Below are 57,671 nucleotides of genomic sequence, written 5' to 3'. Positions count from 1 at the left end.
AACAGGTATTAAAGATGAACGTTCCAATTATAAGATGGTACATGAATATCCGTTAAGCGGAAAACCACCGATGATGACCCACATTTTTGAGAACCAGAAAGGTGACAGAATAATTGCTGCCAAAGGTGCTCCCGAAGCTTTGATTGCCTGTTCCTCTCTTTCCGAAAAACAGACTAATCAAATCCTGAAAGCCATGCAGTTGATGGCCGAAAAAGGCTACCGTGTCTTGGGAGTTGGATCTGCTGATTTTTCAGGTAATGATTATCCCAAAACACAACAGGAATTTTTATTTGATTTTAAAGGGCTAGTCGCTTTTTATGATCCTCCAAAAGCCAATATCAAAGAAGTTTTCGAGACTTTCTATCAAGCTGGAATCCAGGTAAAAATTGTTACTGGCGATAACGCACTGACAACTGCAACCATTGCCAATCAAATTGGTTTTAAAAACGCTGGGGAAATTCTAAATGGAGACGAACTCATGACAATGAATGACGTAGCCTTGAAAGAAAAAGTTATGGAGACAAATATTTTTACAAGAATGTTTCCCGAAGCCAAATTAAAAATAATAAAAGCTTTAAAAGAAAACAGCCAGATTGTAGCAATGACTGGTGATGGAGTAAATGACGGCCCAGCATTAAAATCGGCTCATATTGGTATTGCGATGGGAAAAAAAGGCACTGAAATTGCCAAACAGGCAGCGAACTTAATCTTGATAGATGATGATTTCTCCAAAATGACAGAGGCCATAGCCATGGGACGGAAAATTTATATTAATCTGAAAAAAGCGATTCAATACATTATATCCATCCACATTCCTATTATTTTGATTGTGTTTATTCCGTTAGTTTCAGGATGGATTTATCCTAATATATTTTCGCCTGTCCATATTATTTTTCTAGAAATTATTATGGGCCCAACATGTTCCATTATTTATGAAAATGAGCCTATGGAACCTAATTTAATGAAACAGAAACCACGGCCATTTACCACTACTTTTTTTAATCTAAATGAAATTACAATCAGTATAATTCAAGGACTTATGATTACGATTGGTCTTTTATTTATTTACCAGTACAGCATAACAGATGGATTCTCTGAGGATCATACCCGGACTATTATTTTCCTGACACTATTATCGGCTAATATCTTTCTGACACTTGCCAATCGTTCATTCTATTATTCAATATTTACCACTTTAAAATACAAAAATAATTTGGTTCCGCTTATTATTGGATTAACGTTATTTGTGACTGCTTCATTATTAATTATTCCTCTCTTTAGAACTTTTTTTCAATTTGAAATGATAAGTTTCCCACAAATAGGGCTTAGTGTTCTGATCGGTTTTGTTTCAGTGTTTTGGATTGAAATTTTTAAATTTTTAAGAAGACGAAATACCAGCATATAATATTCATATTCTATTTGGTACTTCCGCCCGAAATAATATTGAATCCGATTTGAAAAGCGAGTGCGTTGGCTTTGGAAACGTCTTTATAAGCCAAAAGATTACTGGCCATTGCATAAAAATTGACAACTCCAATTTTTGCAGTCAGTCCTAAACCGATGTTCGACGCTGAGTACGAATCGACAGTGTAAGCAGCTTTCATCTGCAATCCCTCAAGGATTCTTCTTCGGTAATATCCGGTCAGAGCCAGCATGGGCTGCTTTGGCGTGCTCATCGCAAAAAGCTGAATTCCCAGAGCACTCCGATACCAGGAATCGTCATTGGATGTACAATTGCATTCTGCTGATCTGTCTTCTTCAAATGAATATTGAAATGAAGAATAAAATTTTAAAGGCCGAAGTGTTGTATAATTATGATATAAAGTATCCAGCGGAATTGCCTCTCTAAATTCATCATAAGCATCGCCTACCGTTCCAGCCGAATTGAAATTGGTAATTACTCCCTTAAAATCATAATTTCCTTTTAGTGTATAACTTTCTACATTTTTAGAATGATTGATATATCCAATATCTATTAAACTGGCAGTTAACTGGATATTTCGTTTAGGATAATAAGTAAGCCCTAAATCGATCCCAAGCCCCAGATTGCCTCCAAAAAAAGCCCTTTGGGTTATATCATCAGTCATATCGCTGGCAATGTCGCCATCATAGTTTTCGTCCAGATATTTGGAAATCCCCGAGGTATTAAGCATTAAATCAGATCGGATTGATTGGTCATATAGAAGGTTTTCTCCTGGGCTCGTAACAAAATAACCTGAGTTGTGCGTTGATGTCCCATTAAAAATACTAGAATAGATTTTCCCTCTTGCCCCTAGGATCAGCTTTTCATTAATCTGTTTGTTAAATCCAATATGAAAAACTGTCAATAACTCTGCTTTTACACTCAAATCGCCCAAGTCAAATGATTTTCCAATGTAATCCTTATTGCCATACAGGGACAATATTGCCAGATCGGTAGGAATATAAATAAAAGAATCCAGCTCTTGATACATTCCAAAAGACACATACGACTTGCTCTCCTCGCCACCAACACGAAATCCGGCAGTAAAAATCTCGAGCTGCTGGTTAGCAGTAATATAATCATTACTATTGGTTGAAGCAACTGCACTCTTGACTTTGTCCGAAAAATCTACTCCATCATTAGCAAATAAACTATAAGCATCAAATCCAGTGGATCCAATATTTCCCGAAATACCAGATAATAAAGGTACTCCAAAAAACCATTTATACTTTACGTCTGCACCAGGATTAAGCAGCATACTCTGTGGCTGCGGGGTAAAATTATATAAAATCTCTTTGTTCTGGGAAAAACAATTACAGAAAAAAAACAGTGTCCAGAGAATAATTATTTTTCTCATTGTATATCGAAATAAGCAGTTATACTTGAGCTCAACTCAATTCTGCCAGGTGTTGCATCTGTTATTGGATCACCGTTAAGCATCAAAATAGAGAAACTCATTTGGGCAGTGTTCTTTAGTATTTCCACATTAGTGGCAGAAAATGTTTCGGTTTTTTCTACAATTACTTCTGTCACAGCTGCAGCAGGAATGTCCATTCGCAAATTATATATAGGCTTGCCATCAACATCTAAAAAACTGACATTAAACATAAAAGGCCTGCTAATTGTATTTTTAATTCTAAAATACAATTCAGTTTTTACTAAATCTTCTTCGACAAAAGAGCTGTTTAAAAAATCGACATTGGAGGTGTAGGAAAGCAGTGGCGACTCTGCCCCGCTCAAAATAAATTTAGAGGCATCTGCTTTAATATAAGCAAGATTAGTTGTAACCACCGGCTGTACATTAAACTCTTTGGCCTGTTCAAAGTCCAGATCACTGCTGCAGGAAAAAAGGAAGCATCCCAGCGCAGCTATTAAAATAATCTTTTTGAAAAAAGTAAATCTCATATCTTGCTATTTTAATTGTAAGGCATTTGCAAAGATTTTTGGACTATACTAAAGTAACACAAAAACTTAAGAACATTTTACAATTAAACAACTTAAATGCAAAAAATAATAGGCATCAATGAAATTCGCCAAATAGTTTTGAAGCTTCATTATAAGCGCTTTCAAAACTCATTGGACTGCAGCTGGTATTTTCTTTTTGAACCGTAAAATAGGACAATAATTTCTCAGTTGGCATATTGCCTGTCAAATTATCAGACGCCATTGGACAACCTCCAAATCCTTGAATGGCACCATCATACCGACGGCATCCTCCTTTGTAAGCTGCTTCTATTTTTTCCAGCCATTTATTGGGTGTTGTATGAAGATGAGCCCCAAATTCAATTTTGGGGTATTGCGGAATTAAATGTGAAAATAAATATTCAATAGTCTCTGGAGTCGAACTCCCTACTGTATCAGAGAGTGATAAAATTTTCACTCCCATTCCAGCAAGCTTTTCGGTCCATTGTGCTACAATTTCAACATTCCACGGATCTCCATAAGGATTTCCAAATCCCATCGAAAGGTAAGCTACTGTTTCCTTATTAGTTTTGTCTGCAATGTTTAAAATTTCGTCCAGCGTGACCAGAGATTCCGCAATAGTCTTATGAGTATTACGCATTTGAAAATTTTCTGAAATAGAGAAAGGAAATCCTAAATATTGAATGGCAGCATGTTGAGAAGCTAAAGCTGCTCCTTGCACGTTGGCAATAATGGCCAATAATTTGCTTGTTGTCCGTGATAAGTCAAGCTGTTCAAGGACTTCGGCGGTATCTTGCATTTGCGGTATGGCTTTTGCCGAAACAAAACTGCCAAAATCTATTGAATCAAATCCTACCCTAAGCAGCGATTGTATATAAGCGGCTTTCCTTTCAGTAGGAATAAAAGCTTTTATGCCTTGCATAGCGTCTCGCGGGCATTCAATAATTTTTATAGCTTCCATAACTTTCTTCCGAAAAAGGATTAAATTTTAGTTATCATCCCGATAATTACCGGGACGCTTTTTCATTTCATCGAAAGAAGAACCTTTTTGATGTGAATTTCAAATATATAAAAAGGTTTTGAGTAATAATGAAAGAAAATCGCTATTCTATTATTTTTTGGATAAAATGGCTTTATTAATTTCTTTAACCAATGCTGGTCCTTCATAGATAAAACCCGTATATAACTGAAGAAGGCTTGCTCCTGCTTCCAGTTTTTCCAAAGCGTCTTTGGCAGAGTGAATTCCTCCTACTCCAATAATTGGAAATGCCTTGTTGCTCTTTTCAGATAGAAAACGAATAACTTCCGTAGATCTTGATGTCAAAGGTTTTCCTGATAATCCACCCACTTCGGTTTGATTACAGGAACGCAATCCGGAACGAGAAATGGTTGTATTGGTAGCAATTACACCTGCAATTTTAGTATCTTTTACAATATCAATTATATCCAGCAGCTGCTCATCTGTAAGATCTGGAGCAATCTTAAGCAATATTGGCTTCTGTTTTGGCTTTGCCAGGTTTTTGTCCTGCAAGGTCTGCAGTAATTGGGTTAATGGCTCTTTCTCCTGCAAAGCCCTTAAATTTGGGGTATTTGGAGAACTTACATTAACTACAAAATAATCTACATAATCATACAATGCATCAAAGCAGATTTCATAATCCGAAGTTGCTTCCTCGTTTGGAGTCAATTTATTTTTACCAATATTTCCCCCTATTAAAACTCCTTTATTTTTCTTTAAACGCTGTACTGCATCAAGAACACCTCCATTATTAAATCCCATCCGGTTTATAATTGCCGAATCTTCCTTTAAGCGGAATAAACGCTTTTTATCGTTACCTGGCTGGGCTTTTGGAGTTAGAGTCCCAATCTCTATAGAACCAAAACCTAAATTAGAAAGCTCATTATATAAACTGGCATCTTTATCGAATCCTGCTGCCAGGCCTACTGGATTTTTAAACTTTAATCCAAAAACTTCGGTCTCCAATCTTTTATCATCCACTTGATATAAAAATCTGAAAAGAGCGGAAAATCCAGGAATTTTTGAAACTATCCTAATCAATGAAAAGGTAAAATAATGCACTTCTTCGGGATCAAAACAAAAAAGGATAGGGCGTATAAAAATCTTGTACATAGCTGAAAAATTGATTGGCACAAAAATAAAGAATTGTTTTTAGTTTTTAGTATAGAAATAGACTTAAAGCCGTTCTTTATCACATTTCTAAATAGAAAAATTAAAGAATTCACGGCTATTTTATTAACAAACAATCTAAATTGGATTACGATGTAAAATCCATTTTATTTTAAACTGCCGTGGTAATGATGTGATTTTGATGTGATTTTTGGAATATCAAATAAAATATCATTATAGTACATTTGAGAAATTCATTTTAATAAAAACTAAACGCTTTTATGCTCAAAATAATTATCTCCGTTCTATTATCAATCTGCTCTATATTATACAATCATTGCCAAGCACAAGTAAGCCCAAAAAGAGGAATTGCATACGGCAAACATAGTATTGCCGACATAAATGCTTTGAAACCGGGTGTTTCCTGGTGGTACAATTGGTCGCCGGAGCCAGAGCAAGCTGTTAATGCCAGCTACGAAAATTTAGGCGTAGAATTTGTACCAATGGCATGGGGAAAAGTAAACAATCCAGACACATTTATAGCCACAATAAAACCGGGCGCCAAATATTTATTAGCTTTTAACGAACCTAACTTTAATGACGGAGCAAGACTAACTCCTCAGGAAGCGGTAGATGCATGGCCAAATATTGAAAAGATAGCTGCTGCAAAAGGACTGGAAATCGTTAGTGCATCCCCTGCTTTCAACGGGCCATCGAATTATGGAGGATATCAAAGTCCAGTTGCCTGGCATGATGAGTTCTTTCGGCTTTGCCCTACATGCAAAGTAGATTACATTGCTTTTCACACTTATGATGCAACTGCTGGAGATATTGTTGGAGTCACATCGCTATTAAAAAAATACAACATCCCAATATGGGTTACAGAATTTGCTAATCGTGTAGTACAATCTGCTGCTGATAAAACAAATTTCATGAAACAAGTGGTTACTTCTTTTGAAAACGATCCTGATATTTACCGCTATTCATGGTTTACCTGCAGAGTACCTTCAAATTGGACAGATATGCTGGAAGGCCAATTACTGGGTGCGGCTAGCGGAACAATACGGCCTATCGGGACAGAATATCTTAATGTTTCTTATACTTCAAAAAAAATGAATGTCCCTGGACGGATTATAGCCAACAAACATTACCGCCGCAAGGGAACTGGCCTGCAAAACACCATAGATGGCGGCACTTCTCAAAATGTGTGCTTTATTGATCCTGGCGATTGGGGAGAATACATGATTAACGCTGCAAAAAGCGGATCTTACCAAATGACTTTTCGGGTAGCCTCGTTAGATCCAGGTATTTTTGACATTAGTGTTAATGGAATAATTGTAAAAACAGACGAAACTTTTGACGCAACGGGAGCCATGCAGATGTATACCGATAAAGTTGTTGGAGGAATTAACCTTTCTAAAGGAGAAAATTATATCAGGATTCATTATAAATCAAAACTTAATTTTAATTATATAGATACTGTCGATGAAAGCACACTAAGCGTTCCTAAAGCTGTGTTAGAGGAAAAATCGATCTGCTTTTATCCAAATCCTTTTACATCTGAAACAAAAATTCAAATAAAATCTCCAGATTCCGAACCAATAAAAATTAGAATAATTGACATGAAAGGCAGTGTATGTTTTTCTGGAAGTGATTTTTATACTAATCAAAACATTTCGATTGACAAACATTTAGCTCCTGGAATATACACTGTTATTGTTACTTTTGAAACAACAGAAAAGACATTCAAAGTAATTAAAAATTAATCCAGAAAAGGTTTAATAACCTGAACTCGATTTATATTGTCATTAAAAATATTTCTCTCCTATAGAGCATTAGGAGCATTACTTGTTGATTTCTATAAATATTTTGCCACTCTGTGGCTTGTTTCGGTTTGTTTTTGACAATATTCATAGAAACAAATTGTTGTGTTATCTAAGCTCCATAATGGACAGATTTTTTTTTTGGACTCCAATAGATTCTGGTATTTCTTCAAAATTCAGATGCTTTATAATCTTATCCCAATAAAAAAACCTCATTCAAGAGGTTTTTTACTGGAGTATTCAATTTACTTTAAATTATTGCTTTATTATTTTTTGAATAACAGATCCACTCTCATCATAAACAGCAACAAAATAAATTCCATTGGCATATTGGCTTAAATCAGCCTGAATGGTTTCGGATTGCTGCTTTATTTCATCCAGCAGAATCCCTAAAACGGAATAAATTTTAATTCCTATTACTGGCTTGTCACTATGAACTGTCAGCATATTTGTAACTGGATTTGGATAAACCTCAATACCAGCAGCTGCTTGAAATGATGCCGAAGAAAGTGACGTATCGCTTTTAGCAATCCAATTTGAAGCAATACTATTATCTAAATCTGTACTTATTAACTGCAGATAGCTTCCATTGCCATCAGCCTCGGCTGCCCATGGAGCTGCATCAAGATATTCGACACTGTCTATTGTATTTCCAAATCCATCAGCCAAAACTATTTTCTGAGATGCATTGGATAAATTTCGGGTAAACTGCCCAAATGCAGTAATTCCATACTTATTTTGAAAAACTGCTGCATTGCTTGCCAAATAAATACTGGCTCCCGCCAAAACAGATGAATTTGCAGGAAACTGATAGGTAATTCCTAATTCTTTCAGATAAACCCCAGTCAAATCAGCTGTGACCGCACCTGTATTTACAATTTCGATAAACTCCAAATCATCGCTTACTGAAAAACCATCCGAAACTGCGGGATTGTAATTTATTTTATTAATAACTAATGATGGAGTTTGTACAGCATTACAAGATGAAAACGATCCCAGATTTGCTGTAATCCAATTTATTCTAGCAGTTAAATAAGTTTTAATACCAGCAACTTCACTGGTAAAATCCCTTAGAACTCCCCATTTGACATTATCACGGTTTTTTGCTTCGGCAATATAACCTGCTGTATTGTCGATATTTTGTTCCAAACTGGCATAATTAAATGGCTTATCTGTTTGAATAAGTTCATTCCAGCGTTTTGACATATAACACTTGAAAGCAGATTCGGTAAATAAATTACCCCAAAACCTCGCACCTTCATTATCTCCATTGGCAAATTGCCAGACATTTGTCTTGCTTCTATCATACCCCCATTGAAAAAGATCATTTCCATAAGTCAGATTAAAATCCCAAATAGGCCCAGCTCTTAATTTACCATTTCTGTCTTTATGAAAATAAGTACTGAATTGATAGGAGTCAACATTTGAAGCTAATTCATTGAGCAGCATAAAATCTACAAAAGAAGGAACATCAATAACTGATGGATAACCCGTTATAATATCAGGATTACTAGCATTTGATTCCAATTTTAAAAACTCATTATGTATATATGTATTCTGTTCTGGCGTAACAGAAGCTGGTTTAGGCAATTCATGAATAAAATCTACCGCTCCTACATTGCCAAACATAGTCCAGGCCACTGGATCACCACCAGTAGTTTTATCAGCCTTAGTAATATAGCCTCCAGTAACATTAGGAGAGCTTACATCTGAAGAGCCTATTTTTAGGATATTAATACGTTCTGAATTGGTCTTTAATTTTTCCTGAAGAGCATACAAACCTGCATATTCGCCATTGACAACTACTTCGCAATACACTAATCTGGAAGCATAATCACCAATTTGCCTGGCTAAATTATAGGAAAGGAAATCCCTCATAAACGAAGGATCATAAGCAAAGGAGTTCAACACCCAATCATTTTCTGCTGGCATACCCAACAGACTCACATTATTATTGCTTTTGTTATCAGCTTTCAAAGTTGTTAACCCATATGGTTTTTTTGGCAAAAGCTGCGATGTAGAACCTCTAAGCTCAATTCCAATCCTGCCATTATAATTTAAATATTCAGACGTATTGGCATCCGTTAGGAAATTCCTGCTTCCATCGGGTCTTTTGATAATTTTCATACTGGCCAGAATTTTTGGATCATCCAATATTTCTAAGGGCTGATTTGTAACAGGATCCAGATCTGTTGTAATTACAACAATTGGCAGATTACTATCGGTAAAGGTTTGAGATCGGATTGCGGTAGACGATAACAATACTATCGCAAAAAAGGACTGAAAAAAAAGAGTGAATTTTAAAGTAAAAGTTTTTGGCATAGTTCTAATAGATTTTTACCAAATATAAAGATTTTTTATAAAACAAAAGCTTAGTTTTTAATATGTTGCACAGTAAAACCACCACAATCACGCACTTTATTGCGCTGATAAATCTTGGGTTTGATGAGGCACAAAAAAAGTATTTTAAACTGCAAGTAGCGTTGCTGTAATGCCAAAAAACGTAAACGCATAACATCCCCTGCGCCTAAAAGCCATTTTCTCTTTTGCTGTAGTCACTAAAGCTGCGTCAGAAAATTTGAAAAGTATTTTACTTTTCTTTCATAAAAAATGCCCCAAATAGTATCTAACTTTTTGGGACATCTCTAACTAGGCTTTTTATATAGGAATTTGAGTCTTATTTACTCAAATACATTTTTCTTCTAGAGTACAATTCGTAGAATTGGTCATCTTTTAAGTCATCAATAAACAAAATACTTTCACCTGTTGATTTCATCACTGAATTAAATGATTGAAAAAAGTAATAATTTGCAAACTTAAAATTATTTACCTTTGTAAAAATGAGTAAGAACCTTTACATTATTGCGGGTTGCAATGGAGCAGGAAAAACAACTGCCTCATTTACTATTTTACCAGAAATTTTAAATTGTAAAGAATTTGTAAATGCAGACGAAATAGCAAAAGGTTTATCCCCTTTTCAACCTGAAAAAGTTTCGTTTGAATCAGGAAGAATAATGTTAAACAGAATAAAAGAATTACTCTCTGAAAATGAAAATTTTGCATTTGAAACAACATTAGCTACAAGAAGCTACAAAAACAAAATTATCGAAGCGAAAGAAAAAGGATATCGAGTAACATTATTATTCTTTTGGCTTCAAAGTATTGCTTTAGCTAAGGAACGCGTTAAATCAAGAGTTTCAGAAGGCGGTCATAATATTGAACCTGATGTTATTGAAAGAAGGTACATCAAGGGAATTAAAAATCTATTTGAAATATATCTTCCAATAGTTGATGGAGCTTTATTATTTGACAATTCTGAAGGAAAACACGAACTTGTAGTCGATAAACAAATTGATGGATTTCTTAATATTACAAACCAAGAAAAGTTTAATCTTTTAAAAAACTATTATGACAACAATTGAAATTCAAAGAGACGAAAAAGATAAAATTATAAAAGGGCTTGAAAAAGCATATGAAAAATTATTAGAATTTAAGAAAATTAAAAATAGTGATCTTGTTGTTTTACGCGATAATAAAATTGTAAAAATTAAGCCTGAATAAAAAGCACTTTATTCCAACAAAAAAAGCCTCGAACAAACCGAGGCTTTTTTACTATCAGAATCTGAGTCTTATTTACTCAAATACATTTTTCTTCTAGAGTACAATTCGTAGAATTGGTCATCTTTTAAGTCATCAATAAACAAAATACTTTCACCTGTTGATTTCATCTCTGGTCCTAATGCCTTATTCACATTATGGAATTTGCTGAAAGAGAAAACCGGCTGTTTGATGGCATACCCTTTTAACTGTGGGTTAAAATCAAAATCAGTTACTTTATTGTGACCTAACATTACTTTTGTAGCGTAGTTTACATATGGCTCTCCGTATGCTTTTGCGATAAATGGAACTGTTCTCGAAGCTCTAGGATTTGCCTCAATAATATACACCGTATCGTCTTTTATAGCAAACTGAATATTGATTAAACCAACTGTTTTCAAAGCTTTGGCAATTTTATGAGTATGATCTTTTATCTGCTGCATCACAAATTCACCCAAGTTGAAAGGAGGCAATGTTGCATTACTGTCTCCCGAATGGACACCGCAAGGTTCGATATGCTCCATAATTCCGATGATATACACATTACCGTCAGCATCACAGATTGCATCAGCCTCAGCTTCGATTGCTCCTGCCAGATAATGGTCTAACAGCAGTTTATTGCCTGGAATCTGCTTCAATAAATTGATAACGTGTTCTTCCAGTTCTTTTTTGTTGATTACGATTTTCATTCCCTGACCACCTAGTACATAAGAAGGACGGATCAATAACGGGAAGTCTAATGTATCTGCCAATGCAGAAGCTTCGTCAGCTGTTTCAGCAATTCCGAATTTAGGGAAAGGAATGTGCAATTCTGTCAATAAATCAGAGAAACGCCCTCTGTCCTCGGCCAAATCCAAAGCATCAAAACTTGTTCCTATAATCTTCACTCCGTATTTAGACAATTTTTCAGCCAGCTTCAAAGCCGTCTGACCGCCAAGCTGTACAATTACCCCTTCTGGTTTTTCGTGCTGGATGATATCATAAATATGTTCCCAGAATACTGGCTCGAAGTATAACTTATCAGCTGTATCAAAATCTGTAGAAACCGTTTCAGGATTACAGTTAATCATGATGGTTTCGTAACCGCATTCTTTCGCCGCTAGAACTCCGTGTACACATGAATAGTCAAACTCAATTCCCTGCCCAATTCTGTTTGGCCCTGAACCTAATACTATTATTTTTTTCTTATCCGTTACAATACTTTCGTTATCAACATAGCGTGTTCCGTCAGCTTTTTCAATTTCAGCTTCGAAAGTAGAGTAATAATAAGGTGTTTTTGCTTTAAACTCTGCCGCACAAGTATCAACCAATTTAAACACACGGTTGATATTCATTTCTGAACGCAAGTTGTGCACTTCACTTTCCAGACAATTCATCATGTGAGCAATCTGTCTATCTGCAAAACCTTTTTGTTTTGCTTCAAGCAAGAGTTCTTTTGGCAGATTTGAAACCTTAAAGTTCGAAATTTCTTTTTCTAAAGTAAAAAGTTCTTCATATTGTTTCAGGAACCACATATCGATTTTTGTGATTTCGTGAATACGGCTCAATGGAATTCCCATTGCAATCGCATCATAAATTACAAAAACACGATCCCAGCTTGCAAATGTCAGTTTCTCGATGATCTGTTCGTAGTTTTTATATCCTTTTCCATCAGCACCAATCCCATTTCTTTTAATTTCTAAAGATTGAGTTGCTTTATGAAGTGCTTCCTGGAACGAACGTCCAATTCCCATTACCTCACCTACTGATTTCATCTGAAGTCCCAAAGTTCTGTCGGCTCCTTCAAATTTATCAAAGTTCCAGCGTGGAATTTTTACAATTACATAATCAAGAGTTGGTTCAAAAAGAGCCGAAGTAGATTTTGTAATCTGGTTTTGCAGTTCATCTAAGTTATATCCTAAAGCTAATTTAGAAGCGATTTTTGCAATTGGGTAACCTGTTGCTTTTGAAGCCAAAGCTGATGAACGAGATACACGCGGATTGATTTCAATTGCCACGATATCTTCTTTTTCATCTGGCGAAACCGCAAACTGTACGTTACAGCCTCCAGCAAAATTCCCTATACTGCGCATCATCAGGATAGCATAGTCTCGTAATTTCTGGAATGTTGTATCCGATAAAGTCATTGCTGGCGCAACCGTAATCGAATCTCCTGTATGGATTCCCATTGGATCCATATTTTCTATAGAACAGATAATTACTACATTATCATTTTTATCTCTCAAAAGCTCTAACTCATATTCTTTCCATCCCATTAAAGCTTTATCAATCAAAACTTCATGTATTGGAGAAGCTTCAAGTCCTCTTGTTAAAAGCTCATCAAAATCTTCTTTTTTATAAACAACCGCTGCTCCAGTTCCTCCAAGAGTAAATGAAGGACGGATTACTAATGGAAAACCAAATTCCTGTGCTATCTCTTTACCTTCTAAATATGAAGTAGCTGTTTTTGCCGGAGCAGTAGGAACATTGATTTTTTCCAAAAGCTGTTTAAACTGCTCTCTGTCTTCGGTAATGTTGATCGCATTAACATCAACACCTATCATTCTTACTCCGAAATCCTGCCAAATTCCTTTTTCATCAGCTTCCAGACACAAGTTCAAAGCCGTCTGTCCTCCCATTGTCGGTAAAACAGCATCAATCTGCGGATGTGCCTTTAAGATTTCAATAATGGATTTGGTTGTTAATGGTTTCAAATAAATATGATCCGCCATCGATGGATCTGTCATAATTGTAGCAGGATTTGAGTTAATCAAGATTACTTCAATTCCTTCTTCACGGATCGAGCGGGCAGATTGTGATCCAGCATAATCAAATTCGCATGCTTGACCAATAACTATCGGGCCTGAACCTATTATTAAAACGGACTTAATGGATGTGTCTTTTGGCATTTTTTTTATTATTGGAGTTATATTTTTATCACTTAGAATTTGAAATTTGTTAGGAAAAATCAAAAATCAAACTTTTAAACAGCAGTACCGCTTGGGTATAAAAAAAGGCGATACTAAAAAAAGTAACGCCTTATAGATGTTTATTCAAACATTATTTTTTGTGTCTAGGTTCGCTAGAAACAGTCAATTTATGTCTTCCTTTAGCTCTTCTGCGCGCTAGAACTTTTCTTCCATTAGCTGAAGCCATTCTATCCATAAATCCGTGTTTATTTCTTCTTTTTCTTTTCGATGGTTGAAACGTTCTTTTGCTCATTGCTTTGTATATTTAAATCTTAATTATAGTATCAGTTTATTTTTGAGTTTTGCTTATTTCAAAACCGAGTGCAAATATACAAAGACTTTTTTCACTGGCAAGTAGTTTTTAAAAAATATTTTTAAATCCTTTTACTATATTTGCAGACACAAATATACATCAATTATGTTTAATAAAATTATAAAAATTATACTAGCCGGACTTCTTGTCGCTGCTGGTATTTACGAAATTATCGATGACTCTGTAGGAAACGGAATCTTTCTTATATTATTGACTGCAATTCCAATTTTTCTTTATTTCAAAAACGAATTTATCCTGCTTGCGTTCTTAAAATTAAGAAAACAAGACTTTGAAGGAGCAAAAAAATGGTTAGCATACATCAAAAACCCAGAAACTGCCTTAGTAAGAAAGCAACAGGGTTATTTTAATTATCTGCATGGAATTATGGTTTCACAAACCAATATTAACCAAGCTGAAAAATATTTCAAGAAAGCAATCGAACTTGGCTTATCGATGGATATGGATTTGGCAGTTGCCAAATTAAATCTGGCTGGAGTAGCAATGTCCCGCAGAAGAAAACTGGAAGCTACCGCTTTATTAAATGAAGCAAAAAAACTGGATAAGCAGAATATGCTTAAAGAACAGATTGCAATGATGAAAGAGCAGATGAAAAAAATATAATTTACAATTTTATTTACAAAAAAGCGTTCTAATTAACTTTAGAACGCTTTTTTTTATACCTTAGACTCGTTTAAACGGATTTTTACGCCTTTAATCGGTAAAGTTATTAAATTGTTATTAACATTATTATTTTTGCCAACCTGCTTAATTTTAACCTTTTATGCGAAAAAATTTACTCACTCTACTGTTTCTTTTCAATTTGTATTCAATATACAGTCAAGATACGATTGTGTATTTTAGTGATGCTATAAAAGAAAATATCAACCCTTACAAGAGAGCCTCAAACAAAGCTTATGAAAGCAATAACATACAAGAAGGAAAAAAACTTTTCGATTCTTTAGTTAAAACAAAACTTATCGGGACAAAATTTGATGATTTCAGCATTAAAGTTTACAAAGAAAAAAACGTAAAAATCAATCGAATTAACAAACCTATATTCATTATTACGTATGCTTCATGGTGTGTAATTCCAAAAGGCGAAATTCCAGCATTAAACATACTAGCCAAAGAACACCGCAATGACCTACAATTCATTGTAGTTTTTTGGGACAAAAAAAATGATTTAAAAAATATTGCTAATAAATTTAATGATTACATCAAAGTATGTTATGCCAATGAATATTACGCAAAAGACTCGCACATAATTGCTACAATAAAACACACATTAGGTTTCCCTACTTCCATATTCATAGATGAAAATAAAAATGTTGTTAACGTTAAACATTTTGAGAATAAAATTAAATTAAAAACACCTATTAAGGAGGCTATTATCAGCAGTTACAACTACTTCAGCAAAGACATTAACGAAAACCTTGTTAATGCCGGGACTGCAAGCAAAAGCTTTACGATTAATTAATTTTAAGATTTAAAGCTGTCATTTAGACTCTCCTCTCTCCCAAGTATAATCTTAGGCAGATTGGCATTCAGCCATCTGTATTTATTGAGAATCATAATATGCGTCCCACCTGAGACTACAATGCTGTTTGCAATATATTTAATTGGAAAAACATCATCTGAATCTCCATGAACATGAATTACATCCGGATCTGCATCTGTTCTATCCCATAAAACAACCTGCTCAATAGCCCAATCCAAATAGCGTTTATCCCTTACTGAAAGAAATTTTTCATATAGCTTAAGTCTCTCATTCACTTTTTTGCCAAAAGAAAACTTAGCAAGACTTTCAATATTCTGAACCAAACTGACAGGAAGCAATTTATATGCTCTGGTACTTTTGGCCAGAACCATTCTTTTAGGAAACTCCAGATTGCTTTTCACGCTTGAAATAATTACAACTTTCCGCACCGATATAAAACGAGCCATTTCCTGAACCAGAATACCTCCAAAAGAAACACCTATCAAAACTGGATTTTGATGTTTAACATTCTCTGTCATCCGTTTTGCATATTCCCTCAATGTCTCTCTTTCATTTGGGATTTGCCATTCCAAAAAAAACATTTCGAATTCAGATTCAGGAAGTTTAATTCTTTCAAAAATTGCAATGCTGGCGGCCAGGCCAGGCATAAAATAAACTGGAATTTTATTCATCGAAATGTGTATTAATTTTATATAGATAAATCACAAATAAAGTTTTTCAATTTTTTATTCACTAAAATTAAAAATTTTATTTTCAAATATCTAAGCATCTCATTATACTTTTCAAAAAACAAATACAAGAAGCAAAAAGACAATACCAGCCAAACAATACACTCAATAATTTCAGTTTCTTAAGTTAATTACAAAAAACTTTTGCTATTGGAAATCAAATAATTAACTTTGCTATACATTCTAAATTAGAATTATAAAACTTTTTCCAGATTAGAAAAACATAAAAAAGAGTGTATTCCAGACACTCTTACAGCATTTGCCCATCATTATATATCAACTGCAATAAAAATGGAAACGATAATAAAATTAGAAATTAAAGACAATGCTTTTGCCAGACAATTTGAAACAAAAGCTGAAACAGGAATAGTCTCGCTAGAATATTCCTTTCAAGAGAAAAAAATTTTTCTGACTAAGATCAATGTTCCTGAAAATTTTAATGACGAAGAATTTATTTCTAATTTTCTAAAAAACATTATGGAAATTGCAATGGAGAGAAAACTAAAAGTTGTTCCCATTCTGCCGAAAACAGTAGCTTTCTTCAAGAAAAATCCAGTTTACAAAGAATTACTGCCACCAGGAATAAGAATATAAAAAAGGCTGTTTTTGAAACAGCCTTTTTCAATTAATAATATGACTTTTACTTTTCAATTTCTTTCATACTGTCCATTTTCTTGTGAGCTAAGAAACCAGTAATATCTTCGAAATGCTCAACAACACGTTTGTTTCCAAATTCAAAAACTTTGGTAGCGAGTCCATCAAGGAAATCACGATCATGAGAAACTAAAATCAAAGTTCCATCAAAATCACGCAAAGCATCCTTAATAATATCTTTAGTTTTCATATCCAAATGATTCGAAGGCTCATCGAGAATCAGCAGATTCACTGGCTCAAGCAATAATTTAATCATTGCTAAACGTGTTTTTTCTCCTCCGGAAAGCACCTTAACTTTCTTGGTAATATCATCTCCATGAAACATGAAAGCACCAAGGATATTTTTTATCTGTGTTCTTACATCACCAACAGCAATGTCATCTATAGTTTCAAAAATAGTAGCATTCTCATCCAGCAAAGCTGCCTGATTTTGAGCAAAATAACCAATTTGAGAATTATGCCCAATTTCGACAGAACCGCTATCAGGAGCAAATTCCTTCATTATAGCCTTGATCATAGTAGATTTTCCTTCTCCATTTTTCCCGACAAAAGCCACCTTCTGACCTCTTTCGATCACGATATTAGCATCCTTGAAAACTACATGATCCCCGTAGGATTTTGACATTTCCTTTACAATCACAGGATATTGCCCAGAACGGACAGCTGGCGGAAATTTCAGCCTCAATGCCGAAGTATCAACTTCGTCCACCTGAACAATTTCAAGCTTCTCCAGCATTCTGACCCTTGACTGAACTGCATCAGTTTTAGAAAAAGTTCCTTTGAAACGATCAATAAAAGCTCTGTTGTCAGCAATCATTTTCTGCTGTTCATCATACGCTTTCTGCTGATGAATACGACGGTCTTTTCTCAATTCTAAATAATGAGAATATTTCGCTTTATAATCATAAATACGCCCCATTGTTACCTCAATAGTACGATTGGTAATATTATCAACAAAAGCCCTGTCGTGAGAAATAACCACAACCGCTTTGGCCGAATTGATCAGGAAATCCTCCAGCCACTGAATACTTTCAATATCCATGTGGTTCGTAGGCTCATCCAGCAAAATCAAATCTGGTTTTTGCAAAAGAATTTTAGCCAATTCGATTCTCATTCTCCAGCCTCCGGAAAATTCAGACGTCTGACGCGTTAAATCTTCACGTACAAAACCAAGTCCGATTAGAATTTTTTCGACTTCAGCTTCATAATTTACCTCTTCAATCGCATAATATTTCTCGCTTAAGTCTGAAACCCTTTCGATTAATTTCATATAAGCGTCACTTTCATAATCAGTTCGGACAGTCAGCTGCTCATTTATTTCATCGATTTCAGCTTTCATTTTAAAGATTTCACCAAAAGCTTTTGACGCTTCTTCCATTACCGTAGCACCGTCTTTGGTCAATAAATGCTGAGGCAGATAAGCAACAACAGCTTCTTTTGGAACAGAAATACTTCCCGTTGAAGGCTTTCCTTCTCCAGCAATAATTTTTAAAAGTGTTGATTTACCAGCACCATTTTTACCCATAAGGGCAATTTTATCATTTTCATTTATCGCAAAAGAAACATCACTAAAAAGTGTAGTTCCCCCAAATTGAACCGAAATATCGTTAATTGTAATCATTTAGATTTTTAGATTTTTAGACTGCTTAGATGAATAAATCCCTCAGCCATTATTTTTTGAAGCTGCAAAGATAGATTAATTAGATAATTAGCCAATTAGATAATTTAGAAAATGTATCAATTAGAAAATGAGATAATTTTAAAAACAAAAAACTCCGCAAAGCATTCAGCATTACGGAGCATTATCAAATTTTCTAATTATCTAATTCTTTCTCACTCTTTCCTCCATTTTTTTGATTCTTCAAAAATATGTTCCAAAATAGCCGCTTCTTTTTCATCAAACTCCACATTTCTGCGGCTCATTACTAATCTTGCAGTCTCAAAAGCTTTTTTGGTAACATAAGTCGTAAATCCCGCTGCACCGCCCCATGAAAAACTTGGAACAAAATTTCGCGGGAAACCGCTTCCGAAAATATTAGCACTCACTCCTACCACGGTTCCTGTATTAAACATGGTGTTGATACCGCACTTACTGTGATCTCCCATCATCAGTCCGCAGAACTGAAGACCTGTTTTGGCAAAACTTTCGGTTTCATAACTCCACAATTTCACTTCTTCGTAATTATTCTTCAAATTAGAATTATTGCTGTCTGCCCCGATATTACACCATTCCCCAAGTACAGAATCCCCAAGAAAACCATCATGCCCTTTATTAGAATAAGCAAAGAGAACAGCATTTTTTACCTCACCGCCAATTCGGGAATGAGGACCAACTGTAGTAGCCCCATAGACTTTAGCTCCCATTTTCACCTGTGCATTTTCGCATAAAGCAAATGGCCCGCGAATAATAGATCCTTCCATAATTTCAGAATCCTTACCTATATATATAGGCCCCGCTGAAGCATTAAGAGTAACAAATTCTAATTTGGCGCCTTCCTCTATAAAAACATTTTCAGGTGCGATGACATTTACGCTTGCAGGAATAGGCTGTGATTTTCTATCTTCTGTCAAAAACTCAAAATCTTCGCGGATTGCCAAATCATTTTTTGAAAAAATATCCCAAGTATTCTCAATAGTTATGCAGTCTTCATTGTATTCAAAAATCTCATAAGTATCAAAATCTACTTCCTGCTGATCATCTGCATAGAAAGCAATAACATTATCGCCTTTAAAAATAGCCTGATTAGGTTCAAGATTACTAACCATTTCTGCTAAAATAGTATTGGGTAAAAAAGAGGCATTAATCATTACATTTTCCCGCATTTCCACCATCGGAAACTTTACTGACAAATATTCCTCGGTTACAGTTGTCGTTGTAGTTCTCAAATATGATTCCCATTTTTGGCGAATAGTCATAATACCAACCAAAATATCGGCGACAGGACGTGTAAAAGTAAAGGGCAGCAAAGCATTTCGAGCGGGACCGTCAAAAAGTATATAGTTCATAAATTAATTTATAATTATTAAAGAGTGATTTTGGTTATCCCCGCAAAGTTACAACTATTTTTAAATGATTACCGATTCATATTTCGGAATCATAACTGCAAAAGGGAATCGAAATTTTATAAAAAAAGCCCCGCAAATTGCGAGGCTTCTGATTTATTTGAAAACAGCTGAAATTATTTAGCGTGTTTAGCGTATTTAGTTTTAAATTTATCAATACGTCCTGCAGTATCGATAAGTTTAGATTTACCTGTGTAAAAAGGGTGAGAAGTTCTAGAAATCTCCATTTTTACAACTGGATATTCAACACCTTCGTGAATAATAGTTTCTCTTGTCTCAGCAGTAGATTTAGTGATAAAAACATCATCATTTGACATGTCTTTAAAAGCAACTAATCTGTAATTTTCTGGGTGTACACCTTTTTTCATCTTGAATCTTTTTTATTTGTTTGGCTATAACCTGCTTTGAAGCTTTTCCGCTGACAGAAAAGGTATAAACATATTATAACTTTTTGTTTTTATAATATTATTTTGAGTCTGCAAATTTACACTTATTTTTTAATATACAAACCTTTGCACTGCTTTTTTTATATAGATGTAAAAATCATTTTATACACGCCCATTATATCGGGAATTGTTATATTTGTGGATTAATTAAAACAGTCTCTATGGAAAATAATGTATCGCCAGCCAAATCTGGTGTTTTGTATGGTGTTTTATTCGGCGTCATAATGGTTTTAGAATTCGTAATTATGTACTTAGTTGGGATGAAATCATTAGTTAACACTAGTGTTGGAACAATTGTAAATATTTCTAATTACATTTTACTGCCTCTTTTGTTCATATACCTAGGTTGTACAAATTATAAAAAAAACATCAACAACGGTTTTATAACACTTAGTGAAAGTCTTAAAACAGGAGTATCTATAACTTTTATTGCTGCATTTGTGTACGCCGTTTTTAATATTATTTTTAATTACATTTTCCCTGAATTTATTGATGAAATGATAGCTATCACAAAAGAAGGTATGCTTGCAAAAGACCCAAACATGTCAAGTGAACAGCTTGAAATGGGACTTTCTATGGTTAAAAAATTCATGAATCCCCTAATTGTTTTACCAGTAACATTAGTCATGTATTCTTTCTTTGGTTTGCTTTATTCTCTAATTGTTGGTGCAGTAATAAAAAACGAAAAACCACAAAGTTTCTAAATTAATGAATTTATCCATACTCATACCGCTTCTTAACGAAGAGGAATCATTGCAAGAATTGTACACTTGGATTATTTCGGTAATGAAATCTAACAATTATAGTTATGAAATCATTTTTCTGGATGACGGAAGTACAGATGAATCCTGGAATATCATTTCGGGATTTGCCACTGAGAATCCTAATGTAAAAGGGATTCAATTCATGAAAAATTTTGGAAAATCACAGGCTCTTCATGCCGGTTTTGCTAAAGCAAAAGGTGATGTAATTATCACTATGGATGCCGATCTGCAGGACAGCCCGGACGAGATTCCTGAGTTATACGAAATGATTACCAAAGAAAAATACGACTTGGTTTCGGGCTGGAAAAAGAAACGATACGATTCAGTTGTTGCCAAAAATATTCCTTCGAAACTTTTTAACTGGGCTGCAAGAAAAACATCTGGAGTTGAACTGAATGATTTTAACTGCGGACTAAAAGCCTACAAAAATGTAGTAGTAAAAAACATTGAAGTATCGGGCGAAATGCACCGATATATTCCTGTTCTGGCCAAAAATGCCGGTTTTGGAAAAATCGGTGAAAAAGTGGTACAGCATCAGGCAAGAAAATATGGTGAAACCAAATTTGGAATGGAGCGTTTCATTAATGGTTTTCTGGATTTAATTACAATCTGGTTTCTTTCCCGATTTGGAAAAAGACCAATGCATCTATTTGGTGCGGCTGGTTCATTTATGTTTATTATTGGCTTTTTCTCAGCTGGATATATTGGTATTTCAAAACTGTATCACATGTACATGGGAATGCGCTACAGTCTGGTGACTAACAATCCTTGGTTTTACATCGCATTAACAACAATGGTTCTTGGAACACAATTATTTTTGGCAGGATTTCTGGGCGAAATTATTTTGAGAACCAAAAACAATGAAGAACGTTATAAAGTGTCGACTGAGGTGAATTTTTAAAACCCCACCTCCTAGCCTACTCTTTGAATGAGAAGGAAAAAAATAAAACAGATTAACAATTTAAACTAAATATATAATGCACATAGCACAAAACATTTTAGACGCAGTAAACGAATGGTTAACACCTACGTTTGATAACGAAACTCAAGTTGCCGTAAAGGAATTAATGACAACTTCGCCAAAAGATTTAGAAGAGAGCTTTTATAAAAACCTGGAATTTGGAACAGGCGGAATGCGTGGCGTGATGGGAGTTGGAAACAATCGCATCAATAAATATACGCTTGGAAAAAGTACTCAGGGATTATCTGATTATCTTCATAAAGTTTTCCCAAACCAGCCATTAAAAACGGTTATCGCTTTTGACTGCCGTCATAATAGTAAATCATTAGCAAAAGTGGTTGCCGATGTTTTCTCTGCAAATGGTATTCAGGTTTATTTATTTTCGGATTTAAGACCTACACCTGAATTATCTTTTGCCCTTAAATATTTAGGCTGTCAATGCGGAATTGTACTAACAGCATCTCACAATCCTCCTGAATATAACGGTTACAAAGTTTATTGGGAAGACGGCGGACAGATTGTTCCTCCACAGGACGGTGACATTATCAATACAATTGAAAAATTAAACTACAGCCAAATCAAATTTGATGCAAACGAAGATCTGATTCAATATATAGATACCGAAGTTGATCAGGCTTTCATAAAATCGACTATCGAAAACGCAAGTTTTGGAACATCACAGGAAGCCAAAGACAATTTGAATATCGTTTTTACTTCTCTTCACGGAACTTCTATTACTGCCGTTCCTGATACTTTTGCGCAGGCGGGATATAAAAACGTAAACATTGTTGAAGAGCAAAGAGTTCCAAATGGTGATTTCCCAACTGTAAAATCTCCAAATCCTGAAGAACCGGAAGCTTTGACACTAGCATTGGCATTGGCAGACAAAACCAACTCTGATATTGTTATTGGTACTGATCCTGACTGTGATCGTCTGGGTGTTGCTGTTCGAAATAATGAAGGCAAAATGATTTTATTAAACGGAAATCAGACGATGATTCTGATGACTGCTTTTTTATTGGAAGAATGGAAAAAAGCGGGTAAAATCAACGGAAAACAATTCGTTGGTTCAACTATTGTTTCTACTCCAATGATAATGGAATTGGCGTCGGCTTATGAAGTTGGATTCAAAGTTGGTTTAACTGGATTCAAATGGATTGCCAAAATGATTAAAGATTTCCCAGAATTGGAATTCATTGGCGGCGGAGAAGAAAGTTTTGGATATATGGTAGGCGATGCTGTGCGCGATAAAGATGCTGTTGCGGCCACTTTATTAATCTGCGAATTAGCCGCTCAGGCAAAAGCCAGCGGAAGTACTGTTTACAAAAAATTACTAGAATTGTATGTAGAACACGGTTTTTACAAAGAACATTTAATTTCGCTTACTAAAAAAGGAATGGAAGGATTGGCAGAAATCAATAAAATGATGATTTCTTTACGCGAAAATCCTTTGAAAGAAATTAATGGTCAAAGAGTGGTAATGGTTGAAGATTACAAATCATCTATTGCTAAAAATCTTTTTACAGGCGAAGAAGAAGCTATTGACATGCCAAAAGCTGATGTGCTGATTTACTATACTGAAGATGGATCTAAAATTTGTGCCAGACCAAGCGGAACTGAGCCTAAGATTAAATTCTACATCAGTGTAAAAACTGAGCTGGATTCGGTTGAAAATTTTGTAAAAGTTGAGCAGGTGCTGGACGAAAAAATTAAAAATATAATTACTGCCATGCAGTTAAACTAATGGACGAAAATTTAAGAAAAATATTTCCTTTTATAAAACCTTATAAATCACATGTCATTATGAATGTGATTTATAATGTTTTGTATGCACTTTTCAGCACGCTGTCATTTATATCATTAATACCAATGATGCAGGTGCTGTTTGATAAAACTCAAAAAATAACTGCAGAACCTGTTTACAAAGGCATTTTTGATATTACAAAATTTGCAAATGATTATTTGTATTTTTACATCACCCAATTATCTGAAAAAAGCGGGCCTCAATATGCTTTGGTTTTAGTTGTTTCGCTAGTAATATCAACTTTTCTTCTTAAAAACCTTTTTAATTATCTGGCTTCAAATCATTTAATGCACTTGAAAAATGGTGTCTTAAAAGATTTAAGAAATACGATGTATAATAAAATTATTGAGCTTCCTGTTTCCTATTATTCCGAAAAAAGAAAAGGCGACATCATGGCCCGAATGCTGGGTGATGTCGGCGAAGTTCAGAACTCTTTCTTTGCTATTTTAGAATTAGTTATAAAAGAGCCAATGACAATAGTGTTTACCATAATTGCTATGTTTGCGATTAGTGTTAAATTAACAATTTTTGTCTTTATTTTCATACCTGTTTCAGGGTATTTAATTTCAATTATAGGAAAATCACTTAAATCAAAATCACAACGGATTCAATCCGAAGCTGGTCACTTAATTTCAATTGTAGAAGAATCACTTTCGGGAATGAAAGTAGTAAAAAGCTATAATGCTGAAAACAGTTTCAAAAACAAATTTAATATTTCAGTTACGACGTTATTAAAACTCTCAAACAGTATTGGCAAAAAAAATAATCTTGCATCGCCAATGAGCGAATTTATGGGGATTGTTGTTATTGCGATTTTACTTTGGTATGGAGGAAATATGGTATTGGTTGAAAAATTAGCAAACGGTGAACCATTACTGGAAGGAGCCAAATTCCTTGCTTATATGGGACTAGCTTATAATATTTTGACTCCCGCCAAAGCCATTTCAAAAGCGACCTATTCCGTAAAAAGCGGTATGGCAGCAGCACAGCGTGTATTTGAAGTTCTGGAAGTAGAAAACACAATTACCGACAAGCCGGATGCCATAATTAAAAAATCATTTAACAATATCCTTACTGTTGAAAATATCAATTTCAAATATGAAGAGGAAAATGTATTGCATAATTTTTCGTTAGAAGTTCCTAAAGGCAAAACAGTAGCTCTTGTTGGTCAGTCTGGCAGCGGAAAAAGTACCATTGCCAACTTATTGACACGTTTTTATGATGTGCAAGAAGGTACTATAAAAATTGACGGTATTGACATCAAAGATATGACCTTGAATTCATTAAGAGATTTACTAGGTTTAGTAACTCAAGATTCTATTCTTTTTAACGATACCATCAAAAATAATATCCTTATTGGAAAGCCAGATGCTACTGATGATGAAATTATAGAGGCTTTAAAAGTTGCCAATGCCTACGAATTTGTAAAAGATTTACCTCTTGGATTCGACACGAATATTGGCGACAGCGGGAACAAACTTTCCGGTGGTCAAAAACAGCGTTTATCCATTGCACGTGCCGTTTTGAAAAACCCGCCGATAATGATTCTGGACGAAGCAACATCGGCATTGGATACCGAAAGTGAAAAATTTGTTCAGGTTGCCCTCGAAAACATGATGCAGAACAGAACTTCAATCGTGATTGCACACCGTCTTTCGACCATCCAAAAAGCGGACAAGATTGTGGTAATGAAAAAAGGGAAAATTGCAGAACAAGGAACTCACGAAGAACTAATTGAATTAAAAGGAACATATAACAAATTAGTAACAATGCAATCCTTTGAATCTTAATCAAGATTACTGAATTTTGACAAAAGTAAAAACGAGCTGACAAACCATTTTAGATTTATTTTTTTGACTTGCCGAATTTTAAATCTTTAAATCAAAAAATAATGTATCTCGATAATAAAAACATAAAACTGCCACAAGATCCAGATACCATTGTATGGAAATATCTGGACTTGTCAAAGTTTTTGGACTTATTGCTTTCGCGAAAATTATTCATGTCGCGTTCCGATAAATTTGAAGATCAATACGAAGGCACTTTTAGCGAACCCACATACGAGGAAATCAAAAAACTATCCATCGACAATCCTGATTTTCTAAACTTCTACAAAACACACAGGGAAAAGGTTGCCATTAGCAGCTGGCACATCAATGAATATGAATCGTTTGCCATGTGGCAGATTTTTACCCAAAATAGCGAAGGATTAGCCATACAATCCACAATAAGAAGGCTTCAGGAAGCTTTAATTCCCGAAAAAAATTATACGCAATACATTGGCGAAGTGAATTATATCGATTACAAAAAGGAATACATTCCATTTGACGATATGTTTTTTCCATTTTTATTTAAGAGAAAAAGCTTTCAGTATGAACGTGAAGTTCGTATCATTACTGATGTAGCGGACAGTAACATCAAATTAAACGATGGCTTGAAAATAAATGTAGATATTAATCAATTGATTGATAAAATTTACATTCATCCGAAATCCGAGAACTGGTATAAAAATTTAGTTATTCAACTGGTAACGCAACTGGGATTTGATTTTGAAATAGAAAAATCAGATTTGGAAAGCGATATTTTGATTTAAACATCAAATTGGATCATAAGTCTCCACCTTCCATTCCTTATCCGCTAAATTAATGTAACTATAATGTACTACATCCTTGCTATCAAATTTTCCATTTTTATTGGTGTCTTCGACGGTTCTAAAGTATAAACGATTCTGGGATTCAATTAAATTCCAATCTATCAATTCCTGAAAATCAACTGAAACTTTCGTGAACTGTTCACCGCTAATTTTACTCAAATACAATGTCGTGATATCACTTACATCAAGTTTACCATCCTTATTGGTATCTTTATCCATAAGCGCATAAACCATGATTTGTTTATTGATCTTATCCGAAACCCTTTTTAGATAGGTTGCAGTCTGAATCAAAACAGGTTTATCCGTTAACGCTTTTATGGAATCTGAACCTATTTTTTGGAATTTAATATTTTGCAAATAACCTGTAATCTGATACTCGGATGTATTGGATACAGTAAAACTCAAATCATTCACACTCGAAGAGCCGTATTTGTTTTTGGATCCTTTATCATAAATACTCAAATCGCCTACAGGATGAATCAAATAATCGGTTCCCTGCATTTGGATTGGCAAATCGGCAATTTCTATCTGGGTGGAATCAACCTTCGGAAGCTCCTTTCCAATTTTTGAAGCATCATAAATCACTTTTGGCTTTTCTGTCTCCTCTTTACAGCTAGCCAAAAAAATAAGCGAGATTCCAATACAGACAAGATATGATGTTCTCATAATAATTTTAATATTAAATAATAAATTCAAATGTAATCATTTTTAAAAATGAAAAGAAATACACTGTACAATTATTGATTCTACCTCATTTCTATTTATATCTTAAAAACTATAATCTTGCGGTTAACTTCAAATTAAAAACACGTGAGGTCATATAATTAGGAATAGCATATTGTGTTTTGGAATACACATCCCGAACCCAAGTATTTGTTATTGCATTTTGATTGTTAAATAGATTGAAAATTTCAAATCCCAAAGACAATTCCTTAAAATTCTTGAAAAATTTCCTGTTGGACATTCCTACCTTTTGATCGATAAAAACCTTGGAGAAACCAACATCTACCCTGCGATAATCATTCAAACGGTTTTGATACAAATACGGATCCGAATATGATGGTGAACCTCCTGGCAATCCCGTATTGTAAACCAAATTAAGATACAATTTCAAACTTGGAATCTTTGGCATATAATCCTGAAACAAAAGACCAAACTTCAATCGTTGATCTGTTGGTCTGGCAATATAACCCTTATCGTCTATATTCTCTTCAGTTTTTAAATAACCAAAACTAATCCATGAATCTGTCCCCGGAACAAACTCACCGTTAAGTCGGACATCTACACCTTGCGCATACGCAATAGCATTATTATTCGCCATATAACGTATTCTAACATTATCAATCGTATAAGTATTTACATCAGTCATTTTTTTATAATATGCTTCTGTAACCAGTTTAAAGGGACGTTCCCACATTTTGAAACTATAATCGTTACCCAAAACAATATTTAACGATTTTTGAGCTTTGGTATAAGGTTGCACAACCCCATCATAATCCCTTAATTCCCTATAAAACGGAGGCTGATTATAAATACCGGCAGTAAACCTGAAAAGCATGTCTTTTCCCCAATCCGGTTTTATCGCAAATTGGGCTCTTGGACTAAAAACAGTCTGGATCTTGCCATTTATATTGTCACCGGAAACTTCCCAGCTTTGCATACGGGCGCCTAAATTGTACCATATTTCATTAGTCCCCAAATTATCTTTTCGGCTCCATTGCGCATAGGCAGAAAATCGGTCAATATCAGTAAAATTAATAGCTCTTACGGATTGATAAGGAACCAATAATCCCGAATAAGGCTGATAAGGCTCGTCATTTTTGGGCAATATAATAGGCGGTCTTATTGAAAAACCTGCTGAATCGATTACCTCCCATTCCGAAATTCGATCACGAATGGATTCCCTCGTATATTTTATTCCCCATTCGATTTGATTTTGCTTCCAGTTATTCAATCCCTTGATTTCCAAATTGGCAATCAAGGCATCCAAATCATTTCGGGCATGATTAAGCTGAGAACCAACACCTCGTGAAAACGTAATATCCCCATAAGAATCAGACCCAATATTGGTATCTGCTTCACCTAGCCTATATTGCGCATAAATATCAAAATATTCCTGTTCAATAGTATGAAAAACAGAGCTGATAAATTTTAAAGAAAAAGAATCATTGACTTGATAGGCAGTTTTTAAAGCACCAAAATAAGTATTATACAAATCTTTCTCTTTTCCTTGATAATAAACAGCAAGTACCATAGGCTGATCTATTGTCCCAAAATTAGTTTGACGTGTAAGCGGCTCGTATAAATATTTATTTTGAGATATATTTCCCAGAAAACTCCAACTCCATTTGGCAGAAGCCTTATAATTGATATTAGCCTGAATATCTGCAAAAGCAGGAGTATAATTTGTCTGGGTATCCTGGCTATTTACAAGAAGACTGTTGTTTCTATAGCGGATTCCAGTAATAGCAGACCATTTTTTGTCCTTAGAAACTGCATCGACGGCAAGGCTTCCTCCCAGAAGACTCATTTCGAATGAAGCTCCAAATTGTGTCGGATTTCTATAGGTAATATCCAACACCGAAGACATTTTATCACCATACTTCGCTTGAAAACCTCCTGCTGAAAAATCTATGTTTTGAACCAAATCCGTATTAATAAAACTCAATCCTTCCTGTTGTCCCGAGCGTATCAAAAAAGGGCGGTATACTTCTATTTCATTGACATACACCAAATTTTCGTCATAATTTCCTCCTCGCACACTGTACTGGGTACTTAGCTCATTATTAGAATTTACGCCCGGTAATGTCTTTAAAACATTCTCAATTCCAGCGTTGGCTCCGGGAATAAAGCGAATGTTCTTGGCTTCAAAAGTCAGAATCCCTTGAACCGATTTTTTATTATTATTAATGACAACCTCGCCCATTTGTTCCTCTTGATCACTCATATACATATTAAACAGGTATACTTCTTTAGATTTCAAAGTGACTTTCAGGCTGGCTTTTTTTAAGGAAACGTGAGTAAACTCGACTACCACACTTTCATTGGCCGGAATCTGAATTTGAAAAAAACCCTTTCCATCAGTTTGAGTATTATTGCTGCCACAAGATACATTTACACCCTCAACCGGATTGTTTTTTTTATCCAAAACTACTCCTTTAATAAAAGCTGTTTGAGCAAACAAAACTGTTCCCACTAATAAAAAAACAAAACAGCATAAGGATTTAAAAATATTCAATTGATTTTGTTTTTTACAATTTTTGATTACGTTGAAAATGTGTTTCAAAGGTAGTAGAATTCCCTACATTATCAAGCACAACTATTTTTAATTCATTGTCTCCTTCAGTGGCTATTCCGTCATTAAAATCATAGGTCAAAAGGCTCGTTTTGTTATCATATTCCATTAAAATCCATTTTCCGTTAAAGTAACCGTTATATGATTTTATGCCAGACAAGCCATCTGAAATACGAACCTGAAGGACTTTTTGATTACTCAGGTTTTTTCCTTCAATGGATTTTGGAACTCTCACAACAGGAGCAATCGTATCTATTGCCAGTTTGTATTGTCCAAGTGTTTTAGTACGGATTTCATAAACATTGTTTTTCTCTCGGGTAGAATTGTAGCTCACTCCGCTGCCTGTTATTCTGCCAATAAAAACTTTATCCTTTTGACTTGCATCATAATTATTACTCTCCATTGCAATTGTAAAATTAGTATGCGCTGGAACGGTATCATCATGTACTGTCAAAATATTATTTTTGAAATCGAAATTCAAATTAAAGTCATTATAAAATGTACCAGCCGGGAAAAAAACTGAATTTTTATCTTTTTCAAAAAAACAATCTTTTGAAGCTTTAACTACATAATTAGACACAACAGCTTCTTTTTCGATTATAGCAGAGAGCGAATCATATTCTACAGGAATAGCAATAGTTGTTTTATTTCCAAAATAATCAGAAACTTCCAATTGACATAAATCAGTAAGATTTGGCAATACTGGAATAATGCCATTTGACGCATCGGTTTTTATAATACTAAGGCCATAAGGCGGATCCATGAACAGTTTTTGAATCCTTTGACCCGTTTTTTTATAAAATGAGTAATCTATCAGCGCATTTACATAACGCATTTCATCAAAAGAATAGGTATTGAATTGATAACCAAAAATTGGTCTTCCATTGCGAAATAAATCGACATTGAATGAACCGTTTTTATTAAAAGAAAGATTATCATAATCAAAAGTGGTAATTCCAAAACCAATTCTGCCATTTGCCACCACTTTATCTGCCAGATAAGTTCCATCCTTTTGCAGCGATATATTAATTGGAATTCGTCGCTGCGAATGATTTACAACTGTTTTTGAATCGAGAGGATAAGCATATAAATTCGAAACAATTGGTTTCTTGGTATCTTCAAGCAAGGCATCAAATCCAAAGAAAACAGGATTGATTATTTTTTCGGTCTTTGTATCTCTAAACTCAAAATGCAGATGAGGACCTTCGGATGCGCCCGTATTGCCAGAGAGTGCGATTATCTGCCCTTTTTTTACAGGCATCTGATTGGGTTTAAAATACATTTCAATCTCAAAAGACTGTTCTTTATAATGTGTCTTTTTTATATAACTTTCAATCGAATCCGTTGCTTTTTGCAAATGTCCATATACCGAAGTAAAACCATTTGGGTGATCAATGTAAATTGTTTTACCGTTCCCGAAAGTAGAAATCTTAATTCTGGATACATATCCGTCAGCAACTGCATATACATTCAATCCTTCTTTCTGAAGGGTCTTCATATCAAAACCAGCATGAAAATGATTAGGACGCAATTCTCCAAAATTTCCAGACAATCTTAAAGGAATATCAAGAGGCGATCGGAAATAATCTTTAGGATACTCAGTTTGCCCAAAAAGTGACACAGAGAACAGCAGCAAAAAAAAGTGAAGTTTCATGAAATACATTTTTGCTAAGATAAAAAAAGCAAGCAAAACCCGCAAGGCAAAACAAACCTAAACACAAAGCGCTGAAAAACAAATAATTAATTAATTTAACGTAAAAAAATCAATAAAATATTGTAATAATAAAAAGGAATACTAACTTTGTAAGATTAAGTAATGAATAGGAATTATAATGAGTGTGATTGCAGAAATAATTGATACTCTTGAAAATAAGATTGGAAAACTTTTTCTAAAAATACAAAGTTTAGAGAAAAACAATCAAGATTTACGTTTAGAGTTAAAAAATGCTGCAGTGTTAATACAAAATCAATCCAAAGAAATTAAGGAGCTGAAAACACAATTAGAAACACTCAAGATAGCCAATGCATTACTCGGCAGCGACGACAATAAAAGAGATACAAAGCTTAAAATAAATTCAATCATTCGTGAAATTGATTACTGCATAGCCCAGCTATCAGATTAATAAAAAATAATGGACGAAAAGCTTAAAATTAAAATATCAATTGCTGACAGAGTTTACCCTTTAACGGTAGACTTCTCTCAAGAAGAAGGACTTAGAAGTGCTTCGAAGAAAATTGATGCAATGATTAAGCAGTTTGAAGAAAATTATGCCGTTAGAGACAAACAAGACGTATTAGCGATGTGCGCTTTGCAATTTGCCTCTCAAATGGAACAAAAACAGATTGATAACGCTATAAATGGCGATGAAACCATTGAAAGATTAAATAAAATCAATTTGCTTTTGGACGAATATCTCGAAAATTAACGTTCTTTACATAGACTAAGATACTGCCTACATTAGTTCATATTGGTAAACTCAACACTAACAATTTAGAATGAGCAAATCATCACTACTAAAGCATGCCACGCTCAGGCGAGGAAACTTGAACAGTGAGTTAGCTCAAAACTTGTCTTTTCGAGTTTATACAACTTCTAATGTAGGCTTTTTTTATATATAAATTTTTAATAAACATGGACATCATAACAATAATTATTTCAGGAATTACAGGTATTGCATTAGGATTTGGCATTGCCAAAATCATAGAAAAAAGCAATATCTCTAATTTAATTAAAAGTGCTAAAAAAGAAGCTGCTTCAATTTTAAAAGATGCCAATCTTGAGGCTGAAAACATTAAAAAAGATAAAATTCTTCAAGCAAAAGAAAAATTTATTGAATTAAAAGCAGAACACGAACAAGTGATTCTGGCTAGAGACAAGAAAGTTGCTGAAGTAGAAAAAAGAGTTCGTGATAAAGAATCGCAGGTTTCAAACGAATTATCAAAAGCCAAAAAAATAAATGATGATTTTGAAGCAAAAACCATAGAATACAATTCTAAAATAGAAAATTTAGAAAAGAAACAGCTAGAGGTTGACAGACTGCATAAAAGCCAGTTACAACAGCTTGAAGTAATTTCTGGGTTATCTGCAGAAGAAGCCAAAGACCAGCTTGTAGAAGGCTTAAAAGCGGAAGCCAAGAGCAAAGCCATGTCACATATTCAAGACACTATCGAAGAAGCTAAATTAACAGCACAGCAGGAAGCCAAGAAAATTATCATCAATACCATTCAGCGCGTTGGAACCGAAGAAGCTGTCGAAAACTGCGTATCTGTTTTCAATATTGAATCAGATGATGTAAAAGGCCGTATCATTGGACGTGAAGGACGTAACATCCGTGCGCTTGAAGCGGCTACTGGCGTTGAAATTATTGTTGACGACACACCTGAAGCTATTATTCTATCTTGTTTTGACCCAGTAAGAAGAGAAATTGCCCGTCTGGCTCTACATAAATTAGTTACAGACGGACGTATTCACCCTGCGCGTATCGAAGAAGTTGTTGCCAAAACAACTAAACAGATTGATGACGAAATTATCGAAGTTGGTAAACGTACAGTTATCGATTTAGGAATCCACGGATTACACCCTGAACTTATAAAAGTAGTAGGAAGAATGAAATACCGTTCTTCTTATGGACAAAATTTATTACAGCACTCCCGTGAGGTTTCAAAACTCTGCGGAATCATGGCTGCTGAATTAGGATTAAACGTTAAACTTGCTAAAAGAGCTGGATTACTTCACGATATTGGTAAAGTGCCGGATGCAGAAAGTGATTTACCGCACGCATTATTAGGAATGCAGTGGGCTGAAAAATATGGAGAGAAAGAAGAAGTATGCAACGCTATCGGAGCTCACCACGATGAGATAGAAATGAAATCATTATTATCTCCTATCGTTCAGGTGTGTGATGCTATTTCGGGTGCTCGACCAGGTGCAAGAAGACAGGTTTTAGATTCTTATATCCAGCGTCTGAAAGATCTGGAAGAAGTGGCTTACGGATTCAGCGGAGTGAAAAACGCGTATGCAATCCAAGCCGGTAGAGAGCTTCGTGTTATTGTAGAAAGCGAAAAAGTTTCTGATGACAATGCCGCTAATTTATCTTTTGAAATCTCTCAGAAAATCCAAACCGAAATGACTTATCCAGGTCAAGTTAAGGTTACTGTAATCAGAGAAACCAGAGCGGTAAATATTGCAAAGTAAAATTTTAGAATCCAATTTTTTAAAATCCAAATTCCAATTAATTGTGAATTTGGATTTTTTTATATCATTAATTTTTAAACCATTAAGGCATTAAGATTTTTAAGAAATCGAGACTTAATTTTCTTAATCTTAACGATAAATTGAAATCTGGATTTTTTCATCTTAAAAAAGTAAAAAAATATACTTATTAAGCCTTTTTAAAATACACTTTAAAAGTTGTGCCCAAATTCAGAGTACTTTCTACTTCAATTTTACCTCCCATGTTTTCAATTTGATTTTTGGTCAGGTACAATCCAACTCCTCTGGCATCATTATTTTTATGAAATGTTTTATACAAACCGAAAATCGAATCTTTATGCCTTTCCAGATCAATTCCTAAACCGTTATCCTTTACATTCAATACCACAAAATCATCATTCGTTTCAGCAGTAAAAACTATTTTGGCTTCCTTATTTGGATCTGAATATTTAATAGCGTTAGTAACTAAATTAAGCATAATACTCTCTAAATATGCAGGAACACAAAGTATTTTGGCAGAATTTGGCACATAATTCAGAACCTGGACATCTTTCAGCTTAATAGACTCACCCAGTACATCCAAAATTTTATCAATAAAACTGTTTATTTTCAGAGGCTGCATATCAGTTTCCCGTTCAGTATATACGCTTACTAAATCATTAAGGCTTTCTATGGTCGAGAACAGTTCATCGGATACAATTTGAATATTGCTCAAAGTGTCAGATTCAGACAAAAGATTTTCTTTATGCAAATCCAGCAGAGATTTTATATTACCGCTGTGAGTCCTTAAATTATGAGAAACAATATGCGCGAAATTAAGCAGTTTATTATTCTGGATATTTACAATTTCTAGCATTTTGGCTAATTCAATTTCTTTCTCTTTCTGTTCGGATATATCAGTGTGGGTACCTACAATTCGCAAAGGCTTTCCAGTTTCATCTCTTTCAATAACTTTTCCCCTGTCCAGAATCCATTTGTATTTCCCCGAACACAAAACACGGTGGCAGGTTTCATAAAAAGGAATTTTGTTATCAAAGTGCAAATTGATATTCCCATAATATTCTTCACGATCCTCAGGATGCACTCTTTCGTCCCATTCTTCTGGAGCTGCAACCAGGTCAGATTCTGTCAATTCCAGAATTTTCATCGACTCTGATGAATAATATACTTTATTAGTGATTAAATCCCAGTCCCAAACTCCCCTATCTGAAGCCTGCACTGCAAAATGATACCTTTCATCAGCTATTCTCAATCTAATCTCCTGCTCTTTTACCTCGGTTACATCCGAAATCAGTCCATAAAAAACTATTTCGTCACTATCATTCCTTTTAGGAGTTGCATCTATTCGAATCCATTTATAACCGCTTTCTGGCATCAACAGCCTAAAATCAATCTCCCATTTTTGATGACCCGAAATTGCTTTTTCATAAGAATCCAGAAACATTTTCAAATCAGGCTCATAAATTTTATAATTGGACAGATTATAGGAATCCTCCAAAAATTCGTGAATAGAGAATTCATTCAAGATTTCAATCGGTTTGCTCAGAAAATCAATTGCGATCTGTTTTTGAGAATTCACCCTTATTTGAAAAATAATATTAGGAAGCTGCTTTATGAGGCTTTCATATAATTTATTTAAATCTTCCGGGTTTTTATTGGCTGTAAAGATCATATGTTATAAACTTCTTGATATAATTGCAAAAATATCGAAACTTAAACAGATATTATTACAAAAGAATACATTTATTATGAAATTACTTCCTTGGATGACAGCTGTTTATAACCTCGGCTAAATGTTTTCTATCCAAATGAACATAAATCTCAGTTGTAGTGATAGATTCATGACCAAGCATTAATTGAATGGAACGCAGATCGGCTCCATTTTCCAGCAGATGAGTTGCAAAGGAATGCCGAAAGGTATGCGGGCTTATCTTTTTGTGCAGATTAATTTTTACGGCCAAATCTTTAATTATTGTAAATATCATGGCTCTAGTCAATTGTCTTCCTCTCCTGTTAAGAAATAAAATATCTTCAAAACCTTTTTGAATATTCAGATGTGATCTAATCTGGTTTTTATAAATCTCAATGTATTTTTGAGTTAATCCGCCCACAGGTACAAAACGCTGTTTGTTCCCTTTACCTGTAATTTTTACAAAACCTTCATCAAAAAAAAGATCTGATATTTTTAAAGACACTAATTCTGAAACGCGAAGCCCGCAGCCATATAAAGTTTCCAATAAAGCTCTGTTGCGCTCTCCTTCATTTGAACTTAAATCAATCGCTGAGATAAGCGCATCAATCTCCTCAACAGCTAATGTGTCCGGCAATTTTCGTCCTGTTTTTGGAGATTCTATTAATTCTAATGGATTATCATTCCTGAAATCTTCAAATATTAAATAGGAGAAAAAACTTTTTAGCCCCGAAATAATTCTTGCCTGCGATCTTGGGTTTACTTCTTTGGAAACCGCATAAATGAATTGCTGCAGTGTTTCCTCTTGTATGTTTATTGGTGAAGCTTGAATACCATTTTGAGACAAAAACGAACACAGCCGCTCGATATCAAAAGAATAATTATCTATAGTGTTTTTAGATAAACCTCGTTCGATTTTAAGATACGATTGATAATTTTTTAGATAGGATTCCCAATTCATTTTACAAAGAAAGCTTATTATCAATTACAAAAAAAACAAAGCCACATTTGCGATTTATTAATTCTGAGAAATAAAACAGTATACAGATTCATTTAAAGGACTATTAGTATTTATTTATTGACCGTTTACTGCATGAATATTTTTTATTTCCATAAGCCTGTAACTCAAAACTTTAAAATAACAATTTCGTTTTTTAAAGAATTTAAATTAAAAAACCTACAAATAATAATTAATAATTACAAATTTTTACTACATTTGCCGAAATTTAAAAAAATAAAAACAATTTTAAAAATTAATTTGATTACAATGAAAAAAGTATTTTTAATTGCATTAGGTTTTTTTGCTTTTCAAACAGCAAGCGCACAAGAGAGTATTTCTTACAAGCCAGTAAAAGGTACAGTAACTACAGAAGTAGGTTTGAATGGAGGCTTAAATAATGCTGAAGTTGATTTAAATGATGGTGTTGTAAAATTTAGATATTTCCTAAAAGATGATATTGCTTTAAGAGCAGGTTTAGGATTAGGCAGCTATAAGGATGTAGATTATTTTGATGGAGGTTCTGAAACTGATAAGAATTCAGAAACCAATATTAAATTAGGAATTGAAAAACATTTTGCTGGTACTAATAGATTGTCTACTTATGCAGGTGCTGAATTAATTTTTGGTTTTGGCAAAGAAACTTCAGACGAATCATATGACAATGGAGATTATCAAAATTACGAGCAAAAAAGTTCTGGTTTTGGATTAGGATTATTCACTGGAGCAGATTATTATATAGCTAAAAAGTTGTACTTAGGAGTTGAAGCTGGATTAAGCTTCATGAGTGAGAAAACTAAAGATGGTGAAACTTCTGGCAGATTTGGAAATAATTATACTACTGCCACTACCCCTGGTTCAAAAAATTCAGCTTTGGAAACCGCTGCATTTGGCGGAATCAGAGTAGGTTTCCAGTTTTAAAAAAATAATTAAGAATTTAAAAATCCCGTTTCATTTTAATGGAACGGGATTTTTTATTCTCATAGATAAAATGCTTTTTTTTTAATAAACCAATATTTATAAAATTAACGATTTTTCCTAACCATAAAAAAACCTCCCAAATTGAGAGGTTTAATTTTCTATATTAACAAAGACTAGAAGTGTAATGCAAATCCAATATTGAATTGAAAAGCGCTTTCATAAAAATCATCATTTAAAGAAACATTGTAACGAACACCTGGCTCAACAGAAACATTATCTCCCAAAAACCAAGCATATCCACCTTGAAGTCCAACATAAGAAGGATTCTCATCAAAATCTTTAACACTAACACCATTATAAGAAACCTCTAATGGGAATTTGTTAGCTACATAATACTTCGCTCCCACTTTGTAAGCAAAGGCAGTTGATCCAAAATCATCACTTCCATCGTCTCCGTAACCTAAACCTAACTTAACAGCTAAATTATCAATCACAAAGTAACCTGCTTCTGCACCAATATTGTAAGCAGTATTTCCATCCTCAGACCACAATCCAAATGATGTGTTACCAACTCCTTGACCAAATCCAGTGTTGGCCTCAATTAACCACTTCCCTTCTTTAGTTTGATCTTGCGCATTTGCAAATCCAAATGCCATTACAGCTACTGCTGCTAAAACAATTTTTTTCATTTTTTTATTTTTTTTAATAGTTATTTTCTACAAATATATTATAAAAATCTACATCAAGACAAAATTAAAACAATATCTTTCTTACTTTAATTAATAAAAACTTATAAACAAGTTATAATTAACAAACTACAACCAGCCTAATTTTTAATATAAAAAAAACCTCCAAATAAGGAGGCTTTTAACATTAATCTGTGGCGTTAATTACCATTTATACAGCAAACCAAACTTTGGCTGCGCAAAAATATTGTTAAACAAATTGATATTAATTACAAGATCACTTGTATTGTCGCCGTTTTCGGGACTTGCATTGTTATAGCTTAAAATTTCGGCAAGAGTAAATGTAGCTGCCCATTTTGGAGCGAAAAAATAATTGATTCCTAAATCAATATTAGCTTTAATGCCATTAAAAGTATTAGATTCACCTACTAAATAGTCAGTTTTTGAGTGATTATACCCCAATCCAGCTTCACCAAAAGCTTTGAAATTGCCTAAATTCAAGAAATAATATCTTGCAAAAACTCCAATTCCAAATGAATTGGTTTTGTCTAAATTATTGCTGGTTCCATCTAAATAAGTACGTGATGAATAATTGATATCGGCTCCTACCGCCCATTTCTCATCTAAGAAATAACCAACTTTTGGAGTGATAGCAAAATAATCATCACTAGTATCTCCAGTTGTCAGACTTATTCCGCCTTCAATCCACATATCCCCTTTAGAAAAAGTGGCTTTAGGCATTTGTGATTCTTGAGCATTCGCTAAATTGATGGCAAATACTGTGGCTAATAATAAAAGATTTTTTTTCATTTTTTTTTATTTTGTTTGTTATACATATACTTTGAACGAAAAAACCGATATAATTGTATAATAACAAAATACTTTAACAGTTTTTATTCTAGTATTTAGAATATAAAAAGCTGAAAAGAAAAAGTATAGCCTAACAAAAAACATCTAAAAAACAAGATTTTGAATAGCATATTTTTCTTCTAATAGTATACAGATTCATTGAGGATTATTATTTTTACAAAAACTAAAAATTATGAAAATTGCCATCCTTAATGGTCCAAACTTAAATTTACTTGGAAAAAGAGAACCCGAAATTTATGGTTCGCAGACATTCGAAGATTATTTTGAAATTTTGAAAGACAAATTCCCTCAATTAGAATTAATCTATTACCAAAGCAATATTGAAGGAGAATTAATTGGCAAGATTCAAGAACTAGGATTCAGCTATGACGGAATAATCCTGAATGCTGGTGCTTATACACATACTTCTGTAGGGATTGGCGATGCTATAAAAGCGATTACGACTCCAGTTATCGAAGTCCACATATCAAACACTTACGGACGTGAAAGTTTCAGGCATCAATCTTATATTTCGGGAAATGCAAAAGGAGTGATATTAGGTTTTGGCCTAAAAAGTTATGATTTAGCCATTCAGTCTTTTTTGTAATATTTTTATATAAAATTTAACAGAATCATTACAATAATTACGTAACATTCCCTACAAAGAAGCGTCTTACATAAAATTTTAATTTTATGAAAAACGCTTTTTTCTTCTTTTTTTTACTGCTTACCATTTCAGCAGCTGCACAAATAAAAGGCACTGTTACCGATGAAAAAGGGACACCTTTACCCCTTATTAACGTTTTTGAAGAAAACACCTATAACGGAACTACAACCAATGAACAAGGAAAATATCAGCTTCATTTAAAATCTGCCGGCAATAAAATTGTTTTTCAATATCTGGGTTATAAAACACAAAAAATTGCAATCCCAGCTGATAAATCAGATTTGGATGTGAAAATGATTGAAGAAAACTATTCGCTCAACGAGGTAGTTATTCATACAAAGGACAATCCCGCAAATGCAATCATAAAAAAAGCAATTGCAAGCAAAAAAGAAAACACAAAGAGAACATCTCACTTTAAAGCCGATTTTTATTCAAAAGGAATTTTCAGGCTAAAAAATGCTCCCAAAAAAATATTTGGACAGGAAATTGGCGATATGAATGGCGCCCTTGATTCTACGGGTACTGGAATCGTATCGCTTTCTGAAACATTTTCTAAAATTACATTTGAAAAACCAAATAATCTGAAAGAAGTTGTTACAGCGTCCAAAGTAAGCGGTGACAACAAAGGATATGCGTACAACACTGCTAGATCTTCCTTTTATGACTTTTATGACAACACTATAAAATTTGGCATTAATATGATCTCGCCAATTGCAGATAACGCATTCAATTATTACAAATATAAATTGGAAAGCACTTTTGCTGATGAAAACAATCAAACGATCAATAAAATAAAAGTTATCGCCAAGAGAGACAAAGAACCTGTTTTTGAAGGCTACATCTATATTATCGAGGATTCTTGGGCCATTTATGCCTTAGATCTAGACATAAAAGGTTATAGAATGAAAGAAGATGTTATAGATGTTATGACGCTAAAACAAAACTTCAGCTATAACAAAGCCAATAAAATCTGGGCAAAAAATACGCAGAGCCTTGAATTTAGTGCTGGATTATTTGGAATCAAATTCAACGGAAAATACACCTATGTCTACAATAATTATGAATTTGTAGATTCCTTTGACAAAAAAACATTCACCAGCGAAATCACCACCGTCGATATAAATTCGAACAAAAAAGACACCATTTTCTGGAATGCAAACAGACCTATACCGCTAACAACCGAAGAAATCACCGATTACACCAGAAAAGACAGTATTCATAAAGTACGTAACTCTCCCAAATATCTAGATTCAATTGATAAAAAAAACAACAAGTTTAAATTTCACGATCCTATTACGGGCTATTCCTACCGGAACAGTGCCAAAAAATATTCGTGGAGTTATGATGGCTTACTGGATTTTACCTCCTTAAATTTCAATACGGTTCAGGGCTGGAATTTTGGAACAGGTTTTTCGTATTCGAACTGGCAGAATGAAGAAAAAGGGCAACGGACTAATATAGGCTTAAAATTCAATTATGGTTTTTCTGATGACCGCCTTCGTGCAACTGGAAATTATTGGCATCAGTTCAATAATCAGAATTATGCTAGCCTAAAAATTTCAGGAGGAAGCACGGTCAAACAGTTCAACAGATTTGAACCCATCAGCCCATTTATAAACTCAATCAGCACTCTATTTTTCAAAGACAATTACATGAAAATATACAACTTGGAATTTGCCGAAATTGAGTATGGACAAGATGTTGCAAATGGTGTCTACCTTAAAGGAAAAATTGATTATGAACAGCGAAAACCACTCTTCAATACTACCGATTTTTCTTTTTATAATACAGATGATATTTACTTTTCCAATAACCCTTTAGACCCAGATGACAATATTAATTCAGGTTTTGAAAAGCATCATTTGGCAAAATTAGATTTGACTGCAAAAATCAATTTTGGCAATAAATATGCCTCCAGGCCCGATGGGAAATATAATATCCGAAACTATAAATATCCAACTTTATACGCAGGATTCGAAAAAGGATTTGCCGGAAGCGAAAAGAAATATGAATTTAATCATCTGAATACACAATTAAGATACAACCACACTTTTGGGAACAAAGGAGATTTTGGACTAAGCCTAAAAGCTGGAAAATTCTTCAATGCCGAGAATATTGCTTTTATGGATTACCAGCATTTTAACGGAAATCAGACCTACATTGGACTATCCGGAAATTATTTAAACGTATTTAATTTAATGCCTTATTATGCCAATAGCACCAATGACAGTTATTTTGAATTTCACACTGAGCATAATGACCGAGGATTTATAATGAACAAAATCCCATTATTAAACCTGCTCAAATCCAACTTAGTTGTGGGCTATCATTTACTTGCAGAACCAAATATCAGTCCGTATTCCGAGTATAGTGCAGGATTGGACAATCTCGGTTTTGGAAAACTAAAAATGTTCCGAATCGATTATGTCCGTTCCTATCAAAACGGATTTCAAAACGAAGGAGTTATTGTGGGTATAAAATTTATGAATTAGATTAAAACAGAAAATCAACTGCCACACGGTAATGTAGCAATTGATTTTTTTTTCCTAATCCGGTTCAATATGAATTAATACATGTCCGAGTTCCGGTATTTCTTCCCGCAGAGTATCTTTTAATTTATGAGACAAATCGTGTCCTTCTTTTACTGATATAGTTCCGCTTACACGAGCATGAAGATCAACATGATATTTCATGCCAGCTTTCCTTATAAAACATTTTTCGGTATCAATAATACCATCAACCTCATGAGAAACCTGTCTGATTTCTTCAACCAGATCATCGTACAAATGTTCATCCATGATTTCCCCAAGCGCAGGCCTGAAAATCAAATAGCTATTGTAAAGTATAAATCCTGAAGCAAACAGCGCAGCCCAATCATCGGCAGATTCATATCCTTTTCCCATAAACAATGCAATCGAAATTCCGATAAAAGCAGCAATCGAAGTCAGCGCATCGCTTCTATGGTGCCATGCATCTGCTTTTAGAGAAGAACTGTTAGTCTCTTTGCTTCTCTTCATCACTACTTGAAACGAATACTCTTTCCAGATAATAATAGCCCCAAGCACAAAAAGCGTCCACGGTTTTGGCAGCTCGTGCGGTGTCTGAATATTCATTATGCTTTCATAACCAATAATTGTAGCCGAAGTGATTAAAAAACCAACAACCAAAAAGGTAATCAGCGGCTCGGCTCTTCCATGACCATACGGATGATTTTCATCAGCAGGCCTGCTGGAATATTTTATGCCAAATAAAACCAGAAATGATGCAAAAATATCAGCAGTTGATTCAATGGCATCAGCAATTAATGCATATGAATTTCCAAAAAATCCAGCCAATCCTTTAACAAGAGCCAAAAATGTGTTGCCAATTATACTAAAATAAGTAGCCTTTACCGCTTTTTCTACGTTAGACATATTTGTTTTTTTTATGCTAAAAATCGCTTAAAAAATTGTTTTCAGAAGAAAATGGAATTTATTTAAGCGATTTTAAAATTTGTATATGTATGTTCTTTATTGTTTTTCCCGAACTATTTTGGCTCCAATTGCTCTTAGTCTTTCGTCTATACGCTCATAACCTCGGTCAATCTGCTCAATATTCTGAATCGTACTAGTCCCTTTTGCAGAAAGCGCCGCAATCAATAATGAAATTCCTGCACGAATATCTGGCGATGCCATGGTTGTTGCTTTCAGCACTGATTTAAAATCGTGTCCAATAACAACTGCTCTATGAGGATCACACAGCATGATTTTGGCCCCCATATCAATCAGTTTATCAACAAAAAACAAACGGCTTTCAAACATTTTCTGGTGAATCAGAACATCCCCTTTGGCCTGTGTAGCTACTACCAGAACAATACTCAATAAATCAGGCGTAAATCCTGGCCAAGGCGCATCTGCAATGGTAAGGATCGACCCATCAATATCTGTTTTCACTTCATATCCATCTTTATGTTCTGGAATGTAAATATCATCACCCCTTTTTTCAAGAGTAATTCCTAATTTTCTAAAAACACTTGGAATAACTCCCAGATTTTCCCAGCTTACATTCTTGATAGTGATTTCACTTCTTGTCATAGCGGCAAGACCAATCCAAGAACCTATCTCGATCATATCAGGTAAAATTCTATGCTCACAGCCACCTAATTTTTCAACTCCTTCAATAGTCAGTAAATTAGAACCAACTCCTGTAATTTTGGCTCCCATAGAATTCAGCATTTTACAAAGCTGCTGCAAATAAGGCTCACATGCTGCATTGTAAACGGTTGTTTTTCCTTTGGCCAAAACTGCAGCCATTACGATATTAGCAGTTCCTGTTACAGATGCTTCGTCAAGCAGCATGTCCGCACCTGTAAGTCCGTCTGGAGCTTCTACCCCATAAAAGTGGTCTTCCCTGTTGTATCTGAATTTTGCTCCAAGATTGATAAATCCTTCAAAATGGGTATCCAAACGTCTGCGTCCAATTTTATCTCCTCCTGGTTTTGGAATATATCCTTTTCCAAAACGCGCCAAAAGCGGTCCAACAATCATAATCGAACCACGAAGAGAACCGCCTTCTTTTTTGAAAGCTTCTGTTTCCAGATATCCAACATTTACCTCATCGCATTGAAAAGTATAAGAGCCGTGTCCTAATTTTTCAATTTTCACGCCCAAATTCCCTAAAAGTGTTATCAATTTATTGATATCAATAATATCAGGAATATTGTTTATTGTAATCTTTTCTGGAGTTAAAAGTACAGCACATAAAATCTGCAATGCTTCATTTTTTGCGCCTTGTGGTATTACTTCTCCTTTTAAACGTGTTCCTCCTTCAATTTTGAAAACTTCCATGATTCTTTTTTAAGTTTCTAAGTCGCTAAGTTTCTAAGTTTTGCCTGGCTTCTTCGAATAATTTCTACAATACCTCAGCAACTTAGTAACTTAGCCACTTTAAATAAATTAATTATTTCTTTTGAAACGGCTTTTGTTTACCGTTTTTGTTATTCTTATTGCTTTGGATTTTTGGCTGTCCTGCAGGTCCAATTTTATTAGAAATCCTTTTGTTGGTTCTTAGCAAATCAGTAGTATTTAATAACTCTTCAGAACTTTGCAGTAAATTAAGCCTTCCGCCAGATAACTCATAAAGATGTTCAAAAATTACATCATCTTTTACGGTATCTTTATTCCAGCTCAAATAGGATTTTTTCATATGATTGGCAATTACCTTTACCAATGCACTTTTCATTTCGCCTTCCTCCCATTTATTAGCAACATCAATCATATAAGTGATATTGTTACCATAATACCTGTATTTCGGGTAGTTTTGCGGGTATTTTAAAACATCAGGCTTGAGCTGCAGTACTTCTCTGGATGGGATTGGATAAGGAGAATCGGCTTTTAATTTAAAATCAGACATTATAAAAAGCTGATCCCATAGCTTATGCTGAAAATCAGGCACATCACGCAAATGCGGGTTTAAGCTTCCCATTACCTGAATAATGTACTTAGCTGTCTTATTGCGCTTTTCATCATCTTCAATAAGAGTGGCTTGCTCAATCAATTTTTGCAAATGACGACCATACTCTGGAATGATTAAATGTTCTCTTTCAGAATTATATTCTAAATTGAAAACTACATCATTAGCGTTTTCTTTTGTATATTTTTCGATCATAACTATAAGGAAACTATACCTTCTATTGTGGATAATTCTTGGTACTTATCTATTATTTCTTGCGAATCTTTGACGGTTACATCTACTGAGACACTAGTAAATTTACCAGTTTTAGATTTTGTTGTCTTGATTACCGCTCCCATACAATTGAAAGCATTTTCCACTTTTAGGATATTTTCCTCGCTGGTGGGTACAATAAATTTAAACAAATATACAGCCGGCCAAGTATTACTGTTATCTAATTCGGTTTTTAATCTTTCGTAAAACTCTGCTGTTTTTTTTTCGTTGTCGTCGCTCATTCCTAAATAAAAATAAAGGCAAATATACGTTTTAGATTTTAGATTTTGGATTTTAGATTTGTGATTTTAATTTAAATAGAAATCAGGCAACAGGCATCAGGCATTAGACAATAGGAAAAAGACTTATATTTATAGATTTAAATAGACATTAAACCTCAGACGATAGGCAAAAAAACTTATTGTTAATGGATTTAAATTGTTTTAATTCGTGGGGAAAGCCAAATTATGAGAACTCGTTTTTTACCACAAATTTTAAATGATACTTATTAAAAGATTCTTTTTATCTTTTCACTTTTACCTGATAACTATTCACCTTTTACTTTTCCCTATAAAGATTTCAAAAAACGATAAGTTTGAGTATTTTTGCCGTTTAATCAGAAATCGTGCATAAAGAAATTATAGTTATCATTGGTGGTCCTGGTACAGGAAAAAGTTCTATTATTAATGGTCTGACAGCCAAAGGCTATTGCTGTTATCCTGAAATTTCCCGTGAGGTGACACTGGAAGCTCAAAAACGAGGTATTGAACAATTGTTCCTCGAAGATCCATTATTGTTTAGCCAAATGCTGCTTGACGGACGCATTAAGCAATTTAATGATGCTCAGAATGAGCCTCATCAATGGGTGTTTATTGACCGGGGCATTCCAGATGTTGTTGCTTATTTAGACTATATTGGCAACGAATATCCAAATCATTTTACTGATGCATGCAATGAAAATGTGTATACTAAAATTTTCATTCTGCCTTCTTGGGAGGAAATTTATGAGAGTGACAGTGAACGTTATGAAAACTTTGAACAGGCTAAAAAAATACAAGAACATCTTACAGATACCTATAAAAAATATGGTTACAGCTTAATTGAAGTGCCAAAAGACAGCATAGATAACAGAATTCTTTTTATATTAGATAAAATTTAGCAATTATTGAAGTTCAATATTGTAAAATTAGTACAAATCTAAACAGAAAATAATGCCAACAGCATTAGAAATTCTTCAAAAATATTGGCAGCACGACAGCTTCAGGCCGTTGCAGAATGAGATTATCGACTCGGTATTGAGTAGTCATGATACTTTTGCACTGATGCCAACAGGTGGTGGGAAATCGATTTGTTTCCAAGTTCCTGCTCTTATGAATGAAGGAATCTGCCTGGTTATTTCGCCTTTGGTTGCACTAATGAAAGATCAGGTTGCTAATTTGCAAAACCGGGGAATCAAAGCCATTGCTTTGACAGGAGGCATAAAACAGAATGAAATCATTGATTTATTAGACAATTGTCAATTTGGAAATTATAAATTCCTATATGTTTCTCCCGAGCGCTTGCAATCGGATTGGATTCTGGACCGGATAAAAAATCTTCCTGTAAACCTTATTACTATTGACGAAGCGCATTGTGTGTCGCAATGGGGACACGATTTTCGTCCTGCCTATTTGAAGATTTCAGAATTAAAAAAACATTTCCCCAAAGTTCCTTTTTTAGCATTAACAGCAACAGCAACTCCTCGGGTAAAAGAAGATATTATTACCGAATTGGGGATGCACAATCCCGTTCAGTTTGAAAAATCTTTTGCCAGAAAAAACATCGCATATATGGTTTTTGAGGTAGAAGACAAACTGTATCGAATTGAACAGATTCTGAAAAAAAATCCGCAGCCTTCTATTATTTATGTCCGAAACAGAAAAGCCTGTTTAGAAATATCCTCTCAACTGCAAACTTTAGGATTCCGGGCGACTTATTATCACGGAGGTCTTACTTCCAGAGAAAAAGACAAAAACATGCAGCTCTGGATGGAGGAAAAAGCGCAGGTTATTGTTGCTACAAATGCTTTTGGAATGGGGATTGATAAACCCAATGTTAAAACCGTAATTCATATTCAGCTGCCCGAAAATATAGAAAACTATTATCAGGAAGCAGGAAGAGCGGGACGAAACGGAGAAAAAGCTTTTGCCGTTTTACTATCCAGCCCAACAGATATTATTCAGGCTGAAAGTCAATTCATAAAAGTTTTGCCTGACAAAGAATTTCTGACCAAGATGTATATTAAGCTTTGCAATTATTTCCAGATTGCTTATGGTGAAGGAATAAATGAAGAGTTTCTGTTTAATCTGAATCATTTTTGCCATAAATATGATTTTCCAACTCTGAAAACGTTTAACGCCATGCGGTTTTTAGACGGACAGGGAATTATCACTTTATCACAGGAATTTTCAGAAAAAATCACTTTGCAGTTTATCATTTCATCCAAAGAAGTTATTCGATATACCAGTCTGAATACAAATGATGAGGAAATTATTCTAACAATCCTTAGAACATATCCTGGCGTTTACGAAATGCAGACAGCGTTTAACCTGTCACTGATTGCCAAAAAATCACATCATTCGGAAGCTGAAGTTTTAGCGGTATTGCATAAATTAAAAGACAAAGAAATTATAGAGTACCACTCAAAAAACAATGATGCTGTACTTATTTTTAATGAAATCCGGGAAGATGAAAGAACTATTAATAAAGTTTCTAAACATCTGACAAGGCAGAATGAACTCAAAAAAGAGCAATTACAATCGGTAATCAAATATGTGGCAGAAAAAAACAGCTGCAAAAGCAAAATGATATTGGATTATTTTGGAGAAAAAACCACTGCGAATTGTGGTATTTGCTCCTACTGCATTACACTTTCAAAACCCAAAAAAAACTTTAATGCCCTTTCTGAAAAAATTTTAGATTTATTAAAAACTGAAGGCTTAAGCTCAAGAGAAATTCAAAACAAGACAAAAAATACTGCTGACGATGTTATCTTTGTACTGCAGCAATTATTAGAAGATGATTTTTTAATAATTCAGAAAAACAACAAATACACTTTAAAAACCTAATGGAAAAATTAAGAATTATATTTATGGGAACTCCAGAATTTGCTGTTGGAATTCTAGACACCATAATCAAAAACAACTATGAAGTAGCTGGTGTAATCACCGCCGCAGATAAACCAGCTGGCCGAGGGCAAAAAATTAAATATTCGGCCGTAAAAGAATATGCATTAAAAAACAATCTGCATTTATTACAGCCAGCTAATTTAAAGGACGAGGCTTTTCTCGAAGAATTAAAATCATTAAAAGCCAATTTACAAATTGTAGTTGCTTTCAGAATGCTGCCAAAAGCAGTTTGGGAAATGCCTCCATTAGGAACATTCAATCTGCATGCATCACTGCTTCCTGATTACAGAGGAGCTGCACCTATTAATTGGGCAATAATCAATGGCGAAACAAAAACCGGCGTAACCACTTTTTTCATTGATGACAAAATAGATACTGGCGCAATGATTCTAAGCAGTGAAACAGCAATTGATACTGAGGAGAATGCCGGACAATTACACGATCGTTTAATGGAGTTAGGAAGCCATACCGTAATTGACACTTTGAAATTGATTGAAAGCGGTAACGTAACTACTGTTGTTCAAAAAGATACTTCGGATATTAAAACAGCCTATAAGCTTAATAAGGATAATTGCAAAATTGACTGGTCGCAATCAGCAATGGAAATTCATAACCTTATCAGGGGATTAAGTCCTTACCCTGGTGCCTGGTGTTATTTTGCCGATAAAAATCAGGAATGGAATGTAAAAATCTATGAAGCTAAAACAATTTTAGAAAAACACCATCATCCTGTCGGCACCTTGCTATACACCAAAAAAGAAATGAAAATTGCCACCAATGAAGGTTTTGTCCAAATAATAAGTCTCCAATTTCCTGGCAAAAAGAAAATGACGGCTGCTGAATTATTAAACGGTGTTAATTTCTCTGAAAACGCGAAAGCCCACTAACACCAATAAAAACAAGGGTTAAGTATTATTTTTTTCAGAATTTTAGTCTACTTTATGAACAAACAAGATAAGTTATTAACAAAATAAGCTGATTTTGTATAAAACACTTGCACAGACCGTATTTCCTGCTAATTTTGTTCTATTAACAATTATTTTAACCAACAATTAACATCCATTATTATGAACAAATCAGAATTAATCGACGCTATCGCTGCAGATGCAGGAATTACTAAAGCTGCTGCAAAATTAGCGCTTGAATCATTTTTAGGAAATGTAGGTGGTACTTTGAAAAAAGGTGGTAAAGTATCTTTAGTAGGATTTGGATCTTGGTCTGTATCTTCAAGAGCTGCAAGAGACGGAAGAAATCCTCAGACTGGAAAAACTATTCAAATAGCTGCAAAGAATGTTGTAAAATTCAAAGCTGGAGCTGATTTAGAAGGAGCTGTAAACTAATTTATAGTTTATTTTATATAATTAAACCTTCCGATTGGAAGGTTTTTTTATGCTTTTAAACGAATAAAACTCGAAAAATTTGGTTATTCTGTTTAATTTTCCTTAAATTTAATTAAAAATATAGCCTTATGATTTCAGAAAAATTAAAAAAAGGGTATTTACTTATTGCTGAACCATCAATAATAGGAGATTTGTCATTTAATAGATCTGTAATCTTACTGGCAGATCATAATCAAGATGGCTCAGTAGGGTTTATTATGAATAAACCCCTGAAATATACAATTAACGATTTGATTCCTGAAATAAATGCCTCTTTCAAGATATACAATGGTGGACCTGTAGAACAGGACAACCTATATTTCATCCACAATATTCCAGACTTAATCCCTAATAGTATTGAGATATCCAACGGAATTTACTGGGGAGGAGATTTTGATTCTACTAAAGATCTCATCAATAATGGTAAAATCAAAAAAGAAAATATACGTTTCTTTCTGGGCTATACAGGCTGGGAAGAAGAGCAGCTGGAAAAAGAGATGAAAGCTAATTCATGGATTATCGCAAAGAATAGTTATGAAAACAAAATAATTGGCAAATCAACTCTCCATTTCTGGAAAGAGCAAATCATGGAACTTGGCGGCGAATACCTCATATGGTCCAACGCACCTGAAAACCCCTATTTAAACTAAACCCAAACTTTTATTAAGTGCTTCTGCCAAAACTTTGGAAATTTCAATTGAAAACTCTTTTTTTCTATATTTTGTTATTGGCTGTACACCTTTAATAACGTTCGTTATAAACAACTCATCCGCTTTTTGAAGATCAAATGGCGAAATAATTTCTTCTGCTGTTTCAATGCCTTCAATCTTTTTTGCCAATGACAGAATCTGTTTCCGCATAACCCCGTTCAAACATCCTTCCGAAACTGGCGGAGTAATTAATTTATTACCCATAAGCATAAAAATATTACCCTGTAATGCCTCGACAACATTTTTGCTGTCATTTAATAAAATACAATTATCCAATCCGTTTTCATTTGCATAAATACTTCCTGTCACGTTTATCAAACGGTTTGTTGTTTTAATTGAAGACAGTAATTGTCTGGCAACATAAAAGTCTTTATATAAATCAACTTCGTACTCCTTCTCATTTAGCAAATATCCCTTGTTTTCCAACGGAGCAGCCTTCATCAAAAATGAGATTGTATTATTTTGTGGCAGATAATACCCGCCATCATTTCTATACACTGTAATTCGGACTCTTGCCGAAGCTTCTAAATCATTTTTCTTAATCAGTACCTGTATTTGCTCTTCCAGATACTCCATCGTAAAATTCATTGGAATTTCCATCCGGATCACACGCATAGAAGACATTAGACGAAAGTAATGATCCTCCAGAAACAAGATTTTCCCATTCACTATTTTCACAGTTTCAAAAACCGCATCTCCATACAGAAAACCTCTATTTTGCACTAAAACATTTGCATCCTCAGATACAATTGTACCATTAAAATTTATCATACAGTTTTTTAAAAAAAAGTCACGCTAAAAAGCGTGACAAATATAAGTTATAATATACAATTTCACTACACTGAACCTATAACATGTTTCAGGTCTGAAATCTGGTTTTCCCACAATTGAGTTGCCTCTTCAAGTTCTTCTTTATGAGCAAAATCAACAACCATCAATGAGACATCCTTTGTCAATTCATCCTCCAAAATATTTAATTCAAAAAAATATTCGGTATCCTTATTATTCTCATCAACCCACCTGAACTTTACTTTCTCGCCTGATTTTTTGGAAGCCAGCCTAGCTTTTTCTTGGGAGTCATTCCAAATAAATGTAAAAAATTCACCGCGTGAATTCACATTATCTGCAAACCATTCAGATAAGCCTGAAGGAGTTGAAATATATTGATACAATAATTGTGGGGAGGAATTTATGGGGAACTCAATCTCGTAACGCACTTTTAAATTCATGAAATACAGTTTTTTTTGTTTGCGAAATATATAGATTATTACTGCAAAAAAAAAACCTTTTCAAAAAAAATTTTTTTTGTTCTTTTTTACTTGCAAACTCTAATTATTGTTTTATATTTGCACCCGCATTCAGGGATTGAAAATATCCTCAATACGGCGAGGTAGCTCAGTTGGTTAGAGCGCAGGATTCATAACCCTGAGGTCACGGGTTCAACTCCCGTCTTCGCTACAAGACCGGACAAATAAGATAACGACTTATTTGTTCGGTTTTTTTTATTTCGTAAGTCACTGTTCTTAAAAAGATAGTGTTTGCAACTGCATTAATTCTTTGGGTTTAAGTCCTTGCTTACAGCATACTCCCAGTGCATGGGTTCCCAAACATTATCATACGGGTAATATTGATATAATAAATGATATGTTCCGTTGCTGTAAAACATACCGTTAGGATCATTCATCCAGCCCTTTTTTGGGGTATAATGAAAATTAGGACTATATAGTTGTTCCTCTCTTTCAGAAGTAATCGAAGCGGCAGATCCCTGGCTCATAATCGAATTAGGAATACATCCAGTTATAGAAAGCAATAAGCTGCTGTAAAATAACAGTGTTAAATGTTTTGTTGATCTCATTTATAGTTACTGATTTATGTTAATTTTTTTATTTAATCTATCCGAAATAATTTCCCTTTGTTTCTGGCTTAAAGAATATCTAAAACCATCCTAAGAAAGAACTAGAAATCTGAACAGTCATCAAACTTTGGCATCAGAATTGGGGGATCTTAACCAAAATTTATAATGAGCAGTAAGCTTTTTGGCCAGAAACAGAAATATTATTCAGGGAAATTCAACATTAGCAGAGTGTCAAATCAATTAACCCCCTGTTAAGTAGACCTACGTGATTAAATTGACATACTATTATTTTTTCACGATCTTAAATGTTTTTATCTCGCTAGGAGTCTGAACATTTAAAATGTAAATCCCAGATGCGCGATTTGTTAAATCGATACGATTTTCTCTAGTTTTGAGTATTATTTCACCTGCCAAAGTACTCAATGAAACAGTAATAATTTGATCTGTACTTACATTAAACACGCCATCGGATGGATTCGGATATACTATTAACTTAGTATCTGCCTCGTCCAAGTTATTTTCTTTTAAACTCAAATTCTTTCCAGTTATAGAGTTTTGAACAGGAATCCTGATATTGTCAACATTAAGATGTCCCCAGCCTCCTGTAGCATTGTCTACAATTTTAATATAACAATCAGTACCTATAAAATCTTTTGCATCTAGTGTCTTAGAAATGTAGGCTTCGCTGTCATTATTAGTACCGGTGGCTTTCATTAAAATACTGCCGTCAGAAGCCCGCACTAAAGCCAAATACAAAGTGTTTATATCAAATCCTCCACCCAGCAGGCAGGTAATCTTACCATCACCTCCAAGTCGGAAATTTTGTGTCTGGATACTCCCTGTCTGGCTGTCCTCCCCTTCCTTAAAGGACCACAAATGATAAGCTCCATGCTGATTAAACGGCCCGCCCCATGACCAATTTACAGCATTTGTAACATCAGCATTTGAAAAAGCACTGCCTGTAACTGTCCAGCCTGTTAAATCACCAGATTCGAAATCATAAGTCAAATAACTGTTTTGTACATTCTCTTTAACAGTGATTGCAATATCTGATTTAAATCCGCCGTCCACGGTTGTGGCGGTAATTAAAGCTGTGCCTGCAGCCAAAGCTCTTATAAGTCCATTTTGATCTACTGTAGCTGCCTGCTGATTAGAAGAACTCCAGATAACAGCTTTATTATTATTAGTGGCTGATGCAGGACTTACAACAGCAGTGATCTGCAGATTTGTTCCGATGATCATTTCTGCATTGTTTTGGCTGACAGTAATACCTGTAACAGGAACTGCTGTACTATTTTGAATTGGAATTTTAATATTATCAATGTTAAGATGCCCAAATCCTTCAGCTGAATTGTCAACCACTTTGATATAGCAGATTTCATTGATGTATTGGGATGCATCAAAGAAAGAAGAAGTGTAAGCCTCTGAATTATTACCAGTTTCTTTATACAAAACCTGACCATCAGACGCACGGACTAAAGCAATATACAATGTATTTAAATTTTGTCCGCCACCAATTAAAAAAGATATTTTACCGTCACCGCCTAATTTAAAATCCGCTGTTTTTATACTGCCTGTCTGAGCATCTCCTCCGCTTTTATAACTCCAGAGATGATATCTTCCCTGCTGATTAAAAGGTGTAGTACCCCAAAATAGGGTATCTTCACTAACATCTGCATTGAAAAATGCATCACCTGTAATGGTCCAATTTGATAAATTACCTGATTCGAAATCATATATCAAATAATTATTTTGTGGCGTGTTTTTAACAGTGACTGCTGCCTCTGCTTTAAATCCGCCATCAGCTGTCGTAACTGTAATTACAGAAGTCCCTACTGCCAAAGCTCTTATTAAACCATTTTGATCCACTGAAGCAGCCTGCTGATTAGAAGAACTCCAGATAACAGCTTTATTAGCTGCTGATGCGGGACTTACGACAGCGGTTATCTGCAGATTTGTTCCGATAATCATTTCCGCATTATTTTGGCTGACAGTAATACCTGTAACAGGAACTGCTGTACTATTTTGAATTGGAATTTTAATATTATCAATGTTAAGATGCCCAAATCCTTCAGCTGAATTGTCAACCACTTTTATATAACAGATTTCATTGATATATTGTGAGGCATCAAAGAAAGAAGAAGTGTAGGCTTCTGAATTTTTACCTGTTTCTTTATACAAAACCTGTCCATCTGAAGCACGAACCAAAGCAATGTACAAAGTATTTAAATTTTGTCCGCCGCCAATTAAAAAAGATATTTTACCATCACCGCCTAATTTAAAATCAGCAGTTTTTATACTACCTGTCTGGGTATCTCCCCCGCTTTTATAGCTCCAGAGATGATATCTTCCCTGCTGATTGAATGGAGTAGTACTCCAAAATAAAGTATCTTCACTAACATCAGCGTTTGAAAATGCATCACCTGTAATGATCCAATTTGATAAATCACCACTTTCAAAATCATAATTGAGATAATTTTGAGCTTGCGTAACTGTCAATTCCGTTTGAGCTGTAAAACCGCCTTGAATAGTTGTAACTTTTAATATGGCTGTACCAATAGATTGAGCAGTTGCTTTTCCGTTTGAATCAATTGTCGCAACGGCTGGATTTGAAGATGACCAAGTGACACTTTTATTTATTGCATTCTCCGGTGATATAGTTGCTGCTATTGTTCGCGTTTCTCCTAAAGCCAATGAAAAAGCTGCAGGACTAATAACAACACCTGTTACCGCTGTACTGGGAGGTAAAGGCATGACTGAATAATCTGGAACAGGAACACTAACTGCATCTAAATTTAAATGTCCCCATCCGCCAGTACTTTTATCAACTGCCTTCAAGTAACAATTTAAACCTTTGTATTGACCTGCATCAAATAAACCGGTCTTATACGTCTCCGAATTATCTCCGGTCGCTTTCATTAGTTCCGTTCCTGTAGAAGCATCAACAAGGGCTAAATATAAATTGTTTATGTCACTGCCGCCTGCAATCAAAAAATTAATTTTTCCGTCGCCTTCTAATTTAAATGTACCGGTTCTGATTTCTCCAATCTGGGCATCCGCCCCATCCAGAAATCCCCATAAATGAAAATTTCCCTGCTGCATAAATTTTCCTCCAGACCAATCGGTTTGGTTAGTCACATCAGCATTTGAGAACGCGTTTCCGCTCATTATAGACCAATTTGTTAAATTACCGCTTTCAAAATCATATAGTAATTCTCCTTTAACGGCCTTAAATAAAACACCCTGATTTGCGGTAACGGTTGTGCCTGTCACTTCAGTATCAGTGTTTACGAACTCCGAAACAGGAACAGTTACCGTGAAATTCGAAATATCCTGATCGTAATCCTGTGCAGTTCCTGATAAGGCAATTTTCACCCGTGTTGAATCAATACGGCTTACATTATATTGTAATCCAGAAGGCAGATTCTGTAAAGTCCAAGATCCTGCATTTAAGACTGTTTTCCATTTATTACTGGAGACCTTAAGCTCAATTTCCTTTCCTGCTTCAAAACCTTCTTTAAGTTCAATTGCAGATGACAGACTTAATGTTGTCATGGGCTCCTGCACTGCCTTAAAAATAACCGCTGTCCCACTAACTAATGACGGTGATTTATCTTCAGCAAATTCAGAAGCTGGTACAGATACTGTTAATGAACGATCTGTATCATAATCACTCGTGCTGTTGCCCTGAAGGACAATTTTAGCTTTAGTATCTGAAATTCTCACGATACTGCCGGCCTGTACTCCCCGAGGCAGATTCTCAAACTGCCAAATAGCTGCATTTAAATTAGTTTTAAATGTATTATTGCTGACAGACACAAAAATTTCTTTACTATTTTCAGCATGCTCAGCAATACTGCTTTCTGTGGATAAATTGACTTTTGTCTGTGCAATGCCAAAAGCTTTGTCTAGACTATAAACCTCAACATTGCTAAAAACTGAAGTTCCACCGACAGAACTCAACTGAATACCTTTACTGTCCGCTTTTGTTGGATATATTCTGCTGGAAAATGCAGCCGCGTCATTAATAAAAACATCAATAATGGAATGGTCGATAAAAATTTGAAATTTGACAGGTTTTCCAAATACTGCCTCATCATAATTTCCTTTTACAAGAGTGTTTTCCTCGTTATCTGCAGATAAACTCGAATGACTTTTATCCAAAACAATCTGCTTGGCATTAACATCATAATACAATTTTGTAATCTCCCCACCACTGGCCGAAACCGCAAAATTTATCCCATATTGCGTGGCTGATGAAGAGGGATTTACAGTGGCAACAATTTCAATCCCGCTGCCGTCAGCACTCAATAACTGTGTTCCATTAACGGATAAATCAGTAAAAGACTTTTTGCTTCCTGCTAATCGTAAGCTTTGTAATTCAGGTGCAGGAGACTGCCCTAAAGTCTTAGTGTCAGGCATTAGAGAATAAACTCTTGGCAGACTATAAGTATGACACCAGCCTGCATTTAGCTGAGCCTGAGAGGATCTTCTTTCATCGACCATGCCTATTCCTACAAGCTGGCCATTTGCTTTGCGGGTTACCGTTGGAGATAGGTGTCCGTGTATAATATCTAAATTTTTAGGCTGATTAAAATCCGGAGTAAATTTATCATTGTTCCAAGTACCTATCCAATATACGGCTCTGGTATATTTTGAAGGGCCATATTTAGAAACGCTTCCGCCAATTGGGTTAGTAATTAATTCAAGTTGCTAGTTAGAAAATATAAAAAGTAAGCATCAAAAGTGAGAAATTTGGTTTACGACAACTAAA

49 protein-coding genes and 1 tRNA gene (1 of these 50 running past the window's edge) are annotated in these 57,671 nt (G+C 34.5%); 24 read left to right on the top strand and 26 right to left on the bottom strand.

The window, feature by feature from the left end; all coding sequences use genetic code 11:
• Positions 1 to 1,405 carry the 3' portion of a cation-translocating P-type ATPase gene (locus ABEG11_RS11990; protein WP_348824414.1) on the top strand. It extends 1,124 nt beyond the left edge of the window, so the window shows 1,405 of its 2,529 coding nt (coding positions 1,125–2,529); its start codon lies beyond the left edge, outside the window; it ends in the stop codon at positions 1,403 to 1,405.
• Positions 1,406 to 1,415: 10 nt separating this feature from the next.
• Here the strand turns inward: ABEG11_RS11990 and ABEG11_RS11985 are convergent, their stop codons facing one another.
• From ABEG11_RS11985 to ABEG11_RS11970, 4 genes are all read right to left on the bottom strand, one after another.
• Positions 1,416 to 2,819 (bottom strand): DUF5723 family protein, encoded by a 1,404-nt coding sequence (locus tag ABEG11_RS11985; protein WP_348824413.1) that lies wholly within the window; start codon positions 2,817 to 2,819, stop codon positions 1,416 to 1,418.
• The gene (locus ABEG11_RS11980) at positions 2,816 to 3,367 is read right to left on the bottom strand and encodes a hypothetical protein (protein WP_348824412.1); all 552 of its coding nucleotides are present in this window, start codon (positions 3,365 to 3,367) and stop codon (positions 2,816 to 2,818) included. The genes ABEG11_RS11985 and ABEG11_RS11980 overlap by 4 nt, the downstream gene beginning before the upstream one ends.
• A 115-nt stretch (positions 3,368 to 3,482) precedes the next feature.
• On the bottom strand, positions 3,483 to 4,346 hold the full coding sequence (locus tag ABEG11_RS11975; RefSeq protein WP_348824411.1) for a hydroxymethylglutaryl-CoA lyase: 864 nt from the start codon (positions 4,344 to 4,346) through the stop codon (positions 3,483 to 3,485).
• A 150-nt stretch (positions 4,347 to 4,496) separates the two neighbouring features.
• Positions 4,497 to 5,516: a quinone-dependent dihydroorotate dehydrogenase gene (locus ABEG11_RS11970; protein ID WP_348824410.1), complete on the bottom strand. Its 1,020-nt coding sequence runs from the start codon at positions 5,514 to 5,516 to the stop codon at positions 4,497 to 4,499.
• 278 nt (positions 5,517 to 5,794) lie between these two features.
• On the opposite strand from ABEG11_RS11970, the gene ABEG11_RS11965 reads away from it, so the two are divergent.
• The gene (locus tag ABEG11_RS11965) at positions 5,795 to 7,279 is read left to right on the top strand and encodes a glycosyl hydrolase (RefSeq protein ID WP_348824409.1); all 1,485 of its coding nucleotides are present in this window, start codon (positions 5,795 to 5,797) and stop codon (positions 7,277 to 7,279) included.
• A 312-nt stretch (positions 7,280 to 7,591) separates the two neighbouring features.
• Here the strand turns inward: ABEG11_RS11965 and ABEG11_RS11960 are convergent, their stop codons facing one another.
• Positions 7,592 to 9,658 (bottom strand): CotH kinase family protein, encoded by a 2,067-nt coding sequence (locus ABEG11_RS11960; RefSeq protein WP_348824408.1) that lies wholly within the window; start codon positions 9,656 to 9,658, stop codon positions 7,592 to 7,594.
• A 518-nt stretch (positions 9,659 to 10,176) separates the two neighbouring features.
• Between ABEG11_RS11960 and ABEG11_RS11955 the strand changes: the two genes are divergently transcribed.
• Together ABEG11_RS11955 and ABEG11_RS11950 are read left to right on the top strand one after the other, a co-directional pair.
• Positions 10,177 to 10,758, top strand: a complete 582-nt coding sequence (locus ABEG11_RS11955; RefSeq protein WP_348824407.1) for an ATPase — start codon at positions 10,177 to 10,179, stop codon at positions 10,756 to 10,758.
• Entirely contained in the window at positions 10,745 to 10,897 is a 153-nt protein-coding gene (locus tag ABEG11_RS11950) for a DUF8506 family protein (RefSeq protein WP_348824406.1), read from the top strand. Before ABEG11_RS11955 ends, ABEG11_RS11950 begins: the two co-directional genes overlap by 14 nt.
• A gap of 68 nt (positions 10,898 to 10,965) precedes the next feature.
• On the opposite strand, the gene carB is transcribed toward ABEG11_RS11950, so the two are convergent.
• Positions 10,966 to 13,821, bottom strand: a complete 2,856-nt coding sequence (carB, locus tag ABEG11_RS11945) for a carbamoyl-phosphate synthase large subunit (RefSeq protein WP_348824405.1) — start codon at positions 13,819 to 13,821, stop codon at positions 10,966 to 10,968.
• A 151-nt stretch (positions 13,822 to 13,972) separates the two neighbouring features.
• Positions 13,973 to 14,134 carry a 50S ribosomal protein L34 gene (rpmH, locus tag ABEG11_RS11940; protein ID WP_008464848.1) on the bottom strand — a complete coding sequence of 54 codons (162 nt, stop codon included), beginning with the start codon at positions 14,132 to 14,134 and terminating at the stop codon, positions 13,973 to 13,975.
• Positions 14,135 to 14,299: 165 nt separating this feature from the next.
• Here rpmH and ABEG11_RS11935 point away from each other — a divergent pair, with 165 nt between their 5' ends.
• Positions 14,300 to 14,815: a DUF2892 domain-containing protein gene (locus tag ABEG11_RS11935; RefSeq protein ID WP_348824404.1), complete on the top strand. Its 516-nt coding sequence runs from the start codon at positions 14,300 to 14,302 to the stop codon at positions 14,813 to 14,815.
• 160 nt (positions 14,816 to 14,975) lie between these two features.
• Positions 14,976 to 15,671, top strand: a complete 696-nt coding sequence (locus tag ABEG11_RS11930; RefSeq protein WP_348824403.1) for a TlpA family protein disulfide reductase — start codon at positions 14,976 to 14,978, stop codon at positions 15,669 to 15,671.
• Between the two features lie 2 nt (positions 15,672 to 15,673).
• Here the strand turns inward: ABEG11_RS11930 and ABEG11_RS11925 are convergent, their stop codons facing one another.
• A complete protein-coding gene (locus tag ABEG11_RS11925; protein WP_348824402.1) occupies positions 15,674 to 16,363 on the bottom strand; it encodes an alpha/beta hydrolase family protein in 690 nt (229 codons plus the stop codon).
• Positions 16,364 to 16,711: 348 nt separating this feature from the next.
• Between ABEG11_RS11925 and ABEG11_RS11920 the strand changes: the two genes are divergently transcribed.
• Positions 16,712 to 17,014: a GNAT family N-acetyltransferase gene (locus tag ABEG11_RS11920; RefSeq protein ID WP_348824401.1), complete on the top strand. Its 303-nt coding sequence runs from the start codon at positions 16,712 to 16,714 to the stop codon at positions 17,012 to 17,014.
• Between the two features lie 46 nt (positions 17,015 to 17,060).
• Here ABEG11_RS11920 and ABEG11_RS11915 read toward each other — a convergent pair whose 3' ends face one another.
• The 3 genes from ABEG11_RS11915 to ABEG11_RS11905 all read right to left on the bottom strand — a co-directional run bounded on the left by ABEG11_RS11915 (position 17,061) and on the right by ABEG11_RS11905 (position 20,505).
• Positions 17,061 to 18,695 (bottom strand): ABC-F family ATP-binding cassette domain-containing protein, encoded by a 1,635-nt coding sequence (locus tag ABEG11_RS11915; RefSeq protein ID WP_348824400.1) that lies wholly within the window; start codon positions 18,693 to 18,695, stop codon positions 17,061 to 17,063.
• A 212-nt stretch (positions 18,696 to 18,907) separates the two neighbouring features.
• A complete protein-coding gene (locus ABEG11_RS11910; RefSeq protein ID WP_348824399.1) occupies positions 18,908 to 20,080 on the bottom strand; it encodes a GlmU family protein in 1,173 nt (390 codons plus the stop codon).
• Positions 20,081 to 20,253: 173 nt separating this feature from the next.
• The gene (locus ABEG11_RS11905; RefSeq protein WP_194643780.1) at positions 20,254 to 20,505 is read right to left on the bottom strand and encodes a type B 50S ribosomal protein L31; all 252 of its coding nucleotides are present in this window, start codon (positions 20,503 to 20,505) and stop codon (positions 20,254 to 20,256) included.
• Between the two features lie 239 nt (positions 20,506 to 20,744).
• On the opposite strand from ABEG11_RS11905, the gene ABEG11_RS11900 reads away from it, so the two are divergent.
• The 5 genes from ABEG11_RS11900 to ABEG11_RS11880 all read left to right on the top strand — a co-directional run bounded on the left by ABEG11_RS11900 (position 20,745) and on the right by ABEG11_RS11880 (position 26,705).
• Positions 20,745 to 21,287, top strand: coding sequence for a DUF4199 domain-containing protein (locus ABEG11_RS11900; RefSeq protein WP_348824398.1), 543 nt, complete (start codon positions 20,745 to 20,747; stop codon positions 21,285 to 21,287).
• A 4-nt stretch (positions 21,288 to 21,291) separates the two neighbouring features.
• On the top strand, positions 21,292 to 22,248 hold the full coding sequence (locus ABEG11_RS11895; RefSeq protein ID WP_348824397.1) for a glycosyltransferase family 2 protein: 957 nt from the start codon (positions 21,292 to 21,294) through the stop codon (positions 22,246 to 22,248).
• Positions 22,249 to 22,324: 76 nt separating this feature from the next.
• A complete protein-coding gene (locus ABEG11_RS11890) occupies positions 22,325 to 24,052 on the top strand; it encodes a phospho-sugar mutase (protein WP_348824396.1) in 1,728 nt (575 codons plus the stop codon).
• Complete coding sequence (locus ABEG11_RS11885; RefSeq protein ID WP_348824395.1) at positions 24,052 to 25,902, top strand: ABC transporter ATP-binding protein; 1,851 nt, start codon at positions 24,052 to 24,054, stop codon at positions 25,900 to 25,902. Before ABEG11_RS11890 ends, ABEG11_RS11885 begins: the two co-directional genes overlap by 1 nt.
• Before the next feature lie 101 nt (positions 25,903 to 26,003).
• Positions 26,004 to 26,705 carry a hypothetical protein gene (locus tag ABEG11_RS11880; protein WP_348824394.1) on the top strand — a complete coding sequence of 234 codons (702 nt, stop codon included), beginning with the start codon at positions 26,004 to 26,006 and terminating at the stop codon, positions 26,703 to 26,705.
• Positions 26,706 to 26,708: 3 nt separating this feature from the next.
• Here ABEG11_RS11880 and ABEG11_RS11875 read toward each other — a convergent pair whose 3' ends face one another.
• The 3 genes from ABEG11_RS11875 to ABEG11_RS11865 form a co-directional block, all read right to left on the bottom strand.
• Entirely contained in the window at positions 26,709 to 27,431 is a 723-nt protein-coding gene (locus ABEG11_RS11875; protein ID WP_348824393.1) for a hypothetical protein, read from the bottom strand.
• 109 nt (positions 27,432 to 27,540) lie between these two features.
• Positions 27,541 to 30,003 carry a TonB-dependent receptor gene (locus ABEG11_RS11870; RefSeq protein WP_348824392.1) on the bottom strand — a complete coding sequence of 821 codons (2,463 nt, stop codon included), beginning with the start codon at positions 30,001 to 30,003 and terminating at the stop codon, positions 27,541 to 27,543.
• 13 nt (positions 30,004 to 30,016) lie between these two features.
• Positions 30,017 to 31,714 (bottom strand): M23 family metallopeptidase, encoded by a 1,698-nt coding sequence (locus tag ABEG11_RS11865; protein ID WP_348824391.1) that lies wholly within the window; start codon positions 31,712 to 31,714, stop codon positions 30,017 to 30,019.
• 178 nt (positions 31,715 to 31,892) lie between these two features.
• Between ABEG11_RS11865 and ABEG11_RS11860 the strand changes: the two genes are divergently transcribed.
• From ABEG11_RS11860 to rny, 3 genes are all read left to right on the top strand, one after another.
• A complete protein-coding gene (locus tag ABEG11_RS11860; RefSeq protein ID WP_348824390.1) occupies positions 31,893 to 32,183 on the top strand; it encodes a hypothetical protein in 291 nt (96 codons plus the stop codon).
• A 9-nt stretch (positions 32,184 to 32,192) separates the two neighbouring features.
• Entirely contained in the window at positions 32,193 to 32,486 is a 294-nt protein-coding gene (locus tag ABEG11_RS11855; protein WP_348824389.1) for a cell division protein ZapA, read from the top strand.
• Positions 32,487 to 32,692: 206 nt separating this feature from the next.
• On the top strand, positions 32,693 to 34,255 hold the full coding sequence (gene rny / locus ABEG11_RS11850; RefSeq protein WP_348824388.1) for a ribonuclease Y: 1,563 nt from the start codon (positions 32,693 to 32,695) through the stop codon (positions 34,253 to 34,255).
• Positions 34,256 to 34,442: 187 nt separating this feature from the next.
• Here rny and ABEG11_RS11845 read toward each other — a convergent pair whose 3' ends face one another.
• Both ABEG11_RS11845 and xerD read right to left on the bottom strand, forming a co-directional pair.
• Positions 34,443 to 35,945 (bottom strand): PAS domain-containing sensor histidine kinase, encoded by a 1,503-nt coding sequence (locus ABEG11_RS11845; RefSeq protein WP_348824387.1) that lies wholly within the window; start codon positions 35,943 to 35,945, stop codon positions 34,443 to 34,445.
• Between the two features lie 82 nt (positions 35,946 to 36,027).
• Positions 36,028 to 36,924, bottom strand: a complete 897-nt coding sequence (gene xerD, locus ABEG11_RS11840) for a site-specific tyrosine recombinase XerD (protein WP_348824386.1) — start codon at positions 36,922 to 36,924, stop codon at positions 36,028 to 36,030.
• A gap of 306 nt (positions 36,925 to 37,230) precedes the next feature.
• Between xerD and ABEG11_RS11835 the strand changes: the two genes are divergently transcribed.
• Positions 37,231 to 37,881: a BT1926 family outer membrane beta-barrel protein gene (locus tag ABEG11_RS11835; RefSeq protein WP_348824385.1), complete on the top strand. Its 651-nt coding sequence runs from the start codon at positions 37,231 to 37,233 to the stop codon at positions 37,879 to 37,881.
• Between the two features lie 173 nt (positions 37,882 to 38,054).
• Here the strand turns inward: ABEG11_RS11835 and ABEG11_RS11830 are convergent, their stop codons facing one another.
• Both ABEG11_RS11830 and ABEG11_RS11825 read right to left on the bottom strand, forming a co-directional pair.
• Positions 38,055 to 38,570: a putative outer membrane beta-barrel protein gene (locus ABEG11_RS11830; protein WP_348824383.1), complete on the bottom strand. Its 516-nt coding sequence runs from the start codon at positions 38,568 to 38,570 to the stop codon at positions 38,055 to 38,057.
• Positions 38,571 to 38,771: 201 nt separating this feature from the next.
• A complete protein-coding gene (locus ABEG11_RS11825) occupies positions 38,772 to 39,377 on the bottom strand; it encodes an outer membrane beta-barrel protein (protein ID WP_348824382.1) in 606 nt (201 codons plus the stop codon).
• Positions 39,378 to 39,609: 232 nt separating this feature from the next.
• On the opposite strand from ABEG11_RS11825, the gene aroQ reads away from it, so the two are divergent.
• Together aroQ and ABEG11_RS11815 are read left to right on the top strand one after the other, a co-directional pair.
• Positions 39,610 to 40,023, top strand: coding sequence for a type II 3-dehydroquinate dehydratase (gene aroQ, locus ABEG11_RS11820; protein WP_348824381.1), 414 nt, complete (start codon positions 39,610 to 39,612; stop codon positions 40,021 to 40,023).
• Positions 40,024 to 40,109: 86 nt separating this feature from the next.
• On the top strand, positions 40,110 to 42,575 hold the full coding sequence (locus ABEG11_RS11815; protein WP_348824380.1) for a DUF5686 and carboxypeptidase regulatory-like domain-containing protein: 2,466 nt from the start codon (positions 40,110 to 40,112) through the stop codon (positions 42,573 to 42,575).
• Positions 42,576 to 42,629: 54 nt separating this feature from the next.
• On the opposite strand, the gene ABEG11_RS11810 is transcribed toward ABEG11_RS11815, so the two are convergent.
• The 4 genes from ABEG11_RS11810 to ABEG11_RS11795 all read right to left on the bottom strand — a co-directional run bounded on the left by ABEG11_RS11810 (position 42,630) and on the right by ABEG11_RS11795 (position 46,028).
• Positions 42,630 to 43,496, bottom strand: coding sequence for a cation diffusion facilitator family transporter (locus tag ABEG11_RS11810; protein WP_348824379.1), 867 nt, complete (start codon positions 43,494 to 43,496; stop codon positions 42,630 to 42,632).
• Between the two features lie 96 nt (positions 43,497 to 43,592).
• Entirely contained in the window at positions 43,593 to 44,909 is a 1,317-nt protein-coding gene (murA, locus tag ABEG11_RS11805) for a UDP-N-acetylglucosamine 1-carboxyvinyltransferase (RefSeq protein WP_348824378.1), read from the bottom strand.
• Positions 44,910 to 45,021: 112 nt separating this feature from the next.
• The gene (locus ABEG11_RS11800) at positions 45,022 to 45,729 is read right to left on the bottom strand and encodes a DUF4290 domain-containing protein (RefSeq protein ID WP_348824377.1); all 708 of its coding nucleotides are present in this window, start codon (positions 45,727 to 45,729) and stop codon (positions 45,022 to 45,024) included.
• Between the two features lie 2 nt (positions 45,730 to 45,731).
• On the bottom strand, positions 45,732 to 46,028 hold the full coding sequence (locus tag ABEG11_RS11795) for a DUF493 family protein (RefSeq protein WP_348824376.1): 297 nt from the start codon (positions 46,026 to 46,028) through the stop codon (positions 45,732 to 45,734).
• Between the two features lie 383 nt (positions 46,029 to 46,411).
• On the opposite strand from ABEG11_RS11795, the gene ABEG11_RS11790 reads away from it, so the two are divergent.
• The 5 genes from ABEG11_RS11790 (at position 46,412) to ABEG11_RS11770 (ending at position 50,982) form a co-directional block, all read left to right on the top strand.
• A complete protein-coding gene (locus ABEG11_RS11790) occupies positions 46,412 to 46,945 on the top strand; it encodes an AAA family ATPase (RefSeq protein WP_348824375.1) in 534 nt (177 codons plus the stop codon).
• 52 nt (positions 46,946 to 46,997) lie between these two features.
• Positions 46,998 to 48,893 (top strand): RecQ family ATP-dependent DNA helicase, encoded by a 1,896-nt coding sequence (locus tag ABEG11_RS11785; RefSeq protein WP_348824374.1) that lies wholly within the window; start codon positions 46,998 to 47,000, stop codon positions 48,891 to 48,893.
• Positions 48,893 to 49,840, top strand: a complete 948-nt coding sequence (fmt, locus tag ABEG11_RS11780) for a methionyl-tRNA formyltransferase (RefSeq protein WP_348824373.1) — start codon at positions 48,893 to 48,895, stop codon at positions 49,838 to 49,840. The genes ABEG11_RS11785 and fmt overlap by 1 nt, the downstream gene beginning before the upstream one ends.
• Positions 49,841 to 50,020: 180 nt before the next feature.
• The gene (locus ABEG11_RS11775) at positions 50,021 to 50,293 is read left to right on the top strand and encodes an HU family DNA-binding protein (RefSeq protein WP_077375548.1); all 273 of its coding nucleotides are present in this window, start codon (positions 50,021 to 50,023) and stop codon (positions 50,291 to 50,293) included.
• Between the two features lie 128 nt (positions 50,294 to 50,421).
• Positions 50,422 to 50,982, top strand: a complete 561-nt coding sequence (locus ABEG11_RS11770) for a YqgE/AlgH family protein (protein WP_348824372.1) — start codon at positions 50,422 to 50,424, stop codon at positions 50,980 to 50,982.
• On the opposite strand, the gene ABEG11_RS11765 is transcribed toward ABEG11_RS11770, so the two are convergent.
• Positions 50,974 to 51,813 carry an aminotransferase class IV gene (locus ABEG11_RS11765; RefSeq protein WP_348824371.1) on the bottom strand — a complete coding sequence of 280 codons (840 nt, stop codon included), beginning with the start codon at positions 51,811 to 51,813 and terminating at the stop codon, positions 50,974 to 50,976. The two genes, ABEG11_RS11770 and ABEG11_RS11765, sit on opposite strands and share 9 nt — an antisense overlap.
• A gap of 65 nt (positions 51,814 to 51,878) precedes the next feature.
• Positions 51,879 to 52,271 carry an START-like domain-containing protein gene (locus ABEG11_RS11760; protein ID WP_115814534.1) on the bottom strand — a complete coding sequence of 131 codons (393 nt, stop codon included), beginning with the start codon at positions 52,269 to 52,271 and terminating at the stop codon, positions 51,879 to 51,881.
• A gap of 155 nt (positions 52,272 to 52,426) precedes the next feature.
• On the opposite strand from ABEG11_RS11760, the gene ABEG11_RS11755 reads away from it, so the two are divergent.
• Positions 52,427 to 52,500: transfer RNA gene (locus ABEG11_RS11755), tRNA-Met, on the top strand.
• Positions 52,501 to 52,591: 91 nt separating this feature from the next.
• Here the strand turns inward: ABEG11_RS11755 and ABEG11_RS11750 are convergent.
• Together ABEG11_RS11750 and ABEG11_RS11745 are read right to left on the bottom strand one after the other, a co-directional pair.
• A complete protein-coding gene (locus ABEG11_RS11750; protein ID WP_348824370.1) occupies positions 52,592 to 52,897 on the bottom strand; it encodes a hypothetical protein in 306 nt (101 codons plus the stop codon).
• A gap of 285 nt (positions 52,898 to 53,182) precedes the next feature.
• Complete coding sequence (locus tag ABEG11_RS11745; protein ID WP_348824489.1) at positions 53,183 to 57,586, bottom strand: Ig-like domain-containing protein; 4,404 nt, start codon at positions 57,584 to 57,586, stop codon at positions 53,183 to 53,185.
• Positions 57,587 to 57,671: the final 85 nt, after the last annotated feature.

This window comes from Flavobacterium aestuarii (genome assembly GCF_040049115.1).
In the GTDB taxonomy this organism is placed as follows: Bacteria; Bacteroidota; Bacteroidia; order Flavobacteriales; family Flavobacteriaceae; genus Flavobacterium; species Flavobacterium aestuarii.
This window is presented reverse-complemented; position numbering and strand designations above follow the sequence as displayed.

Bases quoted from the DNA above. Each gene is read 5' to 3' on its own strand.
- ABEG11_RS11985 (WP_348824413.1), bottom strand. From the start codon at position 2,819: ATGAGAAAAATAATTATTCTCTGGACACTGTTTTTTTTCTGTAATTGT.
- ABEG11_RS11980 (WP_348824412.1), bottom strand. From the start codon at position 3,367: ATGAGATTTACTTTTTTCAAAAAGATTATTTTAATAGCTGCGCTGGGA.
- ABEG11_RS11975 (WP_348824411.1), bottom strand. From the start codon at position 4,346: ATGGAAGCTATAAAAATTATTGAATGCCCGCGAGACGCTATGCAAGGC.
- ABEG11_RS11970 (WP_348824410.1), bottom strand. From the start codon at position 5,516: ATGTACAAGATTTTTATACGCCCTATCCTTTTTTGTTTTGATCCCGAA.
- ABEG11_RS11965 (WP_348824409.1), top strand. From the start codon at position 5,795: ATGCTCAAAATAATTATCTCCGTTCTATTATCAATCTGCTCTATATTA.
- ABEG11_RS11960 (WP_348824408.1), bottom strand. From the start codon at position 9,658: ATGCCAAAAACTTTTACTTTAAAATTCACTCTTTTTTTTCAGTCCTTT.
- ABEG11_RS11955 (WP_348824407.1), top strand. From the start codon at position 10,177: ATGAGTAAGAACCTTTACATTATTGCGGGTTGCAATGGAGCAGGAAAA.
- ABEG11_RS11950 (WP_348824406.1), top strand. From the start codon at position 10,745: ATGACAACAATTGAAATTCAAAGAGACGAAAAAGATAAAATTATAAAA.
- carB (WP_348824405.1), bottom strand. From the start codon at position 13,821: ATGCCAAAAGACACATCCATTAAGTCCGTTTTAATAATAGGTTCAGGC.
- rpmH (WP_008464848.1), bottom strand. From the start codon at position 14,134: ATGAGCAAAAGAACGTTTCAACCATCGAAAAGAAAAAGAAGAAATAAA.
- ABEG11_RS11935 (WP_348824404.1), top strand. From the start codon at position 14,300: ATGTTTAATAAAATTATAAAAATTATACTAGCCGGACTTCTTGTCGCT.
- ABEG11_RS11930 (WP_348824403.1), top strand. From the start codon at position 14,976: ATGCGAAAAAATTTACTCACTCTACTGTTTCTTTTCAATTTGTATTCA.
- ABEG11_RS11925 (WP_348824402.1), bottom strand. From the start codon at position 16,363: ATGAATAAAATTCCAGTTTATTTTATGCCTGGCCTGGCCGCCAGCATT.
- ABEG11_RS11920 (WP_348824401.1), top strand. From the start codon at position 16,712: ATGGAAACGATAATAAAATTAGAAATTAAAGACAATGCTTTTGCCAGA.
- ABEG11_RS11915 (WP_348824400.1), bottom strand. From the start codon at position 18,695: ATGATTACAATTAACGATATTTCGGTTCAATTTGGGGGAACTACACTT.
- ABEG11_RS11910 (WP_348824399.1), bottom strand. From the start codon at position 20,080: ATGAACTATATACTTTTTGACGGTCCCGCTCGAAATGCTTTGCTGCCC.
- ABEG11_RS11905 (WP_194643780.1), bottom strand. From the start codon at position 20,505: ATGAAAAAAGGTGTACACCCAGAAAATTACAGATTAGTTGCTTTTAAA.
- ABEG11_RS11900 (WP_348824398.1), top strand. From the start codon at position 20,745: ATGGAAAATAATGTATCGCCAGCCAAATCTGGTGTTTTGTATGGTGTT.
- ABEG11_RS11895 (WP_348824397.1), top strand. From the start codon at position 21,292: ATGAATTTATCCATACTCATACCGCTTCTTAACGAAGAGGAATCATTG.
- ABEG11_RS11890 (WP_348824396.1), top strand. From the start codon at position 22,325: ATGCACATAGCACAAAACATTTTAGACGCAGTAAACGAATGGTTAACA.
- ABEG11_RS11885 (WP_348824395.1), top strand. From the start codon at position 24,052: ATGGACGAAAATTTAAGAAAAATATTTCCTTTTATAAAACCTTATAAA.
- ABEG11_RS11880 (WP_348824394.1), top strand. From the start codon at position 26,004: ATGTATCTCGATAATAAAAACATAAAACTGCCACAAGATCCAGATACC.
- ABEG11_RS11875 (WP_348824393.1), bottom strand. From the start codon at position 27,431: ATGAGAACATCATATCTTGTCTGTATTGGAATCTCGCTTATTTTTTTG.
- ABEG11_RS11865 (WP_348824391.1), bottom strand. From the start codon at position 31,714: ATGAAACTTCACTTTTTTTTGCTGCTGTTCTCTGTGTCACTTTTTGGG.
- ABEG11_RS11860 (WP_348824390.1), top strand. From the start codon at position 31,893: ATGAGTGTGATTGCAGAAATAATTGATACTCTTGAAAATAAGATTGGA.
- ABEG11_RS11855 (WP_348824389.1), top strand. From the start codon at position 32,193: ATGGACGAAAAGCTTAAAATTAAAATATCAATTGCTGACAGAGTTTAC.
- rny (WP_348824388.1), top strand. From the start codon at position 32,693: ATGGACATCATAACAATAATTATTTCAGGAATTACAGGTATTGCATTA.
- ABEG11_RS11845 (WP_348824387.1), bottom strand. From the start codon at position 35,945: ATGATCTTTACAGCCAATAAAAACCCGGAAGATTTAAATAAATTATAT.
- xerD (WP_348824386.1), bottom strand. From the start codon at position 36,924: ATGAATTGGGAATCCTATCTAAAAAATTATCAATCGTATCTTAAAATC.
- ABEG11_RS11835 (WP_348824385.1), top strand. From the start codon at position 37,231: ATGAAAAAAGTATTTTTAATTGCATTAGGTTTTTTTGCTTTTCAAACA.
- ABEG11_RS11830 (WP_348824383.1), bottom strand. From the start codon at position 38,570: ATGAAAAAAATTGTTTTAGCAGCAGTAGCTGTAATGGCATTTGGATTT.
- ABEG11_RS11825 (WP_348824382.1), bottom strand. From the start codon at position 39,377: ATGAAAAAAAATCTTTTATTATTAGCCACAGTATTTGCCATCAATTTA.
- aroQ (WP_348824381.1), top strand. From the start codon at position 39,610: ATGAAAATTGCCATCCTTAATGGTCCAAACTTAAATTTACTTGGAAAA.
- ABEG11_RS11815 (WP_348824380.1), top strand. From the start codon at position 40,110: ATGAAAAACGCTTTTTTCTTCTTTTTTTTACTGCTTACCATTTCAGCA.
- ABEG11_RS11810 (WP_348824379.1), bottom strand. From the start codon at position 43,496: ATGTCTAACGTAGAAAAAGCGGTAAAGGCTACTTATTTTAGTATAATT.
- murA (WP_348824378.1), bottom strand. From the start codon at position 44,909: ATGGAAGTTTTCAAAATTGAAGGAGGAACACGTTTAAAAGGAGAAGTA.
- ABEG11_RS11800 (WP_348824377.1), bottom strand. From the start codon at position 45,729: ATGATCGAAAAATATACAAAAGAAAACGCTAATGATGTAGTTTTCAAT.
- ABEG11_RS11795 (WP_348824376.1), bottom strand. From the start codon at position 46,028: ATGAGCGACGACAACGAAAAAAAAACAGCAGAGTTTTACGAAAGATTA.
- ABEG11_RS11785 (WP_348824374.1), top strand. From the start codon at position 46,998: ATGCCAACAGCATTAGAAATTCTTCAAAAATATTGGCAGCACGACAGC.
- fmt (WP_348824373.1), top strand. From the start codon at position 48,893: ATGGAAAAATTAAGAATTATATTTATGGGAACTCCAGAATTTGCTGTT.
- ABEG11_RS11775 (WP_077375548.1), top strand. From the start codon at position 50,021: ATGAACAAATCAGAATTAATCGACGCTATCGCTGCAGATGCAGGAATT.
- ABEG11_RS11770 (WP_348824372.1), top strand. From the start codon at position 50,422: ATGATTTCAGAAAAATTAAAAAAAGGGTATTTACTTATTGCTGAACCA.
- ABEG11_RS11765 (WP_348824371.1), bottom strand. From the start codon at position 51,813: ATGATAAATTTTAATGGTACAATTGTATCTGAGGATGCAAATGTTTTA.
- ABEG11_RS11760 (WP_115814534.1), bottom strand. From the start codon at position 52,271: ATGAATTTAAAAGTGCGTTACGAGATTGAGTTCCCCATAAATTCCTCC.
- ABEG11_RS11750 (WP_348824370.1), bottom strand. From the start codon at position 52,897: ATGAGATCAACAAAACATTTAACACTGTTATTTTACAGCAGCTTATTG.